Source organism: Carboxylicivirga fragile (genome assembly GCF_050589805.1).
GTDB classification, from domain to species: Bacteria; Bacteroidota; Bacteroidia; order Bacteroidales; family Marinilabiliaceae; genus Carboxylicivirga; species Carboxylicivirga fragile.
Genome location: NZ_JBNGOY010000038.1, coordinates 1 through 57,187, shown reverse-complemented (window position 1 = coordinate 57,187; position 57,187 = coordinate 1). Strand labels below are relative to the sequence as shown.

Annotated in this window: 42 protein-coding genes; 9 read left to right on the top strand and 33 right to left on the bottom strand. The window is 37.5% G+C overall.

Annotated features, from left to right (window positions below; genetic code table 11):
- Window positions 1-454: 454 nt before the first annotated feature.
- From ACRD7B_RS16270 to ACRD7B_RS16155, 24 genes are all read right to left on the bottom strand, one after another.
- Window positions 455-2,029, bottom strand: coding sequence for a M81 family metallopeptidase (locus ACRD7B_RS16270; RefSeq protein WP_430825652.1), 1,575 nt, complete (start codon window positions 2,027-2,029; stop codon window positions 455-457).
- Between the two features lie 34 nt (window positions 2,030-2,063).
- Window positions 2,064-2,702, bottom strand: coding sequence for a copper homeostasis protein CutC (locus ACRD7B_RS16265; RefSeq protein WP_430825651.1), 639 nt, complete (start codon window positions 2,700-2,702; stop codon window positions 2,064-2,066).
- On the bottom strand, window positions 2,703-3,047 hold the full coding sequence (locus ACRD7B_RS16260) for a GH85 family endohexosaminidase C-terminal domain-containing protein (protein WP_430825650.1): 345 nt from the start codon (window positions 3,045-3,047) through the stop codon (window positions 2,703-2,705). It lies immediately after the preceding gene.
- Between the two features lie 16 nt (window positions 3,048-3,063).
- On the bottom strand, window positions 3,064-5,709 hold the full coding sequence (locus tag ACRD7B_RS16255; RefSeq protein WP_430825649.1) for a GH92 family glycosyl hydrolase: 2,646 nt from the start codon (window positions 5,707-5,709) through the stop codon (window positions 3,064-3,066).
- A gap of 23 nt (window positions 5,710-5,732) precedes the next feature.
- On the bottom strand, window positions 5,733-9,305 hold the full coding sequence (locus ACRD7B_RS16250; protein ID WP_430825648.1) for a glycoside hydrolase family 38 N-terminal domain-containing protein: 3,573 nt from the start codon (window positions 9,303-9,305) through the stop codon (window positions 5,733-5,735).
- 312 nt (window positions 9,306-9,617) lie between these two features.
- Window positions 9,618-10,295: a bifunctional 4-hydroxy-2-oxoglutarate aldolase/2-dehydro-3-deoxy-phosphogluconate aldolase gene (locus tag ACRD7B_RS16245; RefSeq protein ID WP_430825647.1), complete on the bottom strand. Its 678-nt coding sequence runs from the start codon at window positions 10,293-10,295 to the stop codon at window positions 9,618-9,620.
- A 17-nt stretch (window positions 10,296-10,312) separates the two neighbouring features.
- A complete protein-coding gene (locus ACRD7B_RS16240) occupies window positions 10,313-11,356 on the bottom strand; it encodes a PfkB family carbohydrate kinase (RefSeq protein ID WP_430825646.1) in 1,044 nt (347 codons plus the stop codon).
- Between the two features lie 22 nt (window positions 11,357-11,378).
- Window positions 11,379-12,455 carry a mannonate dehydratase gene (locus ACRD7B_RS16235; protein ID WP_430825645.1) on the bottom strand — a complete coding sequence of 359 codons (1,077 nt, stop codon included), beginning with the start codon at window positions 12,453-12,455 and terminating at the stop codon, window positions 11,379-11,381.
- 49 nt (window positions 12,456-12,504) lie between these two features.
- Window positions 12,505-13,695 (bottom strand): CaiB/BaiF CoA transferase family protein, encoded by a 1,191-nt coding sequence (locus ACRD7B_RS16230; protein WP_430825644.1) that lies wholly within the window; start codon window positions 13,693-13,695, stop codon window positions 12,505-12,507.
- A gap of 3 nt (window positions 13,696-13,698) precedes the next feature.
- Window positions 13,699-14,469 carry an enoyl-CoA hydratase/isomerase family protein gene (locus ACRD7B_RS16225; protein WP_430825643.1) on the bottom strand — a complete coding sequence of 257 codons (771 nt, stop codon included), beginning with the start codon at window positions 14,467-14,469 and terminating at the stop codon, window positions 13,699-13,701.
- Between the two features lies 1 nt (window position 14,470).
- The gene (locus ACRD7B_RS16220) at window positions 14,471-15,610 is read right to left on the bottom strand and encodes an ABC transporter substrate-binding protein (protein ID WP_430825642.1); all 1,140 of its coding nucleotides are present in this window, start codon (window positions 15,608-15,610) and stop codon (window positions 14,471-14,473) included.
- 42 nt (window positions 15,611-15,652) lie between these two features.
- Entirely contained in the window at window positions 15,653-16,705 is a 1,053-nt protein-coding gene (locus ACRD7B_RS16215) for a lactonase family protein (RefSeq protein WP_430825641.1), read from the bottom strand.
- Between the two features lie 102 nt (window positions 16,706-16,807).
- A complete protein-coding gene (locus ACRD7B_RS16210) occupies window positions 16,808-17,596 on the bottom strand; it encodes an SDR family NAD(P)-dependent oxidoreductase (RefSeq protein ID WP_430825640.1) in 789 nt (262 codons plus the stop codon).
- A 17-nt stretch (window positions 17,597-17,613) separates the two neighbouring features.
- Window positions 17,614-18,306 (bottom strand): RraA family protein, encoded by a 693-nt coding sequence (locus ACRD7B_RS16205; protein ID WP_430825639.1) that lies wholly within the window; start codon window positions 18,304-18,306, stop codon window positions 17,614-17,616.
- Between the two features lie 3 nt (window positions 18,307-18,309).
- The gene (locus ACRD7B_RS16200; RefSeq protein ID WP_430825638.1) at window positions 18,310-18,735 is read right to left on the bottom strand and encodes a hypothetical protein; all 426 of its coding nucleotides are present in this window, start codon (window positions 18,733-18,735) and stop codon (window positions 18,310-18,312) included.
- Between the two features lie 21 nt (window positions 18,736-18,756).
- On the bottom strand, window positions 18,757-20,205 hold the full coding sequence (locus ACRD7B_RS16195) for a sugar porter family MFS transporter (protein ID WP_430825637.1): 1,449 nt from the start codon (window positions 20,203-20,205) through the stop codon (window positions 18,757-18,759).
- 34 nt (window positions 20,206-20,239) lie between these two features.
- Window positions 20,240-23,104, bottom strand: coding sequence for a glycoside hydrolase family 38 N-terminal domain-containing protein (locus ACRD7B_RS16190; RefSeq protein WP_430825636.1), 2,865 nt, complete (start codon window positions 23,102-23,104; stop codon window positions 20,240-20,242).
- Between the two features lie 294 nt (window positions 23,105-23,398).
- Window positions 23,399-25,453 (bottom strand): LamG domain-containing protein, encoded by a 2,055-nt coding sequence (locus tag ACRD7B_RS16185; protein ID WP_430825635.1) that lies wholly within the window; start codon window positions 25,451-25,453, stop codon window positions 23,399-23,401.
- A 118-nt stretch (window positions 25,454-25,571) separates the two neighbouring features.
- Window positions 25,572-27,437 (bottom strand): LamG domain-containing protein, encoded by a 1,866-nt coding sequence (locus ACRD7B_RS16180; RefSeq protein ID WP_430825634.1) that lies wholly within the window; start codon window positions 27,435-27,437, stop codon window positions 25,572-25,574.
- A gap of 63 nt (window positions 27,438-27,500) precedes the next feature.
- Entirely contained in the window at window positions 27,501-29,063 is a 1,563-nt protein-coding gene (locus ACRD7B_RS16175) for a SusD/RagB family nutrient-binding outer membrane lipoprotein (protein WP_430825633.1), read from the bottom strand.
- A 19-nt stretch (window positions 29,064-29,082) separates the two neighbouring features.
- Window positions 29,083-32,142 carry a SusC/RagA family TonB-linked outer membrane protein gene (locus tag ACRD7B_RS16170; protein WP_430825632.1) on the bottom strand — a complete coding sequence of 1,020 codons (3,060 nt, stop codon included), beginning with the start codon at window positions 32,140-32,142 and terminating at the stop codon, window positions 29,083-29,085.
- A 466-nt stretch (window positions 32,143-32,608) separates the two neighbouring features.
- Window positions 32,609-33,631 (bottom strand): LacI family DNA-binding transcriptional regulator, encoded by a 1,023-nt coding sequence (locus ACRD7B_RS16165; protein ID WP_430825631.1) that lies wholly within the window; start codon window positions 33,629-33,631, stop codon window positions 32,609-32,611.
- A gap of 99 nt (window positions 33,632-33,730) precedes the next feature.
- On the bottom strand, window positions 33,731-34,801 hold the full coding sequence (gene rsgA / locus ACRD7B_RS16160) for a ribosome small subunit-dependent GTPase A (RefSeq protein WP_430825630.1): 1,071 nt from the start codon (window positions 34,799-34,801) through the stop codon (window positions 33,731-33,733).
- 61 nt (window positions 34,802-34,862) lie between these two features.
- The gene (locus ACRD7B_RS16155) at window positions 34,863-36,896 is read right to left on the bottom strand and encodes a M3 family metallopeptidase (RefSeq protein WP_430825629.1); all 2,034 of its coding nucleotides are present in this window, start codon (window positions 36,894-36,896) and stop codon (window positions 34,863-34,865) included.
- Window positions 36,897-37,062: 166 nt separating this feature from the next.
- Between ACRD7B_RS16155 and ACRD7B_RS16150 the strand changes: the two genes are divergently transcribed.
- The 4 genes from ACRD7B_RS16150 to ACRD7B_RS16135 all read left to right on the top strand — a co-directional run bounded on the left by ACRD7B_RS16150 (window position 37,063) and on the right by ACRD7B_RS16135 (window position 41,318).
- Window positions 37,063-38,205 (top strand): hypothetical protein, encoded by a 1,143-nt coding sequence (locus tag ACRD7B_RS16150; RefSeq protein ID WP_430825628.1) that lies wholly within the window; start codon window positions 37,063-37,065, stop codon window positions 38,203-38,205.
- Between the two features lie 25 nt (window positions 38,206-38,230).
- Window positions 38,231-39,202, top strand: coding sequence for a DUF6588 family protein (locus ACRD7B_RS16145; protein ID WP_430825627.1), 972 nt, complete (start codon window positions 38,231-38,233; stop codon window positions 39,200-39,202).
- 116 nt (window positions 39,203-39,318) lie between these two features.
- Complete coding sequence (locus ACRD7B_RS16140) at window positions 39,319-40,323, top strand: hypothetical protein (RefSeq protein WP_430825626.1); 1,005 nt, start codon at window positions 39,319-39,321, stop codon at window positions 40,321-40,323.
- Window positions 40,320-41,318 carry a DUF6588 family protein gene (locus tag ACRD7B_RS16135; protein ID WP_430825625.1) on the top strand — a complete coding sequence of 333 codons (999 nt, stop codon included), beginning with the start codon at window positions 40,320-40,322 and terminating at the stop codon, window positions 41,316-41,318. Before ACRD7B_RS16140 ends, ACRD7B_RS16135 begins: the two co-directional genes overlap by 4 nt.
- Before the next feature lies 1 nt (window position 41,319).
- On the opposite strand, the gene ACRD7B_RS16130 is transcribed toward ACRD7B_RS16135, so the two are convergent.
- On the bottom strand, window positions 41,320-41,853 hold the full coding sequence (locus tag ACRD7B_RS16130; protein WP_430825624.1) for a nitroreductase family protein: 534 nt from the start codon (window positions 41,851-41,853) through the stop codon (window positions 41,320-41,322).
- A 179-nt stretch (window positions 41,854-42,032) separates the two neighbouring features.
- Here ACRD7B_RS16130 and ACRD7B_RS16125 point away from each other — a divergent pair, with 179 nt between their 5' ends.
- On the top strand, window positions 42,033-42,713 hold the full coding sequence (locus ACRD7B_RS16125; RefSeq protein ID WP_430825623.1) for a YdcF family protein: 681 nt from the start codon (window positions 42,033-42,035) through the stop codon (window positions 42,711-42,713).
- Between the two features lie 10 nt (window positions 42,714-42,723).
- Here ACRD7B_RS16125 and ACRD7B_RS16120 read toward each other — a convergent pair whose 3' ends face one another.
- Both ACRD7B_RS16120 and ACRD7B_RS16115 read right to left on the bottom strand, forming a co-directional pair.
- A complete protein-coding gene (locus tag ACRD7B_RS16120; protein ID WP_430825622.1) occupies window positions 42,724-43,257 on the bottom strand; it encodes a hypothetical protein in 534 nt (177 codons plus the stop codon).
- Window positions 43,258-43,277: 20 nt separating this feature from the next.
- Complete coding sequence (locus ACRD7B_RS16115; RefSeq protein ID WP_430825621.1) at window positions 43,278-43,475, bottom strand: hypothetical protein; 198 nt, start codon at window positions 43,473-43,475, stop codon at window positions 43,278-43,280.
- 43 nt (window positions 43,476-43,518) lie between these two features.
- Here ACRD7B_RS16115 and ACRD7B_RS16110 point away from each other — a divergent pair, with 43 nt between their 5' ends.
- Entirely contained in the window at window positions 43,519-44,040 is a 522-nt protein-coding gene (locus tag ACRD7B_RS16110) for a DUF4251 domain-containing protein (protein WP_430825620.1), read from the top strand.
- A 49-nt stretch (window positions 44,041-44,089) separates the two neighbouring features.
- Here the strand turns inward: ACRD7B_RS16110 and ACRD7B_RS16105 are convergent, their stop codons facing one another.
- The 4 genes from ACRD7B_RS16105 to ACRD7B_RS16090 form a co-directional block, all read right to left on the bottom strand.
- Entirely contained in the window at window positions 44,090-44,884 is a 795-nt protein-coding gene (locus ACRD7B_RS16105; protein ID WP_430825619.1) for a PhzF family phenazine biosynthesis protein, read from the bottom strand.
- A gap of 74 nt (window positions 44,885-44,958) precedes the next feature.
- Complete coding sequence (locus ACRD7B_RS16100; protein WP_430825618.1) at window positions 44,959-46,626, bottom strand: alpha-amylase family glycosyl hydrolase; 1,668 nt, start codon at window positions 46,624-46,626, stop codon at window positions 44,959-44,961.
- 188 nt (window positions 46,627-46,814) lie between these two features.
- On the bottom strand, window positions 46,815-49,013 hold the full coding sequence (locus tag ACRD7B_RS16095) for a B12-binding domain-containing radical SAM protein (RefSeq protein WP_430825617.1): 2,199 nt from the start codon (window positions 49,011-49,013) through the stop codon (window positions 46,815-46,817).
- Window positions 49,010-49,867: a DMT family transporter gene (locus ACRD7B_RS16090; RefSeq protein ID WP_430825616.1), complete on the bottom strand. Its 858-nt coding sequence runs from the start codon at window positions 49,865-49,867 to the stop codon at window positions 49,010-49,012. The genes ACRD7B_RS16095 and ACRD7B_RS16090 overlap by 4 nt, the downstream gene beginning before the upstream one ends.
- 547 nt (window positions 49,868-50,414) lie before the next feature.
- Here ACRD7B_RS16090 and ACRD7B_RS16085 point away from each other — a divergent pair.
- Both ACRD7B_RS16085 and ACRD7B_RS16080 read left to right on the top strand, forming a co-directional pair.
- Entirely contained in the window at window positions 50,415-52,595 is a 2,181-nt protein-coding gene (locus tag ACRD7B_RS16085; protein WP_430825615.1) for a TonB-dependent receptor plug domain-containing protein, read from the top strand.
- A gap of 57 nt (window positions 52,596-52,652) precedes the next feature.
- Entirely contained in the window at window positions 52,653-54,629 is a 1,977-nt protein-coding gene (locus ACRD7B_RS16080; protein WP_430825614.1) for a RecQ family ATP-dependent DNA helicase, read from the top strand.
- 103 nt (window positions 54,630-54,732) lie between these two features.
- Here the strand turns inward: ACRD7B_RS16080 and ACRD7B_RS16075 are convergent, their stop codons facing one another.
- Together ACRD7B_RS16075 and ACRD7B_RS16070 are read right to left on the bottom strand one after the other, a co-directional pair.
- Window positions 54,733-55,539 carry an MBL fold metallo-hydrolase gene (locus tag ACRD7B_RS16075; protein WP_430825613.1) on the bottom strand — a complete coding sequence of 269 codons (807 nt, stop codon included), beginning with the start codon at window positions 55,537-55,539 and terminating at the stop codon, window positions 54,733-54,735.
- A gap of 172 nt (window positions 55,540-55,711) precedes the next feature.
- Window positions 55,712-56,371 carry a B3/B4 domain-containing protein gene (locus ACRD7B_RS16070; RefSeq protein ID WP_430825612.1) on the bottom strand — a complete coding sequence of 220 codons (660 nt, stop codon included), beginning with the start codon at window positions 56,369-56,371 and terminating at the stop codon, window positions 55,712-55,714.
- A 71-nt stretch (window positions 56,372-56,442) separates the two neighbouring features.
- Here ACRD7B_RS16070 and ACRD7B_RS16065 point away from each other — a divergent pair, with 71 nt between their 5' ends.
- Window positions 56,443-57,117 (top strand): inorganic diphosphatase, encoded by a 675-nt coding sequence (locus ACRD7B_RS16065; protein WP_430825611.1) that lies wholly within the window; start codon window positions 56,443-56,445, stop codon window positions 57,115-57,117.
- Window positions 57,118-57,187 lie beyond the last annotated feature (70 nt).

Here is a 57,187-nt window from a genome sequence, read left to right as displayed (position 1 = left end):
GATAAAAAAATCAATCTGTGCTTTTGTATCGGCATTAACCATTGTAATTAGCAAAATGATTTATCAATCATTTTGGAATACAATTGGTATAATTGGTGGATTAAAACTATCGACACGGTGGATTTAGCCACATTTAATCTGCTGGCAATGTCTTGTAAAGAAACCTTTTTCAATTGAGTTGTGTTTTTTGCAAAACCGGTTTTGCAATTCGTTCAAAAAAATAGGCTAATGCCCTTTATTTTTTTATCTCTACAAATTTACAAGCTTAATACGATCAATGCCAGCACTGTTTATTACTTGAAAGTAACAAATTGTTCTCCTATGGCGAGTTCATAAACCATAAATGAGCATATACTTGCATTATAAAAAAATCCGCATCCTTTTTTCAGAGGATGCGGATAGCATATTATACCTATTTATTTACCGTAAAAATGGTATTACCTTTGACCTTCTATTATCTTTCAGAGCCTGAAATTGGAATCCATCGTACACTTAAATCTGGAGTTGTCATATCTTTATCCAACGGAAACATTGGCCGTTTGATACGTTTATACCCCAAGCGCTCTAAGTTTTGATCAACACCTCCGGGTGTTAAGGCCATCACCCAATCACCACGCATATTATATAAATCAGGTACTAGATAACCAATTTTCACAACAACAATATCCGCTTTACGAGGTTCTAAACCCAATTGAGTAAAATCGTGTTCATTGTGATACGGCTTACGTTTTTTAGTTACAATTACCGATATATTACCTACCTGCACCACCACTTCAACTTCGGCATTTCTGTCACCTTTATGAATAGCTTTAACTACTCCTTCCAATAAAATTGGTTTGGCAAAACGATCATCAACTTCAGCCCCAACATATGCTTTAACTGTTTTTCCAACACCTAGCTCCATAGCTTGTGTTATCAATTTAGGACCAGGAATAGATGCATAAATCAATGATTTTCCACCTTTTCTTTTTAGCTCCTTAATTTTCAACAACTCAGTCAAAGTCCAAGTTACATCACCAGCACCACCCGCTGTTGGGTTATCGCCCATATCACTCAAGATAAATGGTTTCTTATCACTGTTGAGTGCCTTTTTAATGGCTTCTTCATATGGTAAAGTAGGTGCCACAAATTCAAATTCATTACGCACATCCCAAAAGCTTTGTGCCAACATCTCAGCAGATGTTTGTACCTGAACCTGATCATCTCCCGTAACCATAACCACAGCATGATTTCTTGGCTCATCTGCCCAAGCATAGCCTACCCAAATAGCAGCATCAATAACGCCTTCTTTGGCAGCTTCCGGCGCTACTTTTGCATACAAGCTTTTACCGGGCTCAATACGTGTGCTTGTTTTCTCTCCTGGTAATAATATCGGCACAGGAATCCATGCCTTATATTTTGGTTTTCCTTTTCCACTTTCCAATCTGTCAATTAAATTCACCAATGCCCTTTTCTTAGATTCAAAAGCATCTTCATGAGGAGCCAATCTATAACAGGTCATTAAATCAGTGTTTTCTGCCAAGCGTTCCGAAACATTTCCATGTAAATCCATACAAGTGGATATGACACAATCAAAACCTATTACTTCTCGAATTCGAGCTATCATGTCTCCCTCTGGGTCGTCCAGACCTTCAACACTCATTGCTCCATGTATATCAAAAAATAATCCATCGTAAGGCAGATTATTACGCAAGCGATCTAAAGTTTTCGACATTAAAGATTCGTATGCTTCGCGTGTTACAATTCCTCCAGGAATGGCATGCCCTTTTACAGCAGGAAAATAGTCGGCTTGCTTTCTTAGTGCAGAATCAGCTTTTAGAAAGGGAAAGTATTTAAAAACCTCATCTCCATAATAAGCATGAAAGGCGTCTTCTGTGGTTGTAGCTGGAGAAAACGTACTCGATTCTATTGCTAAACCCGTAATGGCAATTCTTGGCAATGCCTGTTTCTTATCGGCATTTCCTCCACATCCTAAAAGCACTACACTTATTAAAAAACCAATACCTACTATTTTTAAAATACTTCTCATAATACTATTGTGAATATAAATTCTTACACTTTTTTTATAGTTGACCTACAATCAATTTACCATGATAAGCAGAAGATTGCAGGCTTTCATGGACGGTTTCCATATTATCGTTAGTAACTTTTCCACAAGCAATAATCTCCATTTTATCTCCTGCTCTGGAAATCATTTGTAGAAGCAGATTTTCGCCATCTTTCCAGGTTTGTCCCTTACCTGATGTGAGTACTGCATCTACCCCTTCAATCTCCAATAATCTATCTAAGTCCTCTAATGGTTTTTCTACGCTATCAATAGCCTTATGTATGGTTACTTTTAAAGGATGCGCCAACTGCACTAGTTCTTTGGTTTTTGAAATATCCAAAGTATTCTCTTTTGTAGTAATCCCAAAAACAACGCCTTCAACACCCAATTCTTTACAAGCTATAATGGATTGTTTCATTTCCTCAAACTCGGCACTGGAGTAGATAAAACCTCCTCCTACCGGGCGAATGATAACTCGAATGGGAATGTTACACTTTTGAAACACCGAAGAAATAGTTTCCATATCAGGTGTTAAACCATCCAAATCTAATCGAGCACAAAGTTCAATTCTATCAGCGCCTTGTTTCTCAGCATTCTGTGCCTGCTTTATGCCTTCAACACAAGCTTCCTTTATATATTTAGTTTTATTACTCATTTATTTCCAGTGAACAATGTTTTTTGATGCCTTACTTTTGGAACCATCTTTAGCTACAGATATTACTTGAATGATCGATTCTTTCTGATTTTCTTCCTTCTCTAAAGATGCAATATAATAATCTGAACTTGTCGTTTTTCCCAACCAAATTTTATCTTTTCCCTTGATTTGATAAACACTGGCATCTGAATCAGTTTCAGGATCCCATTTCAACAACTCATCAATAAACCAATAGGACGAATACGGTTGATGCTCTCCATATTTTGATTGAGCATCAACTCTCATTATAGTTCCTACAAACAATAGTATAAGGCAATATGCAATTCTAGCTTGTTTCAAGTTCATCTATATCTATTTTTAACTACTTTAATCCCCATTTTATGTTCGGCTCCGCCCCCATCTCAAACACTAGTTCGCCACCATTCATTAGATCAGTATGGTCTAAAATGCACCTATTATACGGCTTACCATTTAAAGTAGTCGATTGAATATAGGCGTTCTCTCTGGAGTTATTGTTGGCAATTACAGTAAAGGTTTTTCCCTCTCCAACATTAATACTCACTTTGTCTAACACAGGGCTACAAAGTTGATAAATTGGGTCACCGGGACATGCCGGATAAAATCCCATTGCTCCAAAAACATACCACGATGATACCTGACCACAGTCGTCGTTTCCGGGAAGGCCACCTACATCGTTAAAGAAATACTTAAACAGCATATCACGAACAACCTTTTGAGTTTTCCAGGGTGTACCAATAAAGTTGTACATATAAGGGGCATGCATCGAAAACTCGTCACCCACATAATACATATCATTATCAAAGAAGTCATCAAGATAAGCCTCTAATTGGTCTTCGCCTCCCATAAACTCAGCCAATCCTGGCACATCGTGAGGGACTAGCAAAGTGTGATTCTTATAATACACTTCTGTATCATGATCTGTTCCTTGTGCCCACACACTTATACTCTTATCGAAAGGTTCTAACCATTCGCCATTTGTTTTCTTCCCGCGAACTAAACCGGTTTCTTTATCCAGTACATTGATGTATCGCTTTGATCGCTCCATGTACTCTTCGTAATAATTATCTTTACCCAAAGCTTTAGCCATTTGAGCAATACAATAATCATCGTAAGAGAATTCTAATGTACGTGCAACAGGTTCGCCATAAAATCCGAAAATGTCGGTTGGTACATAACCAATATCGTTAAAGTAATCTATTCCCACTCGACCTGAGAAACCACGATTTCCTTTTTCATTGGCATTTTTAAGCATGGCTTCGAAAGCCATTTCAGTATCAAAACCTCTAATGCCTTTTAAGTACGCATCGGCAATAACAGCATCAGCATGCGTTCCCATCATTATACTTCGATACCATGGATTTGGCCATTTAGGCAACCAACCTCCTTGTTGATAAGTATTCAACATACCGTTAATGATGTCGGTTGTTTCCTGAGGTTTAACAATAACCCAAAGCGGATGTAAAGAACGGAAAGTATCCCAAATAGATAAATCGGTGTACATTACCCCTTCATGAACTTGATAATCAAATGGGCTAAAGTATCGACCATCTTCATTTAAATTACGAGGATTAACAAAACACTTGGTTAAGGCTGTATAAAAAATAGCTTTATCATCTTCTGAACCGTCTACCTGAATCATATCTAATTCATTCTCCCAAACATCAGCTCCTTTAGCTACAGCTTTATCAAAGTCAAAATCAGCAAACTCTTCATCCATATTAGCACGCGCCTGTGCTATATCAATTAAAGAAGTACCAACTTTCATTTTTATCACTTCATTAGCTTTGGTAGCAAAACTTACGTAAACCGCATTTCCATCGGCTCCTTTAAGTGCCATTTGAGGTCCAAGTTCAGGATTTGGTTTCACAGGTTCTGCACATCTTAGATGCATCTCTGTGGTACTTGATCCGTCATAATAGTCAATGCGAATATCATATTTTTCGCCTTTGGTTAGATTAACTGTATGAGTGTTAGTACCCGTTGCTCTATACTCCCATTTGTCGATTACCAAAGCATCGTTAATATACATTCGAGTACCATCTTTAGTGGTTAGTTCGAATGTATGATCTCCCGAATGCCTTGCATGCATTGTTCCTTCGTACCTTGCCGAAAAGAAATCAGCTACAACACCTTCTGCAGGTTCTTTTAACCAATCGTAATTCAATTCAGAATAGTTCACGAAAACATCAGGTTCGCCTTCAAACTTATCATTGTTATAATAGGCTGCCCGAAAACCATCAGGAACCAGTTCAGCACCAACTACATTAGGCAACCTATCTATATTGTAGACTTCAAATTCCTTATCGAACTTAGCCACAAAATGATTTCTGAAATGGCCAGCAATAACAGAATATCCTTCAATCTCATTCCTTTCCGGAATAACTTTATAATAACCAGGCACAAAAACACCATCGATTAAAATGGATGATTGATTAGATTCTGGAAAAGTGAATTGAAAAAAAGCCGTTTTTGAGGCTGCTGTTAATTCAGCTTTAATATTATAATCATCTAATTGAACTGAGTAATAGTGCGGTTTAGCAATCTCACTATCGTGGCTAAATTTTGAGGCGCGATCATCTGCATCTATTACGACATCACCTGTCATTGGCATCACACACATGGCACCCCAGTCGCCAACTACTGCACCATTAGGGTAACGCGTACCACGAAAACCTTGTATCGTTTCTTGATCGTACCAATAAGGTACGGGTACAGTAATCACACGATCTGTCCAGACCGCCGTTTGCGGTGTCCAATGCGTTAAAGCAGATGGATTACCTACAATTGGCGAAACATAACCCATAGGCTCCTCAACTTCGGTAACTGTAATATCAGCAATACTGGCTGCAGTTCCAACTCGCGTATCAACATATTTTAATGCTCCTTTATTTGCTAATTCAATAGTCGATTTAGAAGGGACATTGCATGCATTTATGCCTACAAGTGCCAATACTATGGCTACAAAACTTTTACCTATGACTTTCATATATACTATTTTGACGATTTTCTTTACTTCACCTCAAGCTGATATGTCTCTATTCCGTACGGCGAAACCTTAATCTCTTTAACTTCCTTTGGATTCTCCTCAATGATGTTAGTATGCATTAAGTTTTCTAATTCAAAATGAGAACTTAAACTGACAACAGCTTTTTTACCTTCTGTATCATACATGCGCACAACAAGCTCTTCTCCGTCTTCGGCTTTTTTAATAGCTGTAACAATCACATTCTCCTTATCAATACTAAAGAACTCAACATTTTCAGCCAAACTAGCTTTGGTAGATTTTTCAGGATTAATAACTACTTTAATTGGCTCATTAAACTGCTTCGAAACTCTTGACCCATTTACATCTCCTACTCGGTTAGAAGTTAAAACATGGCTGTATGAGTGACTACCTGCTTGAGAATACTCGTTTCCTTCCCAATGGCATGATTTTCTACTAGCCAATAATACATGCTGTAACAAATCAGCATCACCATCTTTAGTTGGGTTAATCCAATCGGCAGCAGCAACAGAAGAACTAAGCGTAATAACATGCTCATTATCTTCAGCTGAGATCCAATCCATAATTGCTCTAGGATGAACATCTTTGCAAAGAGGTGTATAACGCTCGCCTGCACTATTAATTTCATCTCTACCAACTTGTACTGCTCCGTAAGGAACTTCATGAGATACAGTTGAATTGTTGATCGCAACCGGATAAGCCGTTCTGAATTCTCGATACATTTCACCATCCCAATTGTGCAATCTGTTATCGAATTGAATACGTTTTAATTTGTGATAAATGGTGACGTTTTTTTCCACTTTCGCATGTCTGATTTGTTGCTCTAAACGATAAGTTGAGAATACTTCACCCGAAGCAACAAGTGTCCATTTTGGATTATGGATACTTACCTGATCAAAATTCTTCATGAATGGTTGCTGTACATCACCAAACTCACCGGCTCCGTTACCTTCCGATTGAAGCGTAAAAATCTCTCCAACCTTGAATTCATTAGTCGCAAATAAATTCTTCTTTAATTCTTTATCGTAAACCTGGTCAATTCCTCCATCAACAAAATTAATTTTGTAAAAATCATTCTCATATACCCCTTTGTAATTAGGTGTTGCATCCGAATAATTACTTTTCATCTCAGGTTTAACATAGAATGTTTTGTATCCAACCGAAGGAATATTTTCAGCTACAAATACAATTTTGGCATGTTTGATACTGCCATCATCATGTTTAATAACTTCTGTATATTGAATTGGTACATTTACTTTTTCAGCGTTAATCACACTTAACCCCATTGCTTTTCCCTTAAGGAAATCTAAGGCAATATTTACTGGATCCGTTCTTTCCCATGATAAGCTGTTGAAAAGCACCACTGGAATACCTTTCTTCTCTTGCGTTTTTACGCGTTGAGCAATAAAGTTAGTAGCCTTATCTAATAACTTCTCTCCTATTACTTGCGACTCCACCAAACTCTCTTTAAATAAGTTATCAGTGATATCGCCATCGTGACCTCCCCAACCATGATCGGGATATATTTTTGCTTGCCATCCGGCATCGAGTTCTTGATATGGATAAGGCATTTTTTCTTCATCTAACACAGAAGCTACTGTTAGGAATTTCTCTGCTGCAGGCAATAACTTTGATGCTTTACGACTGGCCGTCAACGCATCGTGATGGGCTGGGCCATGTATATAAACCCATACATTAGGACGCTCGCCTCTAATGGTATCGATAGACCTTGCATTTTGCTCAGCCAATGGCATAAACTCATCAACAGTCATTAACTCCATTGACGGCAAATAAACGTCTCTTTCAGTATCTTCATTATCTATTACTGATTCTGTTTCATTCCATTTATCGATAAACTCAGAGTAATCGATAGCCGGAAGCATGTCCTGACTTGAAAGAAGTGGCGTTTGTGTTTCTCCTCCTTCAAAATATTGACTCCACCAAACAACTTGCTCGGCTCCATATTTCATTTGCTCATCAATGCCTTTTTCTAATTGTAATAAATCAGCACCATAATGTCCCGGAGAATAAGTAAATACTGAACTGCCATCCGGACTTGCCCAATGCACCATTGTTTTAGCATGGCGACTAATGATCATGTAATCAACACCTGCCTTTTTCAGAATCTGAGGTAATTGAGCTGTTTTTCCAGGAACATCCACATTCCAATAAACTTTGGAATCGTATCCTCCAAAATTCTTCTTAACCCATAACTTACCTAAATACAATTGACGCACTAAATCCTCGCCATCGTACATATCTTCGTAAGGACAATTGTAAGTGGCTCCTACCGAAAGTAATTTGCGATTTAATAATTCGGTCAGTTTTGCCTTCGATTCAGGATGACGTTCAATATACTCGCGTAACATTAATCCATCTTCAATATCAAAACCATAATCTTCGCGAGCCAAAGCAGCTTTAATAATAGGGGTGAAAAGCAGCGTATCGCGCATTATTATACAAGCCTCCGGACGGTCGACCCAAGCAATATCCTGATGACTTGAATTCATGATTGAAAGCAAACCCTTCTCATACTTATTTTCAAAAAACGGCTTGTATGCCTGGTAATATTCAGGACGATAACGTTTACTAAAATCACCTAACCAACCATTGTGTGAATGCGCATGCGATGCGAAATAGAAATCTCCCTTCACGATATTCTCACTAACATCTCCATCTCCTTTAGGAAATTCAACACTGTAAACAGCATCGCCATATTTTATCTGGAACGATTTTCTAGGGGCATCGGCTGATACAGCAGCTTTTGCCATTTCCCCTTGTAATTTAAACGTAGCTGGTTTACTTTTCTTACCATCAGAAACAACAGACACTTTCTTTCCAACCCAATGTGCAGGCGCATCAATTAACAACTTATCAGTAAACTGCTTAATCGAAAACGAAACCTCGTGCTGAGTTGAATTCTTTAACCAATGTACTATATTGGTGGATTTGAATAACATGAACCAAGCATTGGTGCCTTTAGCCTGCCCATACACAGATATTTTAGCTTGTTCACCTTTTACCAACATATTAGCAGGTACACTTAATCGAAATGCTCCTACTCCGTCTCCATTATGATCACGTTTTTGCAAAATGTATTTTGCATCACCATGTCCCGGATTGCTCAATATTTCTAAGTTGCCATTTTTCTCAGGAACAAAAGATAACAAAGGCTTATCGTTAACCTTAATGTCATATGGTTCAAGGTTATTTAAGTCAATGTCTGAATAAAAGAAGAAATTGACCATATCACCAGAATATTCGACTGGTACCACAGCAGTAAGGAAATCAAAACCCGACTCACCTGTTGATGCCCTAGCGATCATTGCATTGTACACATCGGCGCGTAAGGAAGGATAAGGATACATACCTCCACTTAATTGGCTAGAGAATCCTTCAATATCATTTTTACAAATTTGGTACAACTTATAGTTGTCATTCATCTCATGAATTTGACTTCTACCAGCACTTTCATGCGCTTTCAAACTCAATGTAGATAACATCACAATACTTAAAAAGGCGTATCTGATAATAGCTATTTCAGAAAATGCTTTTGTCTTCATCTGTATATAATTCATGTTTTTCATTTTACGCTGTTACTATAATCGCCCAATATCATAATGAAGAAAGTATTAATCTTCAATTAATCAGGCATTATACTTTCCTCATTCTTCCGCTAAATCGTTTTAGCTTGTTATAGTAAAAAAAGTTGAATATTATGCATCAACTCGAACTAAAAACTACTATTTGATGATGTTTAAAATTACAATTTATCAGACTAAAGAACAAGTCAGAATCATTGTCCTATAACGACAAATTATAGCCCTAAAGCATGAATAATTATCACTTCCATCATATCAAACCATTATTATTTAAAAGTTGATTATTCATTATGACTTTTGACGTATCGCACAAATCATATCTAAAGTAGACCTAACATTTAATGTAAGCTCAGTGTACGAACCTGCCTCAATCACCTTTTGAGGAATAAGTTGCGAACCCATGCCAACACAATGAACACCAGCATCAAACCACTTCTTTAAATTATCGTACTCCGGCCTCACACCTCCGGTTGGCATTATTGACGACCACGAGAAAGGCCCTAACACGGCTTTTACAAATTCAGATCCACCAACTTGCTCACCAGGAAATATTTTTACCACTTCAGCTCCTAATTCTTCGGCTTGCGATATTTCGCTTAAAGAACCGCAACCTGGCGACCAAGCAACCTTACGACGATTACATACTTTAGCCATCTCAGCATTTAATATGGGCGAAATAATAAAATTGGCACCTAGTTGCAAATACAAAGCGGTGGTTCCTGCATCAATCACAGAGCCAACACCAAGGATCATTTCAGGACATTCTTGTTCACACCATTTATTTAAATTACTAAATACCTCATGTGCATAATCGCCACGATTAACGAACTCAAACAATCTTGCCCCACCTATATAACAAGCCTTTACAACCAGCTTACATACCTCTAGATCGGAATGAAAGAAAACTGGAACCATGCCAATTTCTTTCATTTTTAATGCTACTTCAATTCTTGAAAATCTAGCCATCTTAGTTTTATCTACAATTAACGTGAAACACGACCTGAACTATCACCATTCATCAACTTCTCAACTTCCTCAACGCTTACCTGATTATAATCGCCAAAGATGGTGTGCTTAAGGCACGATGCTGCCACGGCAAAATCGAGCGCTTTCTGATCATCAGTTGGATAAGTAAGAAGTCCATATATTAAACCTCCCATAAAAGAATCACCACCACCAACACGATCAACGATATGCGTTATCTGGTAGGTATTGTTGGCTTTGTAAAGTGTTTTTCCATCGTAAAGAACACCAGTCCATGAGTTATGATTGGCACTGATTGATCCACGTAAGGTGGTAATCACCTTCTTACATCTTGGAAATTGCTCAACTATTTGTTGCGATACCGATAAGTAAGCATCCGCTTCGATATGCCCTCCGGTTACATCAATGCCAAATGGTTTAATGCCTAATACTTTTTCAGCATCTTCTTCGTTACCCAAAATAACATCGCATCCCGAAACCAACTTAGGCATTACCTCATTGGCTTCCTTACCGTAGTTCCACAGGTTCTTTCTATAATTCAAATCCGTTGAAACTGTAATACCTCTTTTATTCGCTTCTTCGATTGCTTCCAAACAAACATCAGCAGCTCCTTGTGAAATTGCAGGTGTAATTCCTGTCCAATGAAACCAAGTGGCTCCTTCAAACACCTTATCCCACTTTACCATTCCACTTTTTATGGTTGAGATAGCTGAGTATGCACGATCGTAAACTACCTTACTGGCACGACTTACTGCTCCTGTTTCTAGAAAATAGATACCTAAACGCTCCCCTCCATAGATAATGTTATCTACGCCAACTGCATGTTTTCGTAGATCCATGGTACAAGCTCGTCCCAAATCATTTTCTGGCAGACGTGTAACAAAATCAACAGGTATACCATAATTGGCTAATGAGACAGCCACATTAGCTTCACCTCCTCCATAGGTAGCAGTAAATTCAGACACTTGAGAAAACCTTAAATAACCCGGCGTTGATAACCTCAACATTATTTCTCCAAATGTTATAACTTTCCCTTTATTCATGCTTTTAATATATTAATCGTCCTTATTTTTCTTCGTTAACTCTCGAAATAGCTGCTTTCATAAATCCCATGGCATAAGCCATTCCTGCGTGCCAAGGTGCCGCGCAACTCATTTGTGGTGTGTGATCGGGAATTAAAGCGCCTTGAAAATTATTCTTTTTCAAAATGCGTAGTATCTTAATCATATCGATATCTCCTTCGTCAACAAACACCTCTTTATAGTTTGGCACTTTGCCAATAATATTTCGGAAATGAATGTATCCTACCTTGTTTTGTTTTGAGTAGCGATCGGTGGCTTCGTATACATCTCCTTCAGTCATTTCAGCAACCGAACCTAAACAAAACTCTAGTTTACTATTATCACTTGGTTTGATGTCAATTAAACGCTGATACATATCCGGTTGATAAACCAAACGTGGTGTATTTCTTACATACGGCATCGGGGGATCATCGGGGTGAGCAGCCAATATTACACCAGCTTCTTCGGCAACAGGAACCAAATTTTTCAAAAAGTACTCCAGACGTTTCCACAATTCGTCATGGCCGATACGAGCTAATGTTCCTTCTGAAGCATTTTTATCATATACCATGTTCCAAACCATACCATTTGGAATAGGTGTTTCATCAACCGCTCCATTCATTCCTACCGACTCGGCCCCTCCACGCGCATAAGGTCCAATATCGCGGCTCGAAACGCCAGCTAAAGAAAAGTTATATCCAAAATATGGGATACCGGCCTTACCAACAATCCGAATTTGTTCTTTAACTAATTCAATCTGCTCTTCTTTTTTGGGACCATCCAAAAGAATATCGTGCCATATTGCAGGATCAAAGTTTTCAATAGCTTCCCATTCCAAACCGTGACTATTGATTTCTTTTTTAATTCTTAAAATTTCTTCTAAACTCCAAAGTTGCCCATTACCTGCACCTCCCCAGCCATCTTTCTCTCCAATAGGTTGATTGGCATTTTCCTTATTATTATCATCGTTACCAAAGTAATCGACTAAATGAACAACTAAATGTGTTGCACCACATTGCTTGGCAAACTTATAGTGCTCTTCGTTGAGCATGTGCTTATATAATCCGAATCCTAGTTTCATGTGTTTGTTTTTAGTATCAAGATATTAGACGATTTCTATCTTAAATAAACTACTTTGGAGCATTTAAAAATGATGTTACCTCATCATCATTAAAATTGCAAAACTCCTTTAATATCTCCCCTGCATGCTCATTTAGTAAAGGAGCTGGTTTGTAAATCTGCTGAGGTGTTTCGCCAAATGACACTGGAAATCCTGTCGTTTTCACTTTTCCAATTGTTGGGTGTTCATACTCAATAATCATCTGGTTGTGCTTGATCTGAGGATCTTCAACCATCTCATTAAATGTATTGACCTGAGAGCACCAGATATCATGTTCCAAAAGAATTTCTAACCATTCATCTGTTGTCTTGGTCTTGAATACCTCGTCAAAATCGAAACGAATTTCATCTCTTCCCTCAATAATGTTATTGGAATCAAACTCAGCAGAATCATACTTCTCAAAACCAATGGCTTGTGCAACTTTCTGAACAGAGTTCATACCAATTGCCACAAAACTATCCTTTGTATTATACAAGCCATAAGGTGCACCTAACCAAGGGTTTGGAATGCCACTAGCGCTCTTCTCTGGATTCTCTCCTTTATGCAAGAAGGCTGTTACTTCCTGAATATGAAAACCAACTGCAGAGTTCATTAAGTTGGCTTCAATCTTTTGCCCTTTTCCCGAAATACTTCTCGAATAGATAGCAGCTAGTACCGATTGTACAATAAACAAACTTGTTAGTAAATCGGCTTGGCCAACAGCAGTAACAACAGGTACGTCTCCTCTTTTGCCATTAAGTGCCGCTCCTCCACTTATGGATTGGGCCATTAAATCTTGTCCGGGTCGTTTTAAGTAGGGACCAGAAGCTCCATAACCTGAACTAGAACAATAAACGATGCCGGGATGTAACTTCCTAATTTCTTCATAACCTAAACCTAAACGCTCCATTACCCCAGGGCGGAAATTCTCCAGAAGAATATCCGCCTTCAAAATAATATCCTTGGCAATTTTCTTGCCCTCTTCCGATTTAAGGTCAAGCGCAATGCTTTTTTTATTCCTATTGAAACTTACAAACGAGATGCTTTCTCCTTCGGGATAGAGGTTCCCATACGAATAATGTCGCATCCAATCTCCTTTTGGGGGCTCAATCTTAATGATATCAGCACCCATGTCGCCTAGTTGTTGAGTAGCCCAAGGGCCTTGAGCCAATTGTGAAAAATCTGCAACAACCAAGCCTTTTAATGGTCCGTTATTTTCCATGATCTACTTTTCTGATTTTTTAATGAAATTCTGTATGGCCGCCTGTGCTTCATCTTGAAGAAACAAATCTTTAACCGTCTGAGCCTCATCTTCTATTCGTTGATTAAAATCCAGAGTTGTCGTACTCAAATTAGCCAAGCGCTTTAATTGAGTAATGGATTGTGCCGAACGGCGGGATAATTTACTAGCAAAGGTCAATGCTTCGTCCATAAAGGAATTGTTGCTAAAAACTCGATTGATAATTCCCCAGTTGTTTAACTCTTTGGCATTATATTGTGCACCAAAAAACAACATCTCCTTAACCCGATTAATTCCAATTTTTTGGATTAAACGTTGAGTTCCTCCTCCACCAGGGATAAGGCTCAAGAAAACTTCGGGTAAGCCCATTTTAGATTGATCTGAAGCCACGAGCATATCGCACGATAGGGCTATTTCTAAACCACCTCCTAGCGCAAAGCCATCAACTGCTGCAATCCATGGTTTACTTGAATTTTCAATGGATTCGTATAAACGTTTTCCTTTCTGTTGAAAAGCAATAAATTCTTCATTGGTCTGGCTACCATATTCTTTAATATCAGCTCCAGCCATAAATGCTCGTCCTTCACCACAAATCATTGCCACACAAACATCTTCATCACAATTAATCAAATCAATGGCTTCGATAATTTCATCCATCATTTGCCTATTCATGGCATTCAACTGTTCAGGACGATTGAATTTAAGAATGGCTACCTTATCCACTTTCTCTATTACAACTGTTTCAAAGTTTGTCATCTTATATAATTGTTTGGTATAGTTCGTTCAAGTTCTTAATCACACTTCTACTATTCCGATAGGCTGCAACACCTGCATGTAACATATCAGCCCCTTGTTCTTGAAACTGGTTCCATCCTGGGAACTGAGGACGCACATAGGCTGTTTCAAGCGTATGTAGAGTATCCTTAAAAAAGTTATTGCACAACTCATTGTTCTTACTGCTTGTCCATGCCCTTAGGTTTCCTGGCTGTCCACCATTATCGGTAAAGATTCCCTCTTGAATCACTTCTCCTGCCACGAACTCAACAAATTTAGCAGCCAAGTCGGCTACTGAGCTGTGAGAGGATACCGCAAGTCCAACGCCGCCAAGTATTGTAGATATTCCTTCCTTATTTTGTGGGCTATTACAGAAGTGAACCAAGTTTTTCGCATATCCTAAGCGTGAATAATTGGTATACCCAAATAAGTAAGGCGAATAAACAATATCGTCATTAGCTCCCATGTGATCAAGTATCTGAATAGGGTTCCACTCCATTGATCTTGGATGCAAATAGTCAAGATGACTCTTTATCTCGTCCAGAACCCTTATGCCAATTTCCAAATCAATACCTTGACCATTAATAAAATCGCGACCATTACTCTGTGCGCATAAGGTTAAAAATGTACACCAGAAATCAGTCGGACAAAGTGCCCATGCTATTGATAAATCATTCGGCAAATGACAATAAAAGCGTTTTAACTCCTCTTTCGTTTTAGGCAAAACAAGCCCTCTATTCTCAACAATATCGTTACGATAGGCACCAACTAAAGCAGCCGCATCAATAGGTAAGGCATAAATATGATTATTATATTGATAGGACTTAAAACTTGGTCCAACCGATTGTTCTTCAAGCTTGTTTAACGATGCTTTTGAAATATGCGACTCAAGAGCTTGAAGTAAGCCATTTTTATCGGCTTGCCCCATATAAGGATGATCGATGGTAATCAAATCATACCTTTCGATTAAAGATTCAATAGGCATGTCGCCAAACTCCTTTAACGACCTAACATCCCATTTAATGGAGACTTCTAGATGAAGTTTTGAAAACTCCTTTGATGCCGCTCTTAAAGGCTCATATCCTCGCGGATGATCCCAAGCCATCCCTTTTAATTCAATCATTGTATTTTTCTTTACTGATAGTAAACTTTAGTAAGTCAGCACTTAATCGAGCCAAGTTATATTTACAGGCGTATCAACCGATATTTCGGAATGCATTGTAAGCTCACCCGAGTCTTGATTTATTTTAAAAACCACTAACGAGTTCGAATCCTGGTTGGCAGCTATCAACCATTGACCAGTTGGATCAATATTAAAATCACGTGGCGTTTCTCCTCCACTGGATTGATGCCCAACTAAAGTCAGTTTATTTGACACTGCATCAATCTTAAATATTGCAAGCGTATTAGCTCCTCGACAAGAAGCATAAAGAAACTTACCATTCGGATGCAAACGAATTGCTGCGCCCCCAAAAGCATCGGTGAATGACTGAGGCACAAATGAAATGTTTTGAATAAGATCAAATAGTTCCTTCTTCTGTTCTGCTACAAATATCTCTCCCGTTAATTCACTAAGTATATAAGCAAATTCACCAGTAGAATCCATTATCATATGTCTAGCTCCCGCACCTGATGCAATGCTAATATCATTTTCTTCCTGAGTAAACCAGCTGTTTTCTGCTTCATCAAATCGGTATGCTACAGCCTTATCGAGGCTTAAATCCACCACATACATATGTTTATCACCATAGGGATAAACCATATGCGCATGGGCAGCTTCTTGTCTCTCTGCATTTGGACCGATACCAGAATGCTGGATCAACTGACTATGTGGAGCTATACTCCCATCCTCCAATATTGGATAAGAAAGTACATTTCCAGAAACATAGTTAGCCACAACTAATCGATCTTTTATTATTGCAATATGACAAGCATAGTCGCCAAATAGCTTTTGCTTGTTTATCAAAGACAATTTTCCATCTTGCATAATGCGATATGCATACAACTCTGGATTGAGGTCTTCGTACATTTCCTCAACAGCATACAAAAAATGTTTATCCTTCGAAATGGCCAAGTAACTCGGATTTCTTTGCTTGAAATATCCCAAGGGACTAACATTTCCATTTCTTAAATCGAGTGTAAAACACCCAATACCTTCACCAGTTGGATTGGATGCTGGCGCACCTTCTTGTGTATAACTTCCTGTATAAAAAATCATAATCGTATTCAAACAAAGTATTTTACCTAATAAACTGAGCATCATTATAATTCTGTAACCTTAAGCGAATGTTAATAATTATCCAACTCGCTTGTTCAATATTTACTTTTGTGGTCGTGGATCGTATTGGATCGTATGATTCATATATGATCCATCGAGATACACATCGGTACCTGTGGCATAGCTGGCCAAGTCGCTAGCAAAAAATGCAACAGAAGGCGCTACATCTTGAACAACGCCAACTCTTCCTTGTGGAATCCACTCTTCGAACTTGTGACGACCAAATTTATTTATCTCTTCACGGTTCATCTCAGTCTCAATTGCACCAGGTGCGATAGATACAACGCGTACATTATCTTCGGCCAGTTCTAATGACAGACATTTAGAGAACATCTTTAATCCCGCTTTAGCAGAGCAATAATGAATTAAGCCCTTACGTGGCACCACATCATGAATGGACGAAATATTGATGATAACTCCACCTTTTCCCTGCATTCGTCTGCCTGCTTCGCGCGAGCACAACCAAGGACCTTTAAGATTTATATTCATCACTTTATCCCATGCGTCCTCTTCTAAATCCAGTACGTGCTCAACCGTTTCAGTTCCTGCATTATTTACCAAAATATCGATGCCCCCAAGCTCTTTATCCAATAATAAGAACATATCTTTTACTTGCGCTGAATCGGCGACATTTGCGCCTGCCACAACAGCTTTTACCTTATGCTCCTTTTTGATCTCTTCAGCTAATATTTCAGCTTTTTCCTTATTGGAGTAATAATTTATAAGCACATCAGCTCCGCACCTGGCTAGCTCTCGACATATTTCAGATCCTATGCCTTGGCTACCGCCTGTAACCAAAGCCTTTTTTCCTTTTAAATCAATCTCTCTCATTTTGATAGTTTTTAGGCTTACATTATTCCAAATTTATCAAAGGCGTCAACCGTACTCATGCCCGCTTCCAGCGCTTCTTTAACGAGCTGTTCGCCACGTGATTTCTCAATGGCTCCCGTAAAGGCTTCATCAGCCACTTCTTGAGGTACAATCAATACACCATCACGGTCACCATACACAATATCGCCTGGATTAACCCTTACTCCATCAATTTCAATTGGAACCCTATAGTCAATCACTTTTCCACGAGGGCCTTGGTCCTGTGCATATCCTCCCATTGAAAAAGTTGGAAATTCAAGACTCAAAATCTCGTTTGTATCTCTCGAGTAACCATTAACAACTGCTCCGGCCGCTTTTAGTTTGAGGGCTCTGGTACTCATCAATCCACCCCATAGGGCATATCTTGGAGAAGATCCACTACATATATACACTTCGTTTTCTTTCAAGCTATCAAGCGCCTCAAACATAATCCCGAAAGGCTTCTTCATCAGTGGATTATTGGTTTTATCTGCTACCTCTTCAAACACATCAGCCTCTAGAACAGGCATAGCTCTTCCAATAACCACAAAATCAGTATTCACCGGCTTAAGCTGAGGTGAAAGAAATTGATGCTGATAACCTAGTTTATCCAACACATCGCCAACTAACGCAACAAACAATTCTTTTTTAGCTATCTTGAATAGCTCCTTATCATCTTTCCAAATTGCCATATCTTATTTTTTATCGTTTTCAATTAAACTTGTCACTTTCTCTCTCATTTCCATTTGCTCATCTTCCGATAATTGATGAAATTCAAAATCGGACAAATGGGTATCCGACTTCTCAACGATAATGACTTCACACCCGTCATACATGGCAATGTTATGCCATACATTCTTTGGGATATTGTAACTTACCTCAGCTTGCATCAATTCCATTTCAAATAATGGCTTCCCACTCTCTATGGATGCCGTAATAAGAACTGCTTTACCTTTCAGCAAAAGAAACACTTCATCAGTTTGAAAGTGAACATCCAACTTTGTAATGTTCTCAATCTTTTGGTTTTCGTCTGCATTAAGTTGTGCAACCTGCCAACCTTCTCGAATTAAAAAGGGATGGTAGCCACTATCTTTAACCGCATATTTTTCAATCAAACTCATACTTCTCATTTTATTCTTTACTTACCACTTCTTAGTTTTCCAGTATTTCTCAATTTGCTCTAGAGTTTTTCCTTTCGTCTCTGGTACAAATTTCCAAATGAACCAAATGGCAGGAAGTGTGAGTGCTCCGTATAAAAAGAATGTTCCACTAGGTTCAATCGTTTTTATAAAAACTGGATTGGTAAGTGTTATAAAAAAGCCAGTTACCATAAGCGAGAAACTTCCAATTGAAACAGCAAGGCCTCTAATTCGTGTTGGGAAAATTTCACTGATAATAACCCAAACTACTGGTCCAAATGAGAACGCAAAACTAGCTACGTAACACAATAATGGTATAATTACCAAATTGGACCCTATGGCAAAAAGAACACCAACTCCAGTTAGCGATAAGAAAGCACCTGTTACTCCTATTAGCAGTAACTTACGACGACCAAACCTCTCAATATTAAGAATTGCCACAAAGGTGAAAACTGAGTTTACTACACCAACTAATACGGCTCCTAAAAATGAGCTTTCAACACTTTGAAACGATTCGTTTAAGATGTTGGGAGCAAAATACATAATGGCAGCAATTCCGCTTAAATGTGAAAACATAGGAAGTAAAATTCCGATCATAAGAGGTGTTCTCATGAATGGTTTAAATAATTCTTTGAATCCACCTTCTTCAGCTTCAACCATCTCATTAATTTCTACCATTTGCTTTTCGGCTTGTTCAGATCCACTAATTCTAGTCATGATTGTTAAAGCCTCAGCTTTTCTACCTTTTGAAACCAACCATCTTGGACTTTTAGGCGAGAAAAACAACAAAGTGAGAAACAGTAAGGCTATTGGAATTTCAGTACCAAACATGCCTCTCCAAATTTCATGAACAAACAACCAACTCCACAAACCATGAGGCTCATTTGTAATGACACCTGCCGATTCACCAGCCCCACTCAATACAATCCAGTCTACCATGAAAGCTAACAAAATCCCTAATGTTATGGATAACTGATAGATAGATACAAATTTACCTCTACTTTCTGGTTTAGTTAATTCTGAAATATAAATTGGAGCTACAACTGATGTAATTCCTACTCCAATACCACCAATTACACGAAATATAATTAGAAAATTAAAAGAGAAACTCGTGTTAGCAGTCAACCAGTGAGCATGTTCAGGATTACCCAAAAACTGTGGTGGCAACATCGAACCAATAGCCGAAATTGTCAAACAACTTGCTGCGACAATGAGTGCATTCTTTCGCCCTATACGATCGGTTATTATACCTGAAACTACACATCCGAAAATGGTTCCAAGAAGTGCAGAAGACACTACCCAACCTAACATTGCAGGCGTTAAATCGAAATGAGACTGCAGAAATGAATTACAACCAGAAATAATCGCCGTGTCGTATCCAAACAAAAAACCGCCAATGGTCGAAACGAAACTAATGACTAACAGATATAATGAACCTTTTCTTTTTTCCATACTAAATAATTATTGTATCGAGGTTTGTCTTTAACTACTTCATTTTATAAGTCTCAACTGCACTCTTACCCAACTCCAACTCAACAATTTTTCCCTTCTGATTCAGCTTAACCGGATTATCTTCAATCATATCTGTCTTAGATATGGACTTAATAGATTTATGAAGTTCAATCTTCACAGTTTTATCCTTATTCTCTGCTTCTAATACACGAATAACCACATCAGAATCATCTTCAGCTTTTTTGATAGTGGTAATTACAGTTAAAGGATCATTAGTACTCACAAAACTTTTCTCAGCAGGTAATTCTCCTTTTTGCTTTTCTTCTTTTAACACAGTGTGCATTGGATGATTTTCAGCAACTCCAAAATGAAATCCATTCTTCCAGCCTTCCTCGTGCGATGTGATAGAAAATTTGAAAGTATGACTTCCGGTTTGGTGATACCAAGGGCCTTGCCAATGACAACTTTTGTGTGATGATAAAAGAATAGAATTAATAACCGGATAATCAGCTGAATTCATGCTTGGGTCAACCCAATCGGCAGTCACCACATTGGTTGACATTGTAAATCCAAATCCACTTCCATTAGCCGTCATGAAATTCTGAATCTCACGCGGATGAATCTCTTCAGACTTTTGAAGATAAGTACCTCCCCAGGCTGATCCTCCCGGACGCATAGTTAATTCATCTTGCCCCACATGAACCATTCCCATAGGTACATCATACGATATCTGTGATTCCTTATTCATATTTAATGGAAACATAACTCGTACCTGACGATTGTGAACTCCCGGCCAATCTGGAATGGTGTATTCTAAATCGATCTGTTTCTTTTGGTGAAACACTGTTATGTTCTGCTCAACCTTAAAGGTATCCATCTCAAACTCACATTGGAATTTAGAATATATAGCTCCAGATTCTATCAAGCTCCATGTACTTTCTTGCTGATGTCCACGTTCCATGCCTCCATAGTGAGGAGCTGTAACAGTAACGAACTCACCTGCACCACTACCTTCATAGCCCATGTGAAACAAGTCGCCACCAACCATTGCCGTGGTATTAAATACTTCCTTATTTAAGTTCTTGTCGAATAATCGAGTAATTCCCCCTTGCCCAAATTCAACTTTGTAGAATTGATTATCGCAGTAGTTAGAACCTGCTTCAATCTCTGCACTTTGACGCTTTCCTTTTTTAATTGTAAAAGTTTTATATCCAATTGAAGGCATATCGTTTAAACTAAATACCAACTCTTTTTTGCCTTCGCTTTTTACTAACTGCGTTGGTACTTTTTTACCATCACTTGTAGCCACAAACCAATTTGTTCCTTGCAAATGTGATATGTTAATAGTAGCATATCCATCTCTACTCCACGATAAATCGTTAAAAACAACAATGTTTTGTGTATTCTTTAACTCCACCTTCTCAGAAATGCTTTCTAAAGATTGATCTAATAACTTTTTTCCTATTTCATTACCTGTTTCCAATGCTACACAGAAAAGACTATCGGTAATATCGCCATTCTTACCACCCCAACCATGATCGGGATAAATGGCATTGTACCATGCTTTGTCCAACTCCTCTTGTGGATAAGTCGAGAAATCATTATTCAATTCACAGTTAATTGTGTTGAAAATTTCGGCTGAAGGAATGTTAACTGCGGCTTCTTTTTTAGCCAAGATTGCCTGATAGTGCGCTGCTCCATGAATGTATAACCAAAGATTTGGTCGCTCGCCATAAATAGAATCAATCTTAGCTTCGGGCACATCAACTTCATGTAAGAAATCTAAAGCTGTTGAATGCTCCATCTCCGGCATTTTTATCCCGGCATTCTTTGCAATCTCATTCCATCCTTCAATTAGTTCCTTGTAATATTTTGGTCCACCAGCATCGGCACTAATAACAGCACCGTAATGTGGCGGAATATTTCTTTCACGGTAATAGGCATTCCAGCTTTTTAAGATTTTATGCATTTCATGAATAGCAGTAATGGCATCTTCATCAAGCACCTTGTGATGATAATGATACCATCCATAATTACCAGGACTGTATGTGAAAATACTTGATCCATCGGGGCTGTACCAATTGTAAAACCCTTCCTTCATTCGTGATACGAATAAATAGTCTATTCCTGATTTCTTAAATAACTGAGGGACCTGAATTGATCGTCCAGGTACATCGATATTGTAAGCTACGTGTGCATCCATTCCTGGAAGCGTTTTCTTAATCCATCGTCGCCCCAGATAGGATTGGCGTACCAATTGTTCACCAGACTCTAAACCTTCGTATGGCTGGGTAAATGTTGCTCCCCATTCAAAATTACCCGTTTTATAGGTGTCGATTAAACGTTGTCTATTTTCTGGTGAATCCTCAAGAGCTTCCATCAAATTTAATGACTGTTCCATTTCGAACTTAAACTCTGGCGATTCTTCCATTAAGTCCAAGGCAGGTATTACAATTTTCTCAACACGTTCTTCACGGCAACTGTCCGGCGAATTCATCCATGCAATATCTTGATGAGATGAAACAATTACATGAATCATTCCTTCCCCAAAATAATCCCAATCACTTGGAATAAGCGGCTCAAAAAGCTGTTTTGTAACTGTCCTCTTTCCATTAACTTTATTTGAAATAGAAATCACGTCGGGCTGACCTATTAATGGCAACCACAATTCGACATCTCCATTCTTTAACTCTCTAACCTCAATAAGCTCCCCTTTAAATGTCAGTTTAGAACCTTTAATCCAATTTTCCTTTTTCACAATGGATAGTACTTTATACGATCCATCCACCAACTCATATTCATAAGGTGTCGGGTATGAAAATAGCATACTTCTTTCTGCAGCAACTAATTTTATCTGCAATAGAAAAGCAAGTAGCATTAATAGAGTTAATTTCTTCATATTATATATTTAATTATTAATATTCTGATTAATCACAAGCTTTTAATCGCCTTTTGAATTTTTGCTAAAACGTTTTAGCAAACTTTTCAAAAAAAAGGCTTTCGCCCATATTCAATTCATTACATCTTAATTTCAACGGCGTAAATATACCTAATTTTTATTGTAATTGAATCACTTAAGTCTAGTGCTAACATCTTTTTCAATTTTTTAATACAAAAGAGACTTTTTAAGCCGATAAACAATATCGCCTATCGGCCTAAAAGTCTACATACTCCAAATCAATGAAACAAACTATTACAGTTCTGTATTTATAGCAGTAGCATATTCCTGGGTTTTAGCATTATTAGAACATGCTCTGATATCATCGTAAAGCCAAATAAATCCGCCGTCAATATTATCTTTATTTGCACTAATTTTATTTTGAATTTGCGATGGTGAGTCGCCTTCGTTGCACGAACTTCCATGTCTACACCACAATCCCATTGACACTTTTAAATCGCCAAAATATTGATTCCAACCAGAAGGTGAGTTACTAGCTCCCCCAGCATAACATTGTAAATATACTCTATCGATTGTTCCAGGTTTTTCGGCTTCCACTTGTTGGTAAACCGATTGCCAATATGATGTTTGTGTATATGGACATAAACTTACCTTCAGCCCCATATCAGCAAGCATCAAACTAAATGCTACCGTTGATTCAACATCATAAGTCAACTCATCATCGTAATTAATAGCAGTTGCGCCAGTAACATCAACAAGTTTCTTTATCGCCTTATATAATTTAGTATCCGAACCGGTACCATCTGCATCAATCAACTTCTTAATATTTTCCCAAGATTTAGCTCCCCAAGCTCCAATCCCTAGCTCAATTCGATCAACAGTAGTCGGCGCTTCCAGAAGTGTGGCCAAGCGCGTTCCCCATTCAGGATCTCCAATGTAATTCCCATTTTGATCAATTACTCCTTTATCATTAAATACCATGCTTGCATCTTCTCCAATATGCACAGTCCAAAGTATAGCCGTTGTAAAACCAGAGTTCTTCATATCCAATATGGCTGCATCACCACCTGAATAAAAACTTCCTCCACCAAATACAGCCGAGTATTTTCCTGTAGAAGGCAAAGTAGGAGCAATATTAATTCCTTTTACTATTTCTAAAGCATCTACAATATTATTGGTCTCTTTATCAACATCCTTTTGCCATTTAGCATCATTCTTCGCTGACTCCCCACCATCTATTAGTTTTTGGATAAAATCCTTGGTTCCAGCAGGATATTCTCCATCGGCACTACCCTCAACAATTGTATTTTTTAATTCTTCAGCAGCCGTGATAGCCGCTTCCAATTTTGAATAATTTAAAATAATCTCTGGCATACCGCCATCATATATCAACTCAATGCTACCAACTAAGTTAGCTTTAAAACTATTGGTTAAATCATAAAACTCAGTACCCAGGTCAACACTTAATGGAAAATAGGCTTTTAGTCCAGATTCTTTACCATTCAATTCATTATCCATATTCTCACTAATCTCTGCTTGAGTGCGAACAGTATTCCAAACTCTGACATCTTTAACCATCGCATTCACAACACGATCGTTAAAAACATATCCATTTCCAATCACAACAGCTGCATCATTCGCCGGTAAGTGTTTTGCATCAAGAGAAATAACTTCCACACCATTAACATAAAACTTATGGCTTTGTCCTGTGCTTGTAAATGCAAAATTCATCCACTCCCCAACCTTAATAACACCTGGTTCGGATTTAGCATCTGTCCAATCACCGTTTCCAATTACTATCTCTACATGACCATCAGCAAAAGTTCGAATATCAAAACCGCTATCAGGTTCCATCTGAGCACATGAAAATATTGTATTACTGTAACCAATGGGATTTAGATCCATGAAGTAATAATCTGTCTCCATGGTAAATTTTGTTCTTGTAGTATATTTTATTTCATCTGATATTTTAATGTACGAGCCGGCCTTTTGTTTAATATAGGGTATTGCAGCTCTTAATACTTTAGTTTTAAAAGTATCAATAGCTTCTTTTAACTTATCTGCGGCATCAGCAATGGATTCCTGCGACTTATATGCTTCAACAACAGATTTTGCAAGGTTTAATTCTTTTTCTAATTCATCAATAGATCCAGGCATATATAATCCAGGCTGCATACCTTCTACACTATTCTTAACTAATGCATCTGCCTCAGTAATTAAAGATTCTATTGAAGTTGTCTCAAGTATTAATTCTTCAGGGTTACTATCATCACAAGCCAAAGCCAAAAACAGAATAATTAGTGCACTCAGTACAAATGCCAAAAGAAAACTTATCTTTTTTAATTTCATTAGTATTAGGTATTATGAACATGCACGGTACGGGCATGTTTTCATTTATTAGGTTGGTTAAACTAAAAAAAGTGCTTTGGGCTTATACCCAAAGCACTTTTTCACTCACACTATTTCACTACTCTACTGTTTCCCAATCAATTCCTCTCATTTCACCTTGGTAATTACCTGTAACATCATTAAACATTACGCCTTTTACACGGTCAAGTGGGAAATAAACATTAAGCCCTGATTCTGTACCATCAATTTCAGCATCCAAATCAGCAGCATCACGGGCAACATCCCATAAACGGAAATCTTTCATGTATCCGTCCATCTTGCCCCAGCCATTACCGAGCCACATTTCGCCCCAACCTGATTCTACTGGTGCGCCAATATCCTCAAATGAAGCTTTTTCTTCACCGTCAACAAAAATCTTAGTTGTACGTGCTGTATTATCATGAACAAGTGCCACATGCTGCCACTCTCCTGTACGCATAACAAGTGGATCGGTTTTAGGCCCTTGCCAGCCACTTCCAGCATTTGTAAAGTTCCATAATCCTCCTGATTTAAGTACATTCTCCTCTGTTAATTCTGAATAACCATAAACCCATACACCATAGTTTCCATTATTAAAGAACTCACCTGTTCCATATCCTAATAAGGATTTCACTTTTACATTAAACTCTACGGTATAGTCACCTTGCGGCGTATAATTTGGTGTAATTCGGAAACCGACAGCATCTGCATTATCACGATCAATTAAAACACCATTTGCATCGGCAACAAGAAATTTGTTTACAGCTTTAATTTTAGCTTTTAAGCTATTAGCTGCACCATCAAGTTCATCTTGCTTTTTAGCATCAGCAACTACATCATTACCACTATCAATCAAACTTTGTAAATACTCTTTTGTTCCAATAGGATAATCGCCATCGTTAGTTCCTTCTACAACAGTCCCTTGTAGTTCAGTTGCGGAAACTATTGCACTATTTAAACCTGTATAGTCCAACTCAATCACAGGAGGAATACCACCTTCTGCCCATGTGATACCATTACCTACAATTTTTGCAGTATAGTCACCAGTTAAGTCAGTAAAATTGGTTCCTAAATCTGCATTAAGTGGGAAGATTAATTCCAACCCAGCTTCACTACCGTCAAGACTTTCATCTTTATTAGCAATAAGTTGCTCAGCAGTTCTCACCTCACTCCAAACACGGAAATCACGTAACATTCCGTTCCATGCACGGCCAGGCCAGAAAGGAGTTTCTCCCAAAGTAAATGGCACGTCTGCATTAAAGCTTGTTTGAGCTGGAAAATCTGTTTCCGAGATAACTTCAACTCCATTCATGTATACTTTCCAAACAGAACCGCTTTTAGTAACAGCATAATGCACCCAGTCACCAACTTTAATACCATTCCCACCTGTAACATAAGACTCACTCCAGCCTCCATCTCCAATTACTAAATCAAGTCTATCACCAAAAATACGTAGATTAAATCCCCAAGCACCACCTGAGTCACCTTCTCCTGCTGAGAACATTGTTTCAATCCATCCTGAACCAGTAAAATACGACTCAATTTCTATTGTAAAATTGTCAGCCAATAAAGGTTTTATATTTTCAGAAATTTCAATCCACGAACCGGATGTATTATTAAAAAGCGGTATAGCAAGTTGTACAACATTTGCTTTATATTTATCAATGTAAGTTCGCAGTCTGACTACAGCATCAGCTATATCTTGGTCGGATTCAGCATTAGCAATCTGCCAATCCACCCATGTTAAAACTTCTCTTAATTCATCTTTAGATCCAGGCTGTTGCAATCCTAATTCAACACCTTCCTCTGTAGTTTCAAGCAGGTTATTAGCCTCCAGAATTAGCGCATCAAGCGATTGTGCATCAAAACCGCCTAATTGTTTATCATCCTCACAAGCCGAAATGGCAAATACCATTATGAAAGCAGTCAGGTAAGACAAAAATTTTATATTAAAACGTGTTTTCATATTACAAAATTTAAATGAAGTATTCCAAACCTAGGTTTGGAATACTATCATCTGTTAATATTATTACAAATTACTATCCATTAAACCATTGCTTCCTTTAGTGCTGGTATCGGCAGTATCCCACCACACTTTAATATCCATTCTATCTTTTTCGATGGTATTCAAATCAGCAGGCATATTTTTTTCGTTTAATAAATGAGCGGCATCAGAATAACGAATTCTTTTCACCCACTTACCTGAGGCAACGGAAGAACTTCCACTAACTCCGTCTTTTGGTAAAGTAATGTCCGGATAATCTGTTCTTCTGAAATCAGACCAAGCTTCAACCCCATTTGGGAAATTAGCTAACCATTTTTGAGTAATTATCTGTTTTAATGAGCTTTCATCAACACCAGTAAGACTTGGTAAGCCAGCTACGTAATCAGTAGCAGCAGATGCATCAACACCAACATATGCCATCGAAGCTTCAACTCCTTGTAAATATAAAGCATTAGCATCGCCTGCTATCCACCCTCGCATGGCAGCTTCTGACTGCAGAAACAATACCTCAGAATAAAACATTACTGGCACATACATACCATCCTCGGCTCCATTTCCAACAAAATCGATATAACCACCTTCAAGGTTAATTGTGGCAAATTCTTCGTCCGAATTACTCGGAACCAAATTGTAACCGTTCTCGATACCATCATAAATTGGGAAACCTGCTTCTTCTTTTGTTTTAGGCTCACCATCCACCTGATAAGCAAACCAAATTGGTGCGCGTGGGTCTTCACCAACACTTGACTGGTTATATAAATAATTAGAAAAGGTTTTAGACATTCTAATGTTATTCCAATTCCAGGCCATTTGATTTAAGTAATCAAACCATCCTTTACTCCATAATGGCACTTTGGCTACATCATCATTACTACTCATCAAACCATTGGGTCCATTAACAGCAGCTTTAGCTTCAGCTTCTGCTTTAGCAGGATCAACATTTGAGATACGCATAGCTAAACGTAAACGCAAAGAGTTAGCAAACTTTTGCCATTTTACGATATCACTTTTAAACACTAAATCATAATCTTCACCATATACATATTGCTCAGCACTACCAGTAATCGCATTTACTGACTCATCTAATGTTTTGAATAAATCGTAGTAAATATCTTTCTGAGTATTGTAAGGAACATCTTCGCCAGTACTCGCTCCAAAGTAAGTAATGTCACCATACATATCAGTCATTCTCGACCATGCATAACACATCCAAATGTTCTTAATAGCAATCGCATCCACATAGTTTGGATCTGCCCCAACCATATCATCCATGGCTACTGCTCGTTTAACATTACGAGTATAATGCTCGCGCCATTGATTACCGATCCAACCATCAACATACTCGTAACGAGAAGATGGAAAACCAGATACCGTATTCGCCCAATATTGAGAGTACAAATCAGAAAACAAGTTTACATTACGCTGATAATTCTGCGAAACTTCTTGTTGCATTGCATTAAAAAAGAATTTAGGCTCCACCTTTGTTACCGAATCAGAAGGCGTATTCATATCGCCAAAGTCATCTGAACAACTAATGTTTAAGACTAAAAGTCCTATTACAAATAGTATTACATTATATTTTTTCATAATAAATTTCTTTTTTCAATTAAAAACCAACATTAAGCGAGAAACCATATGTTCGAGTAGAAGGAACAGGTGAAAAGTCATAAGCCTGAGCCGCGTAATTGGTGCTATACGCACTTGCGTCAGGTACGGTTCCTGGTGTATTTTTATAGAAATACCAAAGGTTTCTTCCCACAAATGAGAGACGAACTGATTGTACAGGGTTACTTGGTATCTTTGCAAGTAAGGATTTAGGCAAATTATATCCAATAGCCAATTCCCTAAGCTTCATGTGAGATGCATCGTAAACAAACTCCTCGTCCACTTTTGAAACTTGCCTCCAATACTCTTCAGCAGAAATCATGGTTGTATTTATTCCTCCATCTTCGGTTACACCATCTACAAAGAAAGAAATACGATTATTTTCTGTTGTTTGTGCTGCAGTACCAGCCGATGTTGCGCTGCGCTCAGACGAAGATACAATATCGCCACCTTCCTGAACTGAAATTAAAGAAGTTAAGAATAATCCTTTATAATCAACACTTAAATTAATAGCTCCGGTCCAGTCAGCTTGAATATTACCTATAACAATGTTATCGTCAGTATTTATAGTCATTAATCCATTCTCATCTACGATAAGCTGTCCTTCTTCATTTCGATTATAAACACTACCAAGTATATCTCCTAATTTCCCACCTTCGTAGGCTACTACACTTGATCCAAAATCATATCTAGGAATACCTTCCTTAAGTTTGACTAAAGTTCCTTCGTTCATGGCAAAATTAAAGTCTAGGCCAATTCGCCAATCGTTGTTTTTAAATGGCACCGTTGATAAGGTTACTTCAATACCTTCGTTTAAAATTTTACCAATATTTGTTAAAGTTTGACTAGAACCGTGTTCCTCAACAGCTTTCACATAACCAATTTGGTTTTCAGTAGCTTCATAATAGTAAGTAAAATCAAGCCCTAAACGATTTTGAAAGAATCTCAAATCTGCACCTATCTCAGTAGATGTTGATAGTTCTGATTCCAAATTTGAATCAACATTATAATCAGGTACATTTCCTACAGATAAATCATAATTCCAATTACTAATAGAATAGTTTTGAGCTGTAAAATATGGTTCAGTTGCTTTTCCAACTCTCGCCCACGATCCTCTAATCTTTGCCAATGTTATCCACTGTGGCATCTCAATCATATCTGATATGATTCCACTTAAACTAAATGATGGGTAAAAATAACCGTTATTAAAATCTGTATGATTAGACGTTAAAGTTGAAGACCAATCCTTACGCCCCGTAAAATCGAAGAATAAATAATTCTTGTAGGCTACTTGTCCAAATCCATAAATCGAACGTACCTCTAATTCTTCAAAGCGTTCATTTGCATTGATATTAGAACCTGCACCTAGAAAGAAGTCTCCTTCTGAAGTCAATTTTCCAGAACTCGCTGAAAGTGTAGCTCGATGCGAATATCTATTATTTCCACCAACATTCAATCCTATAGTAAAATCATCATTAATGGCTTTATTATAAGATAACAAAAACTCTGTATTCTCTTCTTTAAACTTCTGCTGCGCTGGATTATAATTTGGTCGATTAGCATCAACATTATCACCATATAGGTAACCCTCCACGGTAGACATTTGGTAAAAATCCATACCATATTTCAGTTTACCTGTTAAGCCAGGAGCAAGTTTTAGATTTGCAGCTACATAACCAAAAGTTCTATTTTTCTCATCGTTATTAACTGTTTGAGCTTGCAAGAAATATGGGTTACGGTAATTTGCATTAGCGGTCGTGTACAGCTTCTCAACATGCTTTCCACCAATTATATCGTATCCAGGCGCTAAATCCTCATTACGAATATTCATAGGCATTGAGTTAAAATAAGATACGTAAGAATAGTTTCCTATTTCAGGACGATTATTACCTGTTGTATTAAAAAACGAAATCTTAGTATCCACATTTAACCAAGGGTTAATATCGTAATCAGCTCTTACATCAAATGATGTTTTTTCAACTTCATGTCCTTCATAAATACCATTGATAATATCTTTACCAATAGAGACACGGTATGTTCCATCATCATTACCTCCAGTAAAAGCTAATGTGTGCTTTTGCGTAGTTCCGGTTCTTGTAAAATCTTTTAAACGATCTTTCTGCGCTGTATAAGGTATGGTTTCACCTGTCCACGATTCGAGGTCTTGACCATTCATCTCTGGCCCCCAAGAACCAGTTGCCTGGTTATCGTAAGCTCCGTCGTTACCTTGACCATAACGATCTTGCAGATCCAACATATAAGCCGCTTCAGAAGCAGTAAATACGCCAGAATATGAAATACCTAATCCTTTATTTCTTGAACCTTTTTTAGTGGTTACTAAAATAACACCATTACCACCACGTTCACCGTAAAGGGCCGCGGCATTAGGGCCTTTCAAAATAGATATTGTTTCGATATCATCAGGATTTAAATCAAATGCTCCACCTGAGCGTGAGGTTCCCCCCCAAACAGTTCCATCTCTGTCACCACCATTATCAAAAGGAACACCATCAACCACCCATATAGGTTGGTCATTTCCAATTAATGAACTGGAACCGCGAATATCGATACGTGAAGTACCTCCGACACCACCACCAGATTGATTAATATTCACACCGGCAACTTTACCTTCAAGTGAATTAATAAGGTCAGGACTACCAGTTTGCGTCAATTGCTCCGATTTAACATCTTGCACGGCATAACCAAGCGCTTTCTTCTCACGCTTAATACCTAAGGCAGTCACAATTACTTCGTCAAGTCCTTCAACATCTGAAGTTAAAGTAACATTAATTTCAGTTCGTCCACCAACGGCTTCTTCTACTGTCTCAAATCCAATAAATGAATAAGATACAATAGCTTCAGTGCTTTGAACCACCAAAGTGTAATTACCGTCAATGTCGGTAATAGTTCCATTGGTTACATTCTCTTTCTCAATTACATTAGCTCCGGGGATAGGTTCGCCGGTCTCATCAATTACAGTACCTGTTACAGTATGTTGGGCAAATGATGTTGCCGATACCAGTAAAACAAGTAAAAAAAGACTAACTAAATTTTTCATCATAGTTTTCATCTCCATTTAGATTTTTTCATAAATAATTCATTTCGATTAAGTCAGTAACCATTTACATGGTATTGCATCTTGTTTTGGTTAGTAGACTTATTAATTCATGACTAGCGTGATTTGTGAAAAATAATTAAGTGTTAATTTGTGTTTGTGATTTGTAAATTATGTGAAAGCAAAATTAGAGTGCACTAAAACGATTAACAAATTTATTGATTACGCTAAACCCGTCATTTATTACCTTTTCACGTCATAAAAAAATACCCAATCACTTTATTCTCATTTTCAAACTATTACAATCGCTCTATTTTCGCCAAATCGTTTTGGCAAAAGAGACAAAAAACACCCTTCACTAACTAACATTAATAAATAAATGGTTCGGAAACGGTGATTTATTGTCTTTAAGCGATATTGGATAAAACTTGACTTTATTTGAGTGATAAAATAATACTCTTAAGATCCAATTCTACTTAATTTCACCACATGATTTTCTAACAATGAAACCAGTATTTAAAACTTCCTGTCGCGTTACTTTATCCTTGAGGCGTAATTTTTCTAATAAGATATCAACTGCTCTATCCCCCATATCTAACACCGGTTGAGTAACAACAGTAATTGGTGGTTCTAATAAGTCAAATGCCTTAAATTGATCGAAACTTACAATCTTAATATCATTCGGAATAATAAGGTTACGGCTTCGTAGTTCTCTGATGCCGCAGGTAGTCAAATAGTGAGTGGAGAATATAATAGCATCTACGGCAGTATGCTTTTGCAATAAACAATCCAAGGCGTCTGACATTTCTTCTTCAAATGTATCACTCTTCAGTTCCTGTACATACTCAGAAATATATTCCATTTCATTATCTTCCAGTCCCTGTTGATAACCTAAAAAACGATTTTTAATCGCATCCAACTCTGGTTTCAAGGAAATAAATCCAATACGCTGTGCACCACACTTTACAAGGTGATTAACTGCACTTTTAACGCCACCAATATTATCAACAATAACATAATCCGTCTCAATATCCGGATAATGCCTATCCACTAAAACAAAAGGGAAATTAATCTTTTTTAGCGCCAATATATCATCTGCATTTTTTTGTGATGAAGCTATAATTAAGCCTTCAACCTGACGATCAAACATTGATCTAATCAGTTCGCTTTCCTTTTTACCACTTTCTTGTGAGCTACTAAATATTACAGTATAGCCATGCTTAGCAGCATCCTTTTCAATTCTGCTTACAATTCTCGCATAAAACACATCGGATATATTAGGGATTATAACGCCGAGCATTTCACTACGCCCCTTCTTTAATCCTTTGGCAAAGATATTAGGCTTATAATTTTGTTCCTGTGCGTATTTCAGAATTCTTTCTTGAGTTTCTTTACTTATACGTTTTTCGTCTCCTCTACCGTTCATTACCAGTGAAACCGTCGGTACCGAAACGTTTAAATGCTTTGCAATGTCCTTGATAGATGCTTTCTTCATATTTAAAGCGAAGTAAAAAGATGTGCTTAAATCGTGCTAAATCGTTTTAGCCAATGTTCACAAATATATCTATTTATTTTCAAAAATCACATTATTGAGCTAGTACTTATTATTCTTCCTTTGCTTCTTCACCTGCTTAATTAACTTACCCAGATCTTTGTCCTTCTTTTTACGATCCTGAGCATCTGATTCAAAATGCATGCGTTCTTTTTCCATCTTACGATAATTATTGTAAGCAGATTCATCAATATCGCCATTGTCAACGGCTTCGATTATTGCACAGCCACTTTCGTGCATGTGGGTGCAATCCTTATAACGACAATCTTTAGCATACGACAGTATTGATTCAAAAGTGGTTTCCAGTCCATCGCCTAAATCGGTTATACCCACTTCACGCATGCCCGGATTATCAATCAGTATTCCTCCACCTTCTAATACTATTAATTCACGATGGGTGGTAGTATGACGTCCTTTATTAACACTTGTGCTTATTTCAGAAGTTTTCATTTCTTCTTTACCCGAGAGTCCATTTAAAAGTGTAGATTTCCCAACCCCTGACGAACCCAATAAGCAGTATGTTCTGCCGCTTTTAACTATTTTACGCAATGGCTCGTAACCATCAAGCTGATTACTTACACAAACAAGCTCTACATCTTTTATGCGCTGAGTAATCTGCATGAGTATATTTTCCAAATCATCAGTATCAATTAAATCTATTTTACTTAATACTATAAGAGGAGTCACTCTTGATGCATTACAAATGGTCAAATACCTCTCCAAGCGGTTTAAATTAAAATCTCTATCAACCGCCTGCACAATCATTCCGAAATCAATATTGCTAGCTATTATTTGTACTTCACCCGTTTTACCAACAGCTTGTCGCTCAATAATTGAATGTCGCTCATAAATGGCATGAATGAGTGCTTTACCCTCGTCAAACTCGGAAAAAGCAACCCAATCGCCAACAGCCGGGAAATCATTCCGACTACTGGCCGTAAATCGTAGATTACCAATTAACTCAGCATCAAATTCATTGTTTTCTCCCTGAACAGTGTATCGTTCCTTGTGCTCAGATATAACCCGACCAACATCAAACGAACTTAGCTCATGCTCAATTCGATATCTTTCTAATTCGTTATTATACCCTAGTTCGTTTAATGCTGACATCATAAATTGATTTAAACTTTACACATTTTACTTTAGCACAATTTACTTAGATTTTCTTAATCATTTACTTCTTCAGTCCACTTCGTTTTAAAAGAGGTTCTATAGAAGGTTCTTGCCCTTTAAATCGTTTGTACAATTCCATCGGGTGTTCCGTCCCCCCTTTTTCTAGTATACTCTCTCGAAAACGCTTAGCGGTTTCTTTATCGTAGATACCTTTTCCCAAAAATGAATCAAAAGCATCAGCATCTAACACTTCTGCCCATTTGTAGCCATAATATCCAGCTGCATAACCACCATCAAAAATATGTGAGAAACCAGTTGAAAAAACCGTTCCTTCAACTTCGGGGAATAGTTCTGTGGCAGACATTGCTTGCTTTTCGAAATCGCATACTTCACCATTAAATGTTTTATCAAGCGAGTGCCATGCCATGTCATTTAAACCAAAACTCAATTGACGTACAGTAGCATAACCACTTTGGTAATTATCACTCTCGATAATGCTATTAATCATTTCATCCGGTATAAGTTCCCCCGTCTTATAATGTACGCCAACATCTTGCAACCATTGCTTTTGCGTTGCCCAATTTTCCATTATTTGTGAGGGCAATTCCACAAAATCGCGATAAACATTAGTGCCGGAAAGACTTTCGTAACTTACCTTACTTAGCATGCCATGCAGTGCATGACCAAACTCATGCAAGAAAGTCTTTACCTCGTTAAAGGTCAACAACGAAGGTTTATCACCAACTGGTCGAGTAAAGTTGCAAACGATAGAAACATGAGGTCGCACATCTTCTTTTGATGTTTTATATTGCTCTCTGAAAGAAGTCATCCAGGCTCCGCCTTGTTTTGTATTTCTGGGAAAATAATCCACGTAAAAAACACTTAGAAACTGCCCATCACCATCATAAACATCATATACCCTAACTTCATCGTGGTACACAGGTGCTGAATTATTGGGCTTAAAACTTAAGCCATATAAACCAGTTGCCAAACTAAAAATTCCTGTTTCAACTTTTTCCAATTCAAAATAAGGACGAGTTGCTTCATCGTCCAACCCATACTTGTCAGCTTTTAATTGCTCGCTATAGTACGGATAATCCCATCGTTGCAGTGGGCCTTCAAAACCTAAGGATTGGGCAAACTCTTCCACCGCCTTAACATCGCTCCTTCCAAATCCAATTGAAGCCTCCAGTAATTCATTTAAAAAGGCATTGACTGTTTTAGGATCAACCGCCATATGTTCTTCAAGTACATAATCAGCATGCGTATTATAACCCAATAATTGCGCTTTCTCGTAGCGTAACGAAACTAATTGTTTGATGATGTCATTGTTATCGTGTTTATTCGCATTATTGCCTCTGTTTGAGTAGGCCATAAACATTTCTTTACGCAATGTTCTATCTGAGGCATATTTCATAAATGGTACATAACTCGGAAACTGCAAAGTAAAAACCCAACCTTCTTTATCCATTCCTTTAGCTACTTCCGCTGCCGCATCTTTTAATCCTTGCGGCAATCCACTTAATTGAGCTTCATCGATAATATGCAAGTTATAATCGTTAGTTTCAGCCAATAAATTCTCGCCAAACTTCAAACTTAATTTAGCCAACTTATTGGTTATCTCTCTATATCGAACTTGAGCATCTCCCTTCAACAAAGCACCTTTTCGCACAAAGGCCTTATAGGTATCTTGCAGTAGTTTTATTTGTTCTTTCGAATAAGCCCCCTCATCAAAATGATCATTGACAGCTTTAACACGGGCAAACAATTTTGGATTAAGCCAAATATCATTAGAATATTCGGTTAGTAAAGGTGAAACCTCGCGTGCGATGCCTTGAATCTCTTCATTCGTTTCGGCATGGTTCAAATTAAAAAACACATGACTCACAACATTAAGTTGCTTACCAACCATTTCCATAGCTTCAATCGTGTTCTCGAAGCTTTCCTGCTCATTTGAATTTGCAATATCTTCAATACCATGCTTGGCATCCTTAATCAATTGCTTAAAAGCCGGTAAATAATGTTCCTCTTTAATTTCGTTAAATGGAGGAACTTGATGTGTTGTATTAAATGTTTCTAATAATGGATTTATCATGATATATTTCTTTTTTTCCTATTCGTCAACAAAAATAAGCAGCTTATCCCAGTAAAAATAATACTCATACAACAAACCTTTTACCATAACGTTCGTTAAAACCTATAAATTAGGCTTAAATTACACCTAGTCTTTATAATTAAAACGATTACAATTAACATATTCGATGAAAAATTTTAGCAAACTTCCATTATATTTTATTTTAATCTGCTTATTCATTTTGCCATTAACTAGCATTGCGCAAAGCAATAAACTAAGTGCTCAGCTCGATGAAAAAGAAAATAAAAAAATCGAATCGTCGCAAAAGCTCATAAAAAAAGGCAATAGTATACTTCTTGAATCTGAGGAATATGAAAAGGAAGTTGAAGCCTTGAAAAATGCAGATGGCCGCATTAAAACTAAAAAGATAAACAAACTCAATAAGAAGATTGCTGAAAATAAAATGAAGGCAGCTGTTTATTTTGAAGACGGCTACAACAAACACATAAAAACACTCGATGGACGCTTAAAAGGCCTTGAAAAAGCTGGTAACTCCGAGGCCGAAAAAGTTAGAGATGAAGTGAAGCAACTACAGAAAAAAGCCCAGAAACAATATAATAAGGCAGAACGTTTGTCATCGCCTGACGAAATGGTTGAATTGGTAGAACTGGCTCAGGAAAATCAAAACAAAGCGATTGAGATTCAAGAATCAAGTTTATTAAAAATATTAGCAGCTGGAACTACGGTTGCCATTGTTGAAGAAGTAATCGAAGAAGAACCCGTAGCTAGTAATGAGGCGCTTGTACAGGATAGCATTAGTCACGAGCCGGAACCTGTAAATCAATCACCTGTAGCTGAAAATTTGGAGCTGGAAGCAAATCCAGACTTAACAACTCCTAATGTAGTAGATCCAAATGCAGCCTTGGTTGTTGCGGGTGCAGGTGTTGGTGCAGCAGCTATTATTACCACACCAACAGAAGAAACAGAAACTAGCCAAGTACCTATCGAAGAAGAAGAAGCAAGCCCCGAAATTATTCAAGAAGAAGTGATTACGAAACCTATTGTTGAATCACAAGTTTTCTTGAGCATACAATTTTTGGCAGATAAACAACAAGCTTCTTCTGAAAAACTAAAACAGGCTTATGCTGGAAACATGGAAGTTATTGAAATGATTGGCGATGGATGGTATCGCTATTCAATAGGTAAGTTCACTGATGTAGAAACTGCGAGAAATACAATGAAAGATGAAAGTATAAAAGGTTTTATAGTAGCCTACAATAAGGAAGAACGCATCTCAGTAAGAGAAGCCATGGAATTGCTAAAACAATAATACACGCACAATAAACATCCTTGTCATGAAGAAGAAACTAATTTACATTTTCTCAATCATCTTGATTACAGGCAGTAGCCTTCAAGCTCAAGATCAGATAATAGATATACTGAAGGGTGGTACCCACGATGCTAACCTAATTGCCAACGAATACCTTCGCCCATATGGTGAAATGTTAGGTGTTAATTTAAATAGTGGTTGGTACAATAGTGCTAAGGTGCATAAGATTGGTGGTTTTGATTTAACCTTAACGGCAAGTTATACCAAAGCCCCTGATAGCAAAAAAAGCTTTCAAGTACCCAGCAATTTAAAGTCATTAGAATCAATGGATGGCTCCACTGCTCCAACTATGGCAGGTAGTAAGGATCAGCAAACCAGGTTTGCATTACAAGAATTCCCGAACACTGAAATTGCAACCTTAAAAGGTGCAGGAGCTAATACTTTTGTAAGTCCCATGTTACAAGCGGCGGTTGGTTTACCATATCATACTGAAGTAATGGGACGCTTTATGCCACGTGTTGAATATGGCGATTTTGGTAAAGCTTACATGTGGGGATTGGGTTTAAAACACTCACTTAAAGACTATATCCCTTTTGTTAAGCGTTTACCATTTCTTCAATTATCAGTATTGGGTGCTTACACCCATTTTGAATCAAGCCTTGGTGTAGATGGAGGTGATATTGGAGCAGGAAATCTTGAAACGTCGGCCAACGCATATACCGGTCGTTTATTAATTGGCGCCAACCTTCCCGTTGTTTCCTTTTATACAGGAATGGGATACGGGAATACTAAAAGTAATTTTGATGTAGTAGGTGATTTTGATGTACCGAATGAACCAGAGGCTAGTGCAAATCCGATATCTTTAGCCTATACAACAGGTGCTTTTGATTTTAATGTGGGCATGCGTTTACGTTTGGCCATCTTTTCACTTCATGCCGATTATTCTGTTGGTGAATATTCTGTTATCACTGGAGGAATAGGTATCAACTTCAGATAAAAACCACATAAAGCATATTGTAAGCTTCATAACTTGCAATATGCTTAAAGTCTTTTTACCTTTAATAGGGTAAACCTGCTATACTAGCAGAACATAAAACACAAAAACCAAACATCTTGAAATCGAATTTAACATTGCAATATTGTATTGCTGTGATCATGCTTTCTGTGGCTGTTAATGTTAGTGCGCAAACTAAGCAAGACACACTGGAGCAATTATTTTCTGCTAAAGAGATCGGCCAATTACAAAAAGGCGATGCCTTGTTAAATCAAGGTTTAAACATGGATGTGCAATTAGATTCCTTAATTCATGTTTATAAAAACTCAGAAGGGACAAGTACTAAGCTTTCTAATTCAGATAAAAATAAACGAACAAACAGCCTAAGAGCTTTACGTGTGTATTATGTGGGTATGTCAAAAAAATCGGATGTCTACTTAAAGCACATTAACAATAATGAGTTTGAAAATAAGCATGATTTAGACATAGATAAACTACTGCATGACAACAAAGCAAACTCGAAAAAAGCACACAAATACTTCAAACAATCTCGTGATACACGGCAGGTGAATGATGCCCTTAAATATGCGGTATTATCAATCGATTTACATCAAAGCATTCAAAGTGATTTATACAACCAATTATGTAAGAATCAGTTTACCGAAACATTGGTTAGCAAACCTATCGAAACACAAGTAAGCACTACTTCACCGGTAAGTGAAGCAGTTGTTACTGTTGCTGCAGTGGAAGAAATAAGTAAACCAGAAATTGATCTTCCTATCAAAAAAGACACCGTCGTGGTACTTGAAGAAAAGAAAGTTCCACCTCCTAAAGAAACAATTGCAGAAACTACTGGTCCAGAAGTATATTTTACAATTCAAATCATGGCTGATCGCAAGCCTGCCACCAATGTGCAATTGTCAACTATATACAAGGGAAATCGCAAAACCATAGAAAATAAAGGCGATGGTTGGTACAGATATTCTGTTGGTAAATTCAATGAATACCAAAAAGCCTATTCCTGTATGAAGGATGAAAAAATTAAGGGCTACGTGGTTGCCTACCATGGCAGTCAACGCATCTCAACATCCGAAGCAAAAGCACTTTTAAAATCTACTCCATGAGATTATTAAACAAACCATACACTACCCTATCGATAATGCTATTAATTAGCAACTTAAGCTTTGCTCAAAAGAATATTGTTGATTATCTAAACTATGGTGTTCAAAATGCCCAGGTTTTATCGAAAACATACTTACATCCCTATGCTGGAATGATTGATGCCAACTTAAATGGAGGTTGGAATAGTTCTCCAAGTGTTTTGCGCACAGGCAGATTTACTTTAAGATATGTCCATAATCAGAGTTATTCAAAATCAGCCGATCAAATAACGGATTTAAATTCAATGATTGAATCAGGCAAACTAACTGATATCAGCCTAAATAACCCAGAAGTTTATAGAGCCCCAACTGCTGTGCATCGATTTTTAACCGGTCAAGAATTACCAACTCTATCATATTTAGGGCAGGACAATGACGTTCCCAATGGTGAAGATATCTCTTCGCTACAATTGCCTATGATTTCGTTTGCCATTGGAATACCATGGGGCACCGAAATAAACTTAAAATTAACACCACCAATAGAATACAATCAGCTTGGCAAAACTTTATTGTGGGGTGCTGGGGTAAAACATAGCTTGGTACCATATTTCAAATTCCTACAAAAGTATCCATTTTTAGAAACCTCTTTAATGTTAACTTACACCCAGCTCAATGCTAACTCTGAAGTAAGTTATGAGCAACAAAAAAATCAATCCCTTGATGTAAATAGTTCCGTTATCTCAGGTCGTTTTATGTTAGGTTTTGTATTTCATTCTTTCAACCTATATGGAAGTGCTGGCTATGGTTCGCATAACACAACAATCGATTTATTAGGTGATTATACTGGAATAGTTGGAGAAACAAGCACCATAAGTGATCCCCTAAAAATGGAATACGATTTCTCTGGAGCCGAGTACGAAGCCGGCGTTCAAGTAAACCTTTATTTTTTGAGTTTACAGGCGAGCTATCACTACAGTAATTATTCGGCTGTTTCGTTGGCAGCAGGTATTACTTTCTAAATTACTTCTTTAATTGTTGACCAAATTTCTCTTCAAATACCACCTCGTTAAGTTGCTTTCTATTTTTCAAAGGAGCTTTACTTACAATCGGGTAACCAATTGGTAACAAAGCAATGGGCTCAATACCCTCAGGCAATTCTAATGCTTCCTTAATTAAATCAGGTTGAAAATGACAAACCCAGCAGGTACCCAAACCTAATTCAGCAGCTCGTATAGTCATATGGTCAATTGCGATAGCCGCATCAATATCACAATGGTCTTTTCCATCGAACGAGCGTTTCCACGAAGCATCATGATCTCCGCAAATAACAATTATCTGTGGCGCCGCTTTAAACCAATCTCTTTTATATGCTTTTTTTAATTTCTTTAAGTTATCATCTTCGGAAACAAGAATGAATTTCCATGGTTGTTTATTAGCTGCCGATGGCGCCATGCGACCTGCCTCCAGCACTTCCACTAATAAAGCTTTTGACACTTTCAAGGGTTTAAATTCACGTACCGAGTATCGTTCACGAAGTAATTGGTTAAAATGCATATCCTGTGGTTTTTTGAAGTATGACTTAATGCTTACTTTTGTTCTTATACAAAAATAAAAGTCCTTGGTTAACTAACAAACTTTAAGCAAAACAAATGTTTTTCTTCCTATCTAAAATATTATCCTTTCTAATATCTCCATTTTTATGGTGCCTCTTCTTATTAGTTCTTTCTCGATTTATGAAAAAAGCGAATTACAAAAAAGTACTTCGATTTTCTGCTTTCGCTATTTTTCTTCTTTTTTCAAATACGGCCTTATTTAACTGGACAATTACCAAATGGGAAGGTCCCATGGAAAATACCCAAGTAGAGATCAGTAAGGCGTCAAATATTGTCATTTTGGGTGGCTACTCGTCCATTAATTCAAAATCAAATAAAATCCTCTTTTTTCAATCGGTAGATCGTTTATTACAAGCCTTACCCATTTATCATCAAAATCCAGGTAGCAAGATTATTCTTTCAGGTGGTTCTGCGGAAATCATGTTTGAAGAAACGCCAGAAGCAACCTATCTCAAAGATTATTTAGTTTCCATCAACATTCCTGAAAAGGATATATTTGTTGAATCACACTCTCGTAACACAAATGAAAATGCCATTCACACCAAACAAGTGCTCTCAAGCATTAATTCAAACCTAGACGTTATTTTAATTACTTCTGCTTTTCATATGAGGCGAGCAAAAATGTGCTTCGAAAAAACGGGAATTAAAGTTACACCCTACTACTCCCACTTCTTGCAACACACCAATCAACTTAAACCGGGTGAATACTTTATTCCATCACTAGCCACTCTCAACCAATGGCCACTACTTCTTAAAGAATGGTTGGGTTTGCTCATGTATAAAATAAATGGTTATATCTGATATTTTGACATTAAATACCAACACCAAACCCAATGCTATAAATAGGATCCCATGCATTGTATGGCGAATTGGTATTTTGCAGTACATCAAACAAAATGCGAAATGAGACAAAGCTTCTTTGGGATATCATTTGTCGATAACCACCGCCCACATAAATAAATGGTACAAAATTTCGTTCCTTCTCGTAGCGAATATTATACCTCTCCATACTATATCCGGCAAACTCAAGGTGAGCAAATAACTGCGGAATAATATTATACTGAGAAAACAAACGGGCACCAAATTGATTATAGGTCAAAGCTGGCTCTATAGATTTGTCCTTCGTATACTGGTATTCAAATCCGAGTCCGGCATATATTTTTTCGTTCAAACGGGCACCTATGATAGGACTAATCATTATGTTAGTATAGGTTCCAAAAGTCAAGCCCAGGTTTCCTCCGGTGTAAATCTTATCCTTAAATTTCTTTCCTTCATTCTCTTGAGCAGAAATACTGAAAGCTCCAACAATAAAGAGCAGCAGAAAAGGCAGTAGTTTAGTTTTCATTGTATTATCGTTAAGTTAAGTTAAATGCATCCAATGCCAAGATCCTCAGCTAAGCCTTCCAACAATTCCTTCACTTTATCTTTCTCCTGATTAGTTTCTTTACAAGCTAAACAAAGTGGCAAATGAACTTGAGAATGAATCATAAACAAAGTATCGGTAATACTTGTTTCACAAACAAAGCAAGTCATTCCTTCCGCTTTATTCTTTATATTTGGCATACGTTTTGATATGAATATAATTCAAAATTAAGATCTATAAGTTATGAAAACAATTATTAGCTATACAATATTTAGTCTTTTATTATTGCTCAGCAGTCAAAACGCCTTTTCACAAAAAAAACAAGAAAGAGAAAATAAAAAAAATGAAGCCTTTACAGAAACCAAAACATTGGTGGATAGTGCTCAATTTATTTATGTACCAAACCGTGCATTTCCACAAGGAGGTCAATCTATCGACCTTACAACGAATTATGGTTTTATAAAAATTACAGGTGATAATGCAGAAGGAGATCTACCATTTTTTGGACGAGGATTCCAATCTCATTATGGCAACGACGGTGGTATTAAGTTTAATGGTACTATGGAAAATAAGAAGGTCGAAATCAATGAAAAGAAACGAACAATCACTTTTTCATTTGAAGTTAAAGACAAGGACCATTATAGAGTATCAATGGAAATTAGCTACAATGGTAATACCTCGGTTAACGTAACGAGTAACAATCGCAGCCATATAAGTTATCAGGGAGAAATTGATAAAATAGAAGAAAAAGAGAGCAAAAAATAGATTACTTAATAACAGTACTTACTGAGACCTTCCAAACGGAAGGTCTTTTTTATGGCAAATACAATTGCCCTTTCAAATATAACTTTGCCTGGCCAGCAATTTTAACGCGATCATTAAGCAATTCACATTTTAACTCGCCTTGTCTAAATGATATTTGCCGTGCTGTTAGTTGCTTTTTATTAAGATTTTTTGCCCAATATGGCGTTAATGTTGTGTGCGCCGAACCCGTTACAGAGTCCTCGTCAATGCCAACCTTAGGACCAAAATAGCGCGAAACAAAATCCACCTCATCACCTTTTGCTGTGGCAATAACGCCTTCTGATTCAGATTTAGCAAGCTGATCAAAATTTGGTTGCAGCAGCTCAATCTGCCGTTGTGAGCTATATATAAATAACAAATCGCATCGCCCTTTAAAAACAGCTTCAGGACGAATACCCATTGCTTTTATTTCATTTTCAGGCCAGTCAATTTCAACAAGTTCATCAGCCGGAAAATCCAGAACCAACCAATCGGCATTTCTTTCTACACGAAGTTGTCCAATATTCTTAGTTTGAAACACGAGTTCATTAGAGTTAATGCCTTCGTGATGGAACAAAACATAGGAACTAGCCAGTGTGGCATGCCCGCACAAATTTACTTCAACACATGGTGTGAACCACCTAATAAAAAATTGATTCCCTCCCAAAGGTTTAACAAATGCTGTTTCTGCTAAATTATTTTCGAATGCAATGCTCTGCATAACACTATCCTCAGGAAATTCCTCAAACAAACAGACGGCAGCAGGATTTCCTTTAAACAGCTCGGATGTAAAAGCATCAACTTGATAAATTTTTATTAAGCCCATAACGAAAAAAAATAAAACCTTAAGATATAAAAAATCCAGGACTAGCCTGGATTTAAATTCTTTAAATTAAGATTTTATTGAGCCAGAAGAACAATTGTTTTGTCACTATCAAACTGCACTTTTCCATTCTGTACTTTAACCGTTTTACCCGAATAAAAATCAGTCAACAACTCTCCCTCTTCAAATATCCCTTCCACATCAACTTGTTTCATTCCCTTATCTAAATCGAGCCCCACAACCACTCTATCATCATAATTGCTTGATGAATAAGTACGTTTAAAATAATAAGGTTTCTCCTGGATCATAGCATGCACACCCGCTCCAACTGCTGGATGCTCACTTCTGAACTGCCCAAGTTTTTGCCAATGCGAAAGCAAATCTTGCAGAGCAACACCATTGACTTGCTTATTTTCCAGAATTTCTTCCCAGTTCATAAACGAACGTAAAGTAGCATCACCTGAAGTTCCATCTATCATTAAACTACGTGCCGATTCATCTCCGTAATATACTTGTGATGCACCCGGACACAATAAAAGTTTGGTAGCAGACTCAAGCGTATTCATTCGTTTTTGATCATATGGTTGACCATCATCGTGCGAACTTATATAATTCATAACACTTAAGCCTTTTAATGAATCATTTAACAGTTGACTATATTTTGAAAAAATAGTTTCGTAATCATTATGCGCATCTGACTTAAACTCAAAATTAATTAAGCTTTTCATCCCATTACTGAAGTAGTCAACCTTTCGGTCGCCAAAATCATACATGCGAACACCCGAGATTCCATAACCGTATACTTCTCCCACCATGAAGAATTCATTATCATCCATTACCTTATCAGGATTAGCCGCTTTCCATTCATTAAAAGCTTTAGTTGCTTCCTTCCATAAATCGGCCCAAACTGTTTCTTCGGTGTGTTTTACTGTATCCAAACGAAATCCATCGATTCCATACTTTCGAATAAAATCAGTTAGCCATTTTATAATATAGAATCGTGGTGCACGCGCATATCCTGTACTGGCAAAATAGGCCTCCAACTCATTTACCTCTTGCTCCAATCTTCCCTCTTCGGCCCACTTTTCCATGAGTGGCTTTGGTAAATCCACATGCTCATCACTTTCAGTTTTCACATCAGGTAAATTTTCAACCAAAGTACAAGTAACTGTTGATTCATAGTCCTGATATTTACATTGTGGTGAAGTCCTAACCCACGCATCATCCCACACAGGATCCTGTGGCGTTACTGGGCCTGTATGGTTAATGATGACATCCATTAATATTCTGATGCCATTGGCATGCGCCGCATCAACAAGGGCAGCAAATTCTTGTTCTGTGCCAAAGTTAGGCTCAATTGCGGTCCAATCCTTAGTCCAATATCCATGGAAAGCAAAGGTTAAACCAGTACCTTCATCAACCGATCCATGAACCTGTTCAAAAATTGGACTAAACCACAAAGCAGTAATACCCAGTTTTGAGAAATAGCCTTCATTTATCTTTTGTGTAATTCCCTTAAAATCACCACCCATAAAACCTCGCAATGGAGCCGATATTTCGACACGATTGAAATTCACATCATTTGATTTATCTCCGTTATTAAACCGATCGGTTAATAGGAAATAAACATTGGCATTTTCCCATACAAAGGGAACATTTGGTTTTTCAGTTGAAGTTGTTGTTTGATTATTACAAGATTGCAAAGCAAGCAATAAGGTAAATGAAAGTAGTAGTAGATTTTTCATCCTGATAGTTCTTAGTTTGAATGTAAATTTAAACATTCAACAGTGATATCGAAAAAAGCACTGTTTTGACAAAATCACAAAATACAATTAAAAACCTCTTATACTGAAACTTAAACCACAGTCACCTTCACTCAAGTATTTTAAAAGTAAGTTCCGAAACGGTTTGCGGAAATAGAAAACACAAGCACTTAAAGAATCAAAAGCCCTATTTCACGTAGCTGAGTACACGTATTGCTCTGCCAAAAAACATCGAAATCGCCTAATTCATGAGCTTCAAAACTCATGTGTAAATCATTTAAGCTGTAGCGTTCAAGCTTAGCTAGTGACATTTCAGACAGCACTAACAATAACCAATCTGCCAAATTTGCTTTAAGGTTTAAAGCATACTGCTCCTGGGGTAAAACAAAGGTTAATTCTGCCATTGACAGAGCACTACCCTTCTTTCGTTTTTCATAGTGTCGCACCAAAGGTATCTCGTGCAACCACACTAAGCTCGAACGCTCAGAAACAATGACAGAATCCGACAAACACTTCTCAATGTAATTTGGTGGCAATGAAGTCTGGGGTGCTTTAAATTCAAACCATTCACTTAAATGATAATCCAAACACACGCCATGCATAAAATTAAAAATGGCTTTCTTCAAACCTTCTCCAAATTTAGAATGATCTGCTCCCAATGGATCTTGATGGTATAAATCGTTGTTCGCAAATTCCCCATCCAAGCCCTTTGTTATTTTCACCTTATACTTATCGGGCTGCAGGCCAACATCACTATGTGCCGTCATTGCAAACTGATGCCAAAAGCCCGAATCAATTATATTCAACTCAAACAACTGCCTGACAACCTCCAACGAATCAATGGTTTCTTGTTCCGTTTGGGTAGGAAAACCGTACATCAAATAAGCATGCACCATGATTCCAGCTTGAGTAAAATTTAGACTGACATTACTCACTTGTGCAATATCTACACCTTTATTAATAAGCTTTAAAATCCGCTCTGATGCAACTTCAATACCGCCAGAAACAGCGATACAACCACTTAGTTTTAATAAACGACAAACATCGGGCGTAAAACTTTTTTCGAAACGCACATTAGTCCACCAAACCACCCTTATTTGTCTTCGCAGAATTTCTAGCGCTAATTCTTTTAATAACGCAGGCGGCGCAGCTTCATCAACGAAATGAAAGCCATTCATACCCGTTTGCAACATCATGGCCTGCATTCTATCCACAATCATTTTTACATGAGATGGTTCATAACGTCCGATATAATCAAGAGATCCATCACAAAATGTACACTTACCCCAATAGCAACCATGCGCCAAAGTAAGTTTCATCCATTTACCATCGCTCCATAGTCGAAACATTGGATTGGCCACTTCAATGACTGAAAGATACTTATGTAAGGGTAAATCGGAATAATCAGGTGTACCAAGCTTTTCCTGAGGCACATCTTGAGCTGAATTATCATTAAGATAAACCAATTCGCCATTCTCAATCATCCAAGTACGAACCAACTTGTTTGAATCGCACTGCCCTGATAAATATTCTATTAATCGTTTTAATGGTGTTTCCCCATCATCTAAAGTGATAAAATCAAGATACTGAAAAATACGATCATCCTTTAATGCCCTTAACTCGGTATTAGGATAACCTCCACCCATCGAAACTGTTATTTCGGGTTGATTTTGTTTTATCCATTGACCAATGCGCAATGCTCCCATCAGGTTTCCTGGAAAGGGAACGGAAAGACTTATTAAAGTTGGTTGGTGCTGGTTAACTGCTTTCGAAAGTTCTTTTATTAATATTTCCTCAACATATGATAAGGGTAAATTCAATGCCTCATCAATAGAATCAAATGAACTTGCCGATCGCCCCAGACGCTCTGCATATCTACTAAAACCAAAATGCGGATCGATAACTTCTGTTATAAAATCACATATATCTTCTAAATAAAGAGTACAAAAATGTTTGGCCTTATCAAGCAAACCCATATTGCCAAAAGCCCATTCCAATTCTTCAAGTTGTTCAAATCGTGAAGCTTCGGGTAACACATTGCCACTGCATATCACATGTGCCATTTCCACTTTTGGCTCATGCAAAAAATCCATCACCTTTGGTATACTAGCCAGGTAGAACTTCTTCAAATGAAAAATACGTTGAGAATTCTCTGACCAATCCTTTTGCACTTGTTTTCCTTCAAAAAGTTTAGATAAGCCTTCATAAGAGAACAAATGATTAATCACTTCGATACCTAAATCAACCTGATTACAAGCAACTCCAATGGTGTTTAAATATCCTTTCAGATAACATGTTGCCGGATATGGTGTATTAAGCTGCGTTAAAGGCGGAGTTACCAACAGTACTTTAGGTTCGATATCTTTCATTTCTTTCTACGATTGATCAACATTATTCCAAGGCACGATAACACAACGAGTGAGGCGCCGATTGTTTCCATGGTGCTGAAGGATTCATTAAAAACAAAGACTCCAATAATTACATTCACTACCGGAATCAACATATGAAAAGGTGATCCTGTGGCAATGGATACATGACGGTATCCTTCGGTATTTAACAATTGTGCAAAGGCCGATGCTATTCCTATTATAATTAATATGTAACTTCCAGAAACCGGCCCTGTTAATTGCGGTAAATTGGCCGGGATAATAAACACCCAGAAACCAACAATGCTTTGAGCAAAAAATATGGCATAGGAATTATCAGTACCATGTAGCTTTTTTACCAACAAAATGGAAACTGCATTTGTAATGGCACTAAACATTGCCAAAATATCAAATATTCCAAATGCATATGTTCCATTCACGTTATAAGAGACAAAAATAATTCCGATAAAGGCTGAAAATATTAACAGCCAATTCATTATAGTAATGCGTTCCTTTAACACTAAAGCACTTAAAAGCGATGCAAATACAGGGTATGAGTAAGAATAGACCGAGCCTTTACCCATACCAATTTTTACAATAGCCAAATAAAAAAGCGCAACCGATAAGGTGCCTGTAATACCGCGTAGTAACAAAAGAGGACTCCTTACAAACGATAGATCAATACGCCGCATTAAGGCTAGAAAACCAAGTATTCCAACACCCACAGAGAATCGAACAAAGACAGTAACAAAGGTACTAACATGCGACATGGTTTTAACTAAAGTTGCCATTATAGCAAATGCTATAACCGACAATACCATTAATAAAATACCATAACTTGTTCCTTCTCGCTTCATAGTCCCAAATAATTGCTCGAAGTTATTAATAAAATAAGAATTCAGTACTAGGCGATTTTCATTTAAGTCAATCCTAATGTTTAAAACACAACTTTAATGCATGAATAATATATCGAAACACTATCGAACAAAAACATATTAAAATCAAAAAGTCGAAATGCAAACGACTATATTCCAAACACTTTACACACTACAAAATCACAATGTTCAAAAAATATTTATTTTTAACACTTATTAATTAACTATTCAATTACTTAATTAACTTATACTTACAAACACTTCTGCAAGCATTCCAAATGTGAGATTCAAAACCTATGTAACAAAGCATAACAAGCTTCGTATTACCTGCGAAACTCTAGGGAAATGAGTGCTGGGGGGCACTCCACTTTTTATAGGCTTAGAGTGGTAAAATGAATCGGGATATTATAAGAACTTAGTTGCAAATCAGACTCATAATTAATAAATGCATATGAAGTCTGCGCAACATGGTTTCATCCCTACTTATTTCAGTAAAAAATAACTTAATATCTAATAAAAGAAGATCGTAATGAAAATTAAAATTGGGATAATCCTATGTAGTTTTATCATAGGCATGGGGAATTTGAATGCACAAACAGACTCACTTGATTATTTCAACATGTCGTTGGAAGATTTAATGAACCTGGAAATTGTAGCTGTTTCTAAAAAAGCAGAAAGCTCATTTGATGCACCTTTATCTTCATCAATTATAACAAAGGAAGAATTAATTAATTCAGGAGCTACTACCATTGAAGAAGCCTTTCGTCTTGTACCGGGATTTATAGTTCGTGAAGAGACTAATGGAAATTATGACATTCACATTAGAGGTAATGACAACATTCCTCCGGGTAACTTCACTTTCTTTAGTGAAAACTCGATGTCGTTAATTATGATCGATGGCCGAAAAGTTTTTAATAACCTTAACGGTGGTACTTTCTGGGAAACACTTCCAATCAGTATAACTGATGTTGAACGTATTGAAATTATTAGAGGCGCTTCAACCGCTCTATATGGTCCAAATGCCGTAAATGGTATGGTTAATATCATTACTAAAAAATCACCCGATAAAACTATTGCTGTTGATGGTAGTATTCAGGGAGGAAGCGCCAGTACATTAATTGGAGATTTTGCCGTTAATACTTCTTCTAATGATAATAAATTAAAGGCACGCATAAGTGCTAATTATGAGAAACGCGATCGTTTTACAACAGATTACTATTCTTGGTTACAGGGTGAATATTTACCTAGCAGTCAACAAATAGATTACACCTCACCACACAATGGCGTATCTGGACCAAATCACCCAACATATCAGGATTCAGTAATGGCGAAGGATCGCCTAGGAGTTAATGCCTCATTAAACTATGAGCTTAATGAAGACATCTTTTTCAGTATTGCTGGTGGATTACAAAACTCAAAAGCAAACACTGTGTTTATGGAATCAAGCGTTACCCCAATTAGTGTACGCGAATCAGAATCATATTATTTTAATGCACTAAGTAACATTTATGGCTTGAGCATTCAGGTTTCGGGTAACTTCGGCACACAGGATATAGCTAAAGCTAACCCTATCGCGTCCGAGTTTGATTTTGGTCATTTAGACTTTATCGCAGAATATGACTATACTCTTGGCGATTTAACTTTACGTCCAGGAGTGAGCTACCAGAGTATACACTACGATGATTCACCCTATGTTGACAAACCTGGTTCAGGTTTCCTAAATGGTGATTCAGATCTAAGTAATTTTGCTTATTATCTTCGAGGCGATTATAAAGCTACTGAAAAACTAAGATTCATTGCAGCATTACGAATGGATCATTACAACAAGCCAAATGATGCTTACTTTACATACCAACTAATTGGAACCTTTAAACCGACTGAAAAGCATTTATTAAGAGGTTCGTACTCAAAAGCTAATCGTGGCCCAGTAATGATCGACTTTTATGCAAATTACACTGAGGGTAGTATCGAAAGGCAACAAATCATTCAGTATCAAGGCAAGGAAGACATGCTTTTGCCTACCAGTCATGTTATAGAACTAGGCTATCGCGGTCAGTTAAGTCCTAAGCTTCAGGTTGATATTGAAGCATTCTATTCAGCAACTGAAGATTTCCCATCATTTGAACCCACGGTAGAAGCGCCAAGTGCTGAAAAACCATATGTACATGTTATTTACCAATACGATAACATCTCAGCTAAAGCTGTTCAAATGGGCACAACAGCATCTTTACTTTATGCTCCAAACAAACAATGGAACATTAGGGCTTTTGCTACAGTTCAGAAAACAGAATTAAAGGACTATGATAAAAAGATATCCCCTTTAATTATCGATCCTGCTAATGGTTTATTTATTAATCCACAATACCAACGAGTTACTGAAGAGCATAAGCAAACCCCTAGCTATTTTGGTGGTGTTACAGCCAATTATCGTCCCATTGAAAAATTGAATATTTTTGCAGGGTTAAATTTCATATCCGAACAAGAGTATCGCCATGATTACGCTTTATATGGAGAGTTAACAGGTATGGGATCAGGAGCCACAACAGTTAATGCGAAAGCATTATTAAACGCTAAGATTTCTTATAAATTCTACAAAAACAATTCGGTATTTGTTAATGCTCGTAACTTAAGCGGATCAAGCGAACGAGAATTCGGATTTGCAGATCAAACTAGTGCATTGTACTTACTCGGTTTGAACATTAATTTGTAAAAAATACGATTAAACCATTCTGGGTTTAATAATGAAATAAAAATAGCTGTTTGCGAAATGCGATCAGCTATTTTTTTTGTTCCTGCCAAAGCCTACTTTTGCATAAAAGAGGAAAGTATGACGATTGAGAGCACATTAAAAAGCACCTTTGGTTTTAGCGAATTTAAAACTGGTCAGAAAGAAGTAGTCAACAATATACTAAAAGGTGAATCAGCCGCGGCTATCTTTCCAACCGGATCGGGTAAATCATTGTGTTATCAATTTTCAGCCATGCAACTCCCCCACCTTACTTTGGTGGTTTCTCCATTACTTGCTTTAATTAGCGATCAGTTGGATTTCTTACAATCTAAAAATATTCCGGCTGCCCGAATTGATTCTACTCTTCAATACAAGGAATTAATCGACATTCAGAACCAAGTTAGAAATGGCGAAATTAAAATCCTCTTCATTTCGGTAGAACGTTTCAAAAACGAACGCTTTCGTAATTTTTTAAGTCAGGTTAAAACATCCATGTTAGTGGTCGACGAGGCGCATTGTATTTCGGAGTGGGGGCACAACTTTCGCCCCGATTATTTAAAGCTGCCAATTTATCGCAAAGACTTTAATATTGAGCAGGTTTTGCTTTTAACTGCAACAGCTACTCCTCGCGTTATCGAAGATATGGAACGCGAATTTCAAATACCAAAACAAAACATTTGTGTTACCGGCTTTCATCGCTCAAATCTTCACTTAAAAGTAATGGCATGCGCAGAAACAGAAAAAAATGCGCAGCTTCTGAGAAACCTTTCAAGCACACCAGAAGAGGCAACCATTGTATATGTTACGCTTCAGAAAACAGCTGAGGATGTTGCCAGCTATCTTAAGCAAAATGGACTAAACTCAAGTGCCTATCATGCTGGAATGGCCAATGATTATCGTGAAAGTATTCAAAATAGATTCATGAGTGGCGAAACCCCAATTATTGTAGCCACCATTGCCTTTGGTATGGGCATTGATAAAGCAAACATTCGCCGGGTTGTTCATTACGACATGCCTAAATCGCTCGAAAACTACTCACAAGAAATAGGACGTGCCGGGCGTGATAATGAAAAAAGTGAATGCCTGGTACTTGGTAATCTGGATGGCATACACACTCTGGAAAACTTTGTATACGGCGATACGCCCGAAGCCAATAACATTGAGGTAGTATTAAAACAAATTAAGAATGCTGAAAGCTCGTGGGAAACACAACTTTTGAGTCTGAGTAAAGATTCGAACATGCGTGCTCTACCGCTTAAAACACTTTTGGTTTACCTCGAAACCATGGGTATTATTTTACCATCGTATAGCTATTTCAGTTCTTATCGCTTTAAAAACATTAAAGAGACTGAAAGTATTATTCAAAAGTTTAAAGGCGAACACCACGCTTTTGTATCCGCCATATTTGAACATTCGAAGAAAGCTCGTTTATGGACAGCTGTTGATTTTGATGCCATTGCGACCAATTACAATTGCGACCGTAAACGCATCAGCACTGCTTTGGACTACTTTCATGAGAAAAATTGGATTCAGCTTGAGACCAAACAAATGACAGAAGTCTTTAAAGTTCTGAAACCTGAATTTGATATTACATCAACAAGCAAGGAGTTAATTAGTAAATTCAGAATGAAAGAAGAGGCCGAAATTAAACGCATTGGCATGATGTGTGATTTCTTCAACAGTCAAGATTGTCTTTCGAAACAACTGGCCGCCTACTTTGGAGAAAGCACTGATTGGGATAAATGTGGCACTTGTTCTTCTTGCCTTGATGGTGGCATTAAGTTAAGCCAAACACAAAGTCTGCCCGAATTGCAATCTTTAAACTTATCGGAATACCTTAACGAACTATCAGCTAAATCAACACAGCCATTATCACCTATCCTACTATGCAAGTTTTTGTGTGGTATTAGTTCGCCCAAACTTTCAAGTTTAAAAGCGAATAAACTCGGGGGATTTGGTTTAACCGAAAAATACCGCTTTCAGGACGTTTTGAAAGCAATTGAAAATCATAATTAATACGATGACTTTAATTTACGGTATGTTTTATAAGCATAAGGAACGGTTCTCTATGCGTGACTGGCAATAAAGAACGGTTCCATAGTACTTTCTGAAAACTCGACTAGAACATTTTTAATTGCGAAGCCTGCTCATTTTCATTAAGCGCCTTCTCAAATGTGTATATAGGCGTTGCAGCATAACGCGAGGTAGGATATATTTTATATCGATCACTAACCATTTGAAAAGATTTCATGGCTATCTCTACCTGGTTGTTATCAGCCGAAATATGCGATAGCAAAATGGTTTCTAAGGGTGTATCCTTCAATGAATCGACCAATTTAACCGCCTGGTCATTGCTTAAATGCCCACGATCTGACTTAACTCTATTCTTTAGATAGATTGGATACGGGCCTTCTTCCAGTAAACGCTCGTCGTAGTTACTCTCCAAAAATAAAGCATGACATTGCTTCACTTGCTGCTTTACGATTGTATCAGCTGTTCCCAAATCCGTTAGTACTCCAACATTAACACCATCTATTTCCACCCTAAAGCTTGTTGGATCAATAGCATCGTGTTTCTTGGCGAAGGAATGCACTTTTATATTGCCTACTGTGATGATATCGCCTGCCTTAAAAATACCAATTCGCTTTGGCTGATTATCATTTCGTGTTTTAGAAAAAGTAGCCTTAGTTAAATAAGCATCAATTTCATTCATATCAGACAATACGCGCAAACCTCGAATATGATCGGCATGCTCGTGCGATATAAATATTGCCTTCACCTTATTAATGTTCAACTTGACTTCTTTCATGCGTTTCAACACCTGTCTGCGACTAATGCCCACATCTATCAATACCGCCTCATCTTCATTTCCCACATAGTAGCAATTACCATTACTACCCGATGCCAACGCACAAATTTCTACCATTCTTCTTAAAGCTATTAGCTACTAGCCGACAGCTAATAGCATATTTTATATCGTATAAATAAATCTAGCACTTTCAATCCTATTGCATTTCGACAAGCTCAATGTATAATTTCACATATCACCCTGTCCTCTGTGGACTGCGGACTTCGAGCCACGGACTAATAACTACAGACTAACTAATAAAAAATCGTTCCAGCTCTTTTCCAGAAGCGAATTGCTTATATAACTCACTGGCCTCATCCAATGCTCGCTCAATTTTTGTCCTGTCGTTAAAGCCAATAATAATCATTAGAAATCGAGTCGTCTTATCAGTCACCATTGTACGAACCGAATCACTTGTTGGCGTTCCAAAAGCGCCAATATCATCTCGAAAAACTGGTAAATTCTCAATATTTAATTCACCGCGTCCAATCCCTTCATAAGGTTCAGCATTTTGTCCCTTCCCCATTACAATATCACCTTCTACCTTATCAAGATCATAACCACAGATTGAATAACCTGTTTTTACGGATATCAGATTGAGTATGTCCACCACATTATTGATATGGTACAATCCTTTACCATTAGCTACTCGTCTTAACAAAGCCTCTGCCGATGGTCGATAACGATTAGGATCCTTACCCAATGCGCGATACGCATTTTTATTGGCCTTCACCGTATCCATTTCCCGAATAGATTCTGGTGTTAGTTTGGGTTCCAGTACCTTTATCTCATCATTCAAGAGTTTCATCAGGTCATCACTAGAAGCTTTTACTTCAATATCAAAGATAAAACCACCCAATAATAAATCAGGTAAAGTTTCTTTAATAAACGGATCGATTGTAATGGTCATAAAGAAATGTGATTAGAAGCGCAAAATAAACAAAAAATACTCATTTTTGCAGCTTCTTAAACTGTAGCACAATGATTCAAAATATAAAAGCTGTCTTTTTTGATATGGATGGGGTACTCTACGATTCAATGCCCAACCACGAATACACCTGGATTGAGAGTTTTAAAACCATTGGGATTGATTTTCCATCAGAAGAAGCTTATCTGAATGAAGGTAGAACCGGGCACTCTACTATTCGCAATGCCATCAAGAAGTATCTAAACAGAGAGGCTACTATTGAGGAAGAAAACAGAATTTACGAATTCAAAACCAATTTGATGCAAAGGCGGCCCAAAGCACCTATTTTGCCGTACATGCAAGAACTTCATAAACATCTCAGATCAGAAGGCATAGATATATTTGTTGTAACTGGATCGAGGCAACCAAGCTTAATCAATAAATTGGCGGATGATTTTGATGTGGCGGCTGAAAATATTGTTTCTGCAAAGGATGTAAAGCAAGGCAAACCTCACCCCGAGCCCTATTTAATTGCGTTAGATCGTTCAGGCTTCGATGCGAAAAATTGCATAGTAGTTGAAAATGCACCGCTGGGAGTTGAATCGGCAAAGGCAGCAGGGCTTTATACTGTAGCTGTTAATACTGGCAAGCTTAATGGGAAGGTATTGTTGGATGCTGGAGCTGACCACCTATGCCATACTACCAAGGAACTTTTTGATCTATTAACCCAATCTATGCATTTGAAATAAAAATTAAGCCCAAATGCATAGCGATATAGTATCTCATCCATTTTGGAGAAAAACCAAAATGGTGATTTTC

Coding starts and splice junctions, on each gene's coding strand:
- ACRD7B_RS16075 (WP_430825613.1), bottom strand. CDS start 55,539: ATGGTAGAAATTTGTGCGTTGGCATCGGGTAGTAATGGTAATTGCTAC.
- ACRD7B_RS16205 (WP_430825639.1), bottom strand. CDS start 18,306: ATGGCAATTTGGAAAGATGATAAGGAGCTATTCAAGATAGCTAAAAAA.
- ACRD7B_RS16065 (WP_430825611.1), top strand. CDS start 56,443: ATGATTCAAAATATAAAAGCTGTCTTTTTTGATATGGATGGGGTACTC.
- ACRD7B_RS16245 (WP_430825647.1), bottom strand. CDS start 10,295: ATGGCTAGATTTTCAAGAATTGAAGTAGCATTAAAAATGAAAGAAATT.
- ACRD7B_RS16125 (WP_430825623.1), top strand. CDS start 42,033: ATGAAAAAAGCGAATTACAAAAAAGTACTTCGATTTTCTGCTTTCGCT.
- ACRD7B_RS16200 (WP_430825638.1), bottom strand. CDS start 18,735: ATGAGTTTGATTGAAAAATATGCGGTTAAAGATAGTGGCTACCATCCC.
- rsgA (WP_430825630.1), bottom strand. CDS start 34,801: ATGATGTCAGCATTAAACGAACTAGGGTATAATAACGAATTAGAAAGA.
- ACRD7B_RS16225 (WP_430825643.1), bottom strand. CDS start 14,469: ATGACAAACTTTGAAACAGTTGTAATAGAGAAAGTGGATAAGGTAGCC.
- ACRD7B_RS16255 (WP_430825649.1), bottom strand. CDS start 5,709: ATGAAAGTCATAGGTAAAAGTTTTGTAGCCATAGTATTGGCACTTGTA.
- ACRD7B_RS16085 (WP_430825615.1), top strand. CDS start 50,415: ATGAAAATTAAAATTGGGATAATCCTATGTAGTTTTATCATAGGCATG.
- ACRD7B_RS16090 (WP_430825616.1), bottom strand. CDS start 49,867: ATGAAGCGAGAAGGAACAAGTTATGGTATTTTATTAATGGTATTGTCG.
- ACRD7B_RS16130 (WP_430825624.1), bottom strand. CDS start 41,853: ATGCATTTTAACCAATTACTTCGTGAACGATACTCGGTACGTGAATTT.
- ACRD7B_RS16210 (WP_430825640.1), bottom strand. CDS start 17,596: ATGAGAGAGATTGATTTAAAAGGAAAAAAGGCTTTGGTTACAGGCGGT.
- ACRD7B_RS16100 (WP_430825618.1), bottom strand. CDS start 46,626: ATGAAAAATCTACTACTACTTTCATTTACCTTATTGCTTGCTTTGCAA.
- ACRD7B_RS16175 (WP_430825633.1), bottom strand. CDS start 29,063: ATGAAAAAATATAATGTAATACTATTTGTAATAGGACTTTTAGTCTTA.
- ACRD7B_RS16270 (WP_430825652.1), bottom strand. CDS start 2,029: ATGAGAAGTATTTTAAAAATAGTAGGTATTGGTTTTTTAATAAGTGTA.
- ACRD7B_RS16215 (WP_430825641.1), bottom strand. CDS start 16,705: ATGATTTTTTATACAGGAAGTTATACACAAGAAGGTGCGCCAGCATCC.
- ACRD7B_RS16240 (WP_430825646.1), bottom strand. CDS start 11,356: ATGAATAAAGGGAAAGTTATAACATTTGGAGAAATAATGTTGAGGTTA.
- ACRD7B_RS16185 (WP_430825635.1), bottom strand. CDS start 25,453: ATGAAATTAAAAAAGATAAGTTTTCTTTTGGCATTTGTACTGAGTGCA.
- ACRD7B_RS16080 (WP_430825614.1), top strand. CDS start 52,653: ATGCGATCAGCTATTTTTTTTGTTCCTGCCAAAGCCTACTTTTGCATA.
- ACRD7B_RS16165 (WP_430825631.1), bottom strand. CDS start 33,631: ATGAAGAAAGCATCTATCAAGGACATTGCAAAGCATTTAAACGTTTCG.
- ACRD7B_RS16155 (WP_430825629.1), bottom strand. CDS start 36,896: ATGATAAATCCATTATTAGAAACATTTAATACAACACATCAAGTTCCT.
- ACRD7B_RS16170 (WP_430825632.1), bottom strand. CDS start 32,142: ATGATGAAAAATTTAGTTAGTCTTTTTTTACTTGTTTTACTGGTATCG.
- ACRD7B_RS16265 (WP_430825651.1), bottom strand. CDS start 2,702: ATGAGTAATAAAACTAAATATATAAAGGAAGCTTGTGTTGAAGGCATA.
- ACRD7B_RS16150 (WP_430825628.1), top strand. CDS start 37,063: ATGAAAAATTTTAGCAAACTTCCATTATATTTTATTTTAATCTGCTTA.
- ACRD7B_RS16145 (WP_430825627.1), top strand. CDS start 38,231: ATGAAGAAGAAACTAATTTACATTTTCTCAATCATCTTGATTACAGGC.
- ACRD7B_RS16105 (WP_430825619.1), bottom strand. CDS start 44,884: ATGGGCTTAATAAAAATTTATCAAGTTGATGCTTTTACATCCGAGCTG.
- ACRD7B_RS16235 (WP_430825645.1), bottom strand. CDS start 12,455: ATGAAACTAGGATTCGGATTATATAAGCACATGCTCAACGAAGAGCAC.
- ACRD7B_RS16220 (WP_430825642.1), bottom strand. CDS start 15,610: ATGATTGAATTAAAAGGGATGGCTTGGGATCATCCGCGAGGATATGAG.
- ACRD7B_RS16115 (WP_430825621.1), bottom strand. CDS start 43,475: ATGCCAAATATAAAGAATAAAGCGGAAGGAATGACTTGCTTTGTTTGT.
- ACRD7B_RS16230 (WP_430825644.1), bottom strand. CDS start 13,695: ATGGAAAATAACGGACCATTAAAAGGCTTGGTTGTTGCAGATTTTTCA.
- ACRD7B_RS16095 (WP_430825617.1), bottom strand. CDS start 49,013: ATGAAAGATATCGAACCTAAAGTACTGTTGGTAACTCCGCCTTTAACG.
- ACRD7B_RS16190 (WP_430825636.1), bottom strand. CDS start 23,104: ATGAAGAAATTAACTCTATTAATGCTACTTGCTTTTCTATTGCAGATA.
- ACRD7B_RS16250 (WP_430825648.1), bottom strand. CDS start 9,305: ATGAATTATATACAGATGAAGACAAAAGCATTTTCTGAAATAGCTATT.
- ACRD7B_RS16120 (WP_430825622.1), bottom strand. CDS start 43,257: ATGAAAACTAAACTACTGCCTTTTCTGCTGCTCTTTATTGTTGGAGCT.
- ACRD7B_RS16195 (WP_430825637.1), bottom strand. CDS start 20,205: ATGGAAAAAAGAAAAGGTTCATTATATCTGTTAGTCATTAGTTTCGTT.
- ACRD7B_RS16260 (WP_430825650.1), bottom strand. CDS start 3,047: ATGAACTTGAAACAAGCTAGAATTGCATATTGCCTTATACTATTGTTT.
- ACRD7B_RS16180 (WP_430825634.1), bottom strand. CDS start 27,437: ATGAAAACACGTTTTAATATAAAATTTTTGTCTTACCTGACTGCTTTC.
- ACRD7B_RS16135 (WP_430825625.1), top strand. CDS start 40,320: ATGAGATTATTAAACAAACCATACACTACCCTATCGATAATGCTATTA.
- ACRD7B_RS16070 (WP_430825612.1), bottom strand. CDS start 56,371: ATGACCATTACAATCGATCCGTTTATTAAAGAAACTTTACCTGATTTA.
- ACRD7B_RS16110 (WP_430825620.1), top strand. CDS start 43,519: ATGAAAACAATTATTAGCTATACAATATTTAGTCTTTTATTATTGCTC.